General features: G+C 74.9%; 36 protein-coding genes (1 of these 36 running past the window's edge). 13 read left to right on the top strand and 23 right to left on the bottom strand.

Annotation, left to right across the window (positions count from 1 at the left end; all coding sequences use genetic code 11):
• The 3 genes in view from ACFVU7_RS21210 to ACFVU7_RS21200 are tightly spaced (at most 28 nt apart) and all read right to left on the bottom strand, a layout consistent with a single transcriptional unit that may run on beyond the window.
• On the bottom strand, positions 1-174 hold the beginning of the coding sequence (locus ACFVU7_RS21210) for an alpha/beta fold hydrolase (protein ID WP_388046442.1). Its footprint begins 519 nt before the window's first position; the window shows 174 of its 693 coding nt (coding positions 1-174); the start codon lies at positions 172-174; the stop codon falls past the left edge of the window.
• A 28-nt stretch (positions 175-202) separates the two neighbouring features.
• Positions 203-1,741, bottom strand: coding sequence for an MFS transporter (locus ACFVU7_RS21205; RefSeq protein WP_388046440.1), 1,539 nt, complete (start codon positions 1,739-1,741; stop codon positions 203-205).
• The gene (locus ACFVU7_RS21200) at positions 1,738-2,301 is read right to left on the bottom strand and encodes a helix-turn-helix domain-containing protein (RefSeq protein ID WP_049659259.1); all 564 of its coding nucleotides are present in this window, start codon (positions 2,299-2,301) and stop codon (positions 1,738-1,740) included. The genes ACFVU7_RS21205 and ACFVU7_RS21200 overlap by 4 nt, the downstream gene beginning before the upstream one ends.
• A gap of 346 nt (positions 2,302-2,647) precedes the next feature.
• Between ACFVU7_RS21200 and ACFVU7_RS21195 the strand changes: the two genes are divergently transcribed.
• A complete protein-coding gene (locus ACFVU7_RS21195; protein ID WP_380740424.1) occupies positions 2,648-3,931 on the top strand; it encodes a DUF5685 family protein in 1,284 nt (427 codons plus the stop codon).
• 4 nt (positions 3,932-3,935) lie between these two features.
• Here the strand turns inward: ACFVU7_RS21195 and ACFVU7_RS21190 are convergent, their stop codons facing one another.
• From ACFVU7_RS21190 to ACFVU7_RS21180, 3 genes are all read right to left on the bottom strand, one after another.
• Positions 3,936-4,175: a hypothetical protein gene (locus ACFVU7_RS21190; RefSeq protein ID WP_049657709.1), complete on the bottom strand. Its 240-nt coding sequence runs from the start codon at positions 4,173-4,175 to the stop codon at positions 3,936-3,938.
• Positions 4,168-4,311 carry a hypothetical protein gene (locus ACFVU7_RS21185; protein ID WP_158077759.1) on the bottom strand — a complete coding sequence of 48 codons (144 nt, stop codon included), beginning with the start codon at positions 4,309-4,311 and terminating at the stop codon, positions 4,168-4,170. Before ACFVU7_RS21185 ends, ACFVU7_RS21190 begins: the two co-directional genes overlap by 8 nt.
• Before the next feature lie 209 nt (positions 4,312-4,520).
• On the bottom strand, positions 4,521-5,084 hold the full coding sequence (locus tag ACFVU7_RS21180; RefSeq protein ID WP_049657711.1) for a TetR/AcrR family transcriptional regulator: 564 nt from the start codon (positions 5,082-5,084) through the stop codon (positions 4,521-4,523).
• A 100-nt stretch (positions 5,085-5,184) separates the two neighbouring features.
• On the opposite strand from ACFVU7_RS21180, the gene ACFVU7_RS21175 reads away from it, so the two are divergent.
• Together ACFVU7_RS21175 and ACFVU7_RS21170 are read left to right on the top strand one after the other, a co-directional pair.
• Positions 5,185-5,667, top strand: a complete 483-nt coding sequence (locus ACFVU7_RS21175) for a nuclear transport factor 2 family protein (protein WP_049657712.1) — start codon at positions 5,185-5,187, stop codon at positions 5,665-5,667.
• Between the two features lie 397 nt (positions 5,668-6,064).
• Positions 6,065-7,132, top strand: coding sequence for a trypsin-like serine peptidase (locus ACFVU7_RS21170; protein ID WP_388046438.1), 1,068 nt, complete (start codon positions 6,065-6,067; stop codon positions 7,130-7,132).
• 118 nt (positions 7,133-7,250) lie between these two features.
• Here ACFVU7_RS21170 and ACFVU7_RS21165 read toward each other — a convergent pair whose 3' ends face one another.
• Positions 7,251-7,832 carry a hypothetical protein gene (locus ACFVU7_RS21165; RefSeq protein WP_388046437.1) on the bottom strand — a complete coding sequence of 194 codons (582 nt, stop codon included), beginning with the start codon at positions 7,830-7,832 and terminating at the stop codon, positions 7,251-7,253.
• A gap of 85 nt (positions 7,833-7,917) precedes the next feature.
• A complete protein-coding gene (locus ACFVU7_RS21160) occupies positions 7,918-8,481 on the bottom strand; it encodes a MarR family winged helix-turn-helix transcriptional regulator (RefSeq protein WP_079272614.1) in 564 nt (187 codons plus the stop codon).
• Positions 8,482-8,566: 85 nt separating this feature from the next.
• Here ACFVU7_RS21160 and ACFVU7_RS21155 point away from each other — a divergent pair, with 85 nt between their 5' ends.
• Positions 8,567-9,901: an MFS transporter gene (locus ACFVU7_RS21155; RefSeq protein ID WP_388046436.1), complete on the top strand. Its 1,335-nt coding sequence runs from the start codon at positions 8,567-8,569 to the stop codon at positions 9,899-9,901.
• A gap of 10 nt (positions 9,902-9,911) precedes the next feature.
• Here the strand turns inward: ACFVU7_RS21155 and ACFVU7_RS21150 are convergent, their stop codons facing one another.
• Positions 9,912-10,808, bottom strand: coding sequence for an alkaline phosphatase family protein (locus ACFVU7_RS21150; protein ID WP_074004937.1), 897 nt, complete (start codon positions 10,806-10,808; stop codon positions 9,912-9,914).
• Between the two features lie 370 nt (positions 10,809-11,178).
• Between ACFVU7_RS21150 and ACFVU7_RS21145 the strand changes: the two genes are divergently transcribed.
• Complete coding sequence (locus tag ACFVU7_RS21145) at positions 11,179-12,456, top strand: serine hydrolase domain-containing protein (RefSeq protein WP_388046434.1); 1,278 nt, start codon at positions 11,179-11,181, stop codon at positions 12,454-12,456.
• 100 nt (positions 12,457-12,556) lie between these two features.
• On the opposite strand, the gene ACFVU7_RS21140 is transcribed toward ACFVU7_RS21145, so the two are convergent.
• Both ACFVU7_RS21140 and ACFVU7_RS21135 read right to left on the bottom strand, forming a co-directional pair.
• A complete protein-coding gene (locus ACFVU7_RS21140; protein WP_387967955.1) occupies positions 12,557-14,938 on the bottom strand; it encodes an ATP-binding protein in 2,382 nt (793 codons plus the stop codon).
• A gap of 328 nt (positions 14,939-15,266) precedes the next feature.
• Positions 15,267-17,945: a BTAD domain-containing putative transcriptional regulator gene (locus tag ACFVU7_RS21135; RefSeq protein ID WP_388046432.1), complete on the bottom strand. Its 2,679-nt coding sequence runs from the start codon at positions 17,943-17,945 to the stop codon at positions 15,267-15,269.
• 428 nt (positions 17,946-18,373) lie between these two features.
• Here ACFVU7_RS21135 and ACFVU7_RS21130 point away from each other — a divergent pair, with 428 nt between their 5' ends.
• Entirely contained in the window at positions 18,374-21,202 is a 2,829-nt protein-coding gene (locus tag ACFVU7_RS21130; RefSeq protein WP_375873710.1) for a BTAD domain-containing putative transcriptional regulator, read from the top strand.
• Positions 21,203-21,275: 73 nt separating this feature from the next.
• On the opposite strand, the gene ACFVU7_RS21125 is transcribed toward ACFVU7_RS21130, so the two are convergent.
• On the bottom strand, positions 21,276-21,914 hold the full coding sequence (locus ACFVU7_RS21125; RefSeq protein WP_074004942.1) for a sigma-70 family RNA polymerase sigma factor: 639 nt from the start codon (positions 21,912-21,914) through the stop codon (positions 21,276-21,278).
• Between the two features lie 303 nt (positions 21,915-22,217).
• The gene (locus ACFVU7_RS21120; RefSeq protein ID WP_388046430.1) at positions 22,218-22,589 is read right to left on the bottom strand and encodes a hypothetical protein; all 372 of its coding nucleotides are present in this window, start codon (positions 22,587-22,589) and stop codon (positions 22,218-22,220) included.
• Positions 22,590-22,876: 287 nt separating this feature from the next.
• Between ACFVU7_RS21120 and ACFVU7_RS21115 the strand changes: the two genes are divergently transcribed.
• Entirely contained in the window at positions 22,877-23,836 is a 960-nt protein-coding gene (locus tag ACFVU7_RS21115) for a hypothetical protein (RefSeq protein ID WP_388046428.1), read from the top strand.
• Between the two features lie 258 nt (positions 23,837-24,094).
• On the opposite strand, the gene ACFVU7_RS21110 is transcribed toward ACFVU7_RS21115, so the two are convergent.
• The 6 genes from ACFVU7_RS21110 to ACFVU7_RS21085 all read right to left on the bottom strand — a co-directional run bounded on the left by ACFVU7_RS21110 (position 24,095) and on the right by ACFVU7_RS21085 (position 33,408).
• Entirely contained in the window at positions 24,095-24,493 is a 399-nt protein-coding gene (locus ACFVU7_RS21110; RefSeq protein WP_388046426.1) for a hypothetical protein, read from the bottom strand.
• Positions 24,490-27,819 carry a right-handed parallel beta-helix repeat-containing protein gene (locus ACFVU7_RS21105; RefSeq protein ID WP_388046424.1) on the bottom strand — a complete coding sequence of 1,110 codons (3,330 nt, stop codon included), beginning with the start codon at positions 27,817-27,819 and terminating at the stop codon, positions 24,490-24,492. The genes ACFVU7_RS21110 and ACFVU7_RS21105 overlap by 4 nt, the downstream gene beginning before the upstream one ends.
• A 106-nt stretch (positions 27,820-27,925) precedes the next feature.
• Positions 27,926-28,981 (bottom strand): hypothetical protein, encoded by a 1,056-nt coding sequence (locus ACFVU7_RS21100; protein WP_388046422.1) that lies wholly within the window; start codon positions 28,979-28,981, stop codon positions 27,926-27,928.
• Between the two features lie 1,057 nt (positions 28,982-30,038).
• Entirely contained in the window at positions 30,039-30,656 is a 618-nt protein-coding gene (locus ACFVU7_RS21095; RefSeq protein ID WP_387826229.1) for a hypothetical protein, read from the bottom strand.
• A 53-nt stretch (positions 30,657-30,709) separates the two neighbouring features.
• A complete protein-coding gene (locus tag ACFVU7_RS21090; protein ID WP_388046420.1) occupies positions 30,710-33,259 on the bottom strand; it encodes a hypothetical protein in 2,550 nt (849 codons plus the stop codon).
• Entirely contained in the window at positions 33,259-33,408 is a 150-nt protein-coding gene (locus tag ACFVU7_RS21085) for a hypothetical protein (RefSeq protein WP_159028590.1), read from the bottom strand. Before ACFVU7_RS21085 ends, ACFVU7_RS21090 begins: the two co-directional genes overlap by 1 nt.
• A gap of 174 nt (positions 33,409-33,582) precedes the next feature.
• Here ACFVU7_RS21085 and ACFVU7_RS21080 point away from each other — a divergent pair, with 174 nt between their 5' ends.
• From ACFVU7_RS21080 to ACFVU7_RS21065, 4 genes are all read left to right on the top strand, one after another.
• Positions 33,583-34,266, top strand: coding sequence for a DUF6308 family protein (locus ACFVU7_RS21080; protein ID WP_049657380.1), 684 nt, complete (start codon positions 33,583-33,585; stop codon positions 34,264-34,266).
• A gap of 210 nt (positions 34,267-34,476) precedes the next feature.
• Positions 34,477-34,722 (top strand): hypothetical protein, encoded by a 246-nt coding sequence (locus ACFVU7_RS21075; RefSeq protein ID WP_375873703.1) that lies wholly within the window; start codon positions 34,477-34,479, stop codon positions 34,720-34,722.
• Positions 34,723-34,832: 110 nt separating this feature from the next.
• Positions 34,833-36,035 carry an MFS transporter gene (locus tag ACFVU7_RS21070; protein ID WP_388046418.1) on the top strand — a complete coding sequence of 401 codons (1,203 nt, stop codon included), beginning with the start codon at positions 34,833-34,835 and terminating at the stop codon, positions 36,033-36,035.
• A 164-nt stretch (positions 36,036-36,199) separates the two neighbouring features.
• Positions 36,200-36,937: a class I SAM-dependent methyltransferase gene (locus tag ACFVU7_RS21065; RefSeq protein WP_387826219.1), complete on the top strand. Its 738-nt coding sequence runs from the start codon at positions 36,200-36,202 to the stop codon at positions 36,935-36,937.
• 24 nt (positions 36,938-36,961) lie between these two features.
• Here the strand turns inward: ACFVU7_RS21065 and ACFVU7_RS21060 are convergent, their stop codons facing one another.
• A complete protein-coding gene (locus ACFVU7_RS21060; protein ID WP_387826217.1) occupies positions 36,962-37,102 on the bottom strand; it encodes a BBE domain-containing protein in 141 nt (46 codons plus the stop codon).
• Between ACFVU7_RS21060 and ACFVU7_RS21055 the strand changes: the two genes are divergently transcribed.
• A complete protein-coding gene (locus ACFVU7_RS21055; protein ID WP_387826214.1) occupies positions 37,089-37,439 on the top strand; it encodes a DUF5825 family protein in 351 nt (116 codons plus the stop codon). The two genes, ACFVU7_RS21060 and ACFVU7_RS21055, sit on opposite strands and share 14 nt — an antisense overlap.
• Before the next feature lie 3 nt (positions 37,440-37,442).
• The gene (locus ACFVU7_RS21050; RefSeq protein WP_387826211.1) at positions 37,443-38,798 is read left to right on the top strand and encodes an MFS transporter; all 1,356 of its coding nucleotides are present in this window, start codon (positions 37,443-37,445) and stop codon (positions 38,796-38,798) included.
• 57 nt (positions 38,799-38,855) lie between these two features.
• Here the strand turns inward: ACFVU7_RS21050 and gndA are convergent, their stop codons facing one another.
• From gndA to ACFVU7_RS21035, 3 genes are all read right to left on the bottom strand, one after another.
• On the bottom strand, positions 38,856-40,310 hold the full coding sequence (gene gndA / locus ACFVU7_RS21045; RefSeq protein WP_388046416.1) for an NADP-dependent phosphogluconate dehydrogenase: 1,455 nt from the start codon (positions 40,308-40,310) through the stop codon (positions 38,856-38,858).
• A gap of 219 nt (positions 40,311-40,529) precedes the next feature.
• Positions 40,530-41,831, bottom strand: coding sequence for an MFS transporter (locus ACFVU7_RS21040; RefSeq protein ID WP_117492923.1), 1,302 nt, complete (start codon positions 41,829-41,831; stop codon positions 40,530-40,532).
• 156 nt (positions 41,832-41,987) lie between these two features.
• Entirely contained in the window at positions 41,988-57,572 is a 15,585-nt protein-coding gene (locus ACFVU7_RS21035; protein ID WP_388046414.1) for an amino acid adenylation domain-containing protein, read from the bottom strand.
• Positions 57,573-57,671: the final 99 nt, after the last annotated feature.

Genomic DNA, 57,671 nt, shown 5'->3' with positions numbered 1-57,671 from the left:
GAGCGCGTACACGTGGTGGCCGGGAGCGAGCTCCGGCAGGACGGTGTCCCAGTCGGCGGCGCGCTCGCCGAGGGCGTGCAGCAGCACCAGCGGCGGGCCGCCGGGCCGTCCGCTCTCGCGGTAGGCGAGCCTCACCTCGGGCAGGTCCACGGTCCGGGTCCGTACGTCGGTCATGCCCGCCACGGTACGCGCCGACCACCGCCTAACGGACCGGTGTTCGCCCTCGGCTCACCGCGACCGGTCCGCCGTCGCGCTGCTCGCGGGCCGTGGCGCGGCCGGCGAACACCGAGGCCAGGACGGCGAGTCCGGCCACCGCGGCGCACACCACGCTCGCCGTCAGGTAGGCGGAGCGGTGCCCGCCGCCGCCGACGGTCTCCCGCAGGTAGACCCCGGACAGGGCCGAGACCGCGACGGCCGCCGCGATCCGCTGGGCCATCTGCAGGATCGCCCCGCTCACGCCGGCCGCCTCGGCGGGCGCGTGGCGCAGCACGTACGCCTGGTTGGTGGAGCCCATCAGGCCCACCGAGGCGCCGCCGAGCAGTTGCAGCAGGGCCAGCAGCCAGGGCAGCACGGCGGCGGGCGCCCAGTGCGCGAGCAGTCCGCTGAGCAGCATGGCGAGCGCGGAGCCGACCATCCCGACGGTGACGGTGCGTCGGCCGTAGCGCTGGACGACCCGCCAGGCGAGCGCGGAGGCCACGCCCATGGCCACGGCGGAGGGCAGCGCGACCAGCGCGGCGCCCATCGGGGAGAGGCCGAGGCCGTCCTGGAGGAACATGGTCAGGACCAGCGAGGCGGCGAGCGAGGAGCCGAACTGGGCCATCGCGGTGGCCGTTCCGAGCGCGTACGGCGCGGAGCGGGTGAGGGCCGGGTGGATCAGCGGGTGGCCGCCGGACCGGGCGTAGCGCCGCTGCCACCAGGCGAGCGCGCCGAGCAGCAGCAGGGCGGCGGCCGCGAAGGCGAGCCAGCCGGTCCAGCCGGGCGGCCGGACGAAGGGCAGCATCAGGGCCAGGGTGAGCGCCCCGACCAGCAGCAGGCCGAGGACGTCGAGGTCGGCGTTCCGGGCGCTGGGGCGGGGCCTCGGCAGGTGGCGGGCCGCCAGGGCGACGGTGGCCAGACCGAAGGGGACGTTGAGCAGGAAGGTCAGCCGCCAGCCGTGCTCGGGGCCGGCCAGGGCCAGCACCGCGCCGCCGATCGGCGGGCCGAGCGTGAAGGCGAGGCCGCCGGTGACGGCGTACATGCCGAGGGCGCGGGCCCGCAACTGGCCGTCGAAGACGTCCTGGAGGGTGCCGATCATCTGGGAGTTGACCAGGCCGGCGCCCACGCCCTGGAGCAGCCGGGCGGCGATCAGCACCCCGGGCTCGGTGGCGGTCGCGGAGACCAGGCTGACCAGGGTGAACAGGGCGAGGCCGGTGACGAAGAACCACTTGCGGCCCCTGACGTCGCCCAGCCGCCCGCCGGGGATCAGCGCGAGGCCGAAGGCGAGCGAGTAGCCGGCCACGATCCACTGGAGGTCGGCGGGCCCGGCGTGCAGGGTCTCGCGCAGGGCGGGGATCGAGGTGTTGAGGACGGACTGGTCGAGCAGCGTGGTGAAGCCGCCCGCGACGCAGACCAGCAGGACCCGGCGCCCGGCGGCGTCGAAGCGCTCCTTGGGGCCCCCGGGCTTCCCGGGTTCCTGGGGCGCCCCGCCGTTCCCGGGGCTCTCCTCGGGCTCCTTCGCTATCGGCCCGGTGGCGGCGCTCACGGCTCGACCACCACCAGCGCGTACCGGGCCTCGCCCGGGCCGAGGCTGCGGAAGCGGCTGGTGCTGCCGACGTAGCGCAGGCAGTCGCCGGGGCCGAGCGGCTGCGGCTCACCGTCCACGGTCAGCTCCAGGTTCCCCTCCAGCAGCCAGAGGTGGTGCTCCCGGCCGGGCGTGCAGGCGCGGTCGTAGGCGATGTCCGCGCCGGCCGGCAGCCGGCCCTCGATGATCTCCGCGCGCAGCGAGCCGTGCGGCGGCGAGACCGACCGGCGGACGAACCCGGTCGTCCCGTCCCGCCACACCTGCTGCTCCCCGGCCCGCACCAGCCGGGCCGGACCGGACTCCACCTCGGCGAGCAGCCGGGACATGGTCCGCCCGTACACGGCGCAGAGCCGCCCGAGCAGCGCGGCCGTCGGACTGACCTCCGCCCGCTCCACCCGGGACAGCGTCGACCGGCTGACGTCCGCCAGCCGTGCCAACTCCTCCAAGGTCCACCCGCGTTCCAGCCTCAGCTCGGCGAGTCGTTGTGCCAGCCGCTCGTCGGCGGCCGCGTCGATTCCCATATTCGCGATGCTATCCCGGATATGAGATCCACTCACCGGGGTCGGACCCGGGGCCCGGATCGTCGGAAGCCTTCGGGCGGCAGCCCCGCCCCGGCGCACGCGGCGCCCCGAGCCGGGGCGAGGTGCGCGCGGACACCGGGCAGGGCGAGGTGCACGCGGACACCGGGGCGGGGCGAGGTGCGCGCGGACACCGGGCAGGGCGAGGTGCACGCGGACGCCGGGCGGGGTGCGCGCCCGGCCGTCGGGCGGCGGCTTGACGGGACCTCGGCTGCCAGGAGGGGCGCTGATCATATGATGTGCGGCGAATCGTGGCCGGTCGGCGGCCCGTAAGGCGAGGGGGACCAACGTGTTCGGCATCATCAGACCGTGTAGGCATCGATTGTCCGAGCGCCTGCAGACCTCCTGGATGGCCCACCTGTGCGGGCTCTGCCTCGCGCTGCGGGACGACCACGGACAGCTCGCCCGGACGGCGACCAACTACGACGGTCTGATCATCTCCGTCCTGGTCGAGGCCCAGGCCGCCCGGGAGGACTCCTCCTGGCGCCGCACCGCCGGACCGTGCCCGCTGCGCGGCATGCGCACCGCCTCCGTCGCCAAGGGCGAGGGCGCCCGGCTCGCCGCCGCCGTCTCGCTGGCGCTCGCCTCGGTCAAGATCCGCGACCACGTCGAGGACCGCGACGGCGTCTTCGCCCGCCGCCCGGTCGCCGCCGGAGCCCGGGCCGTCACCCGGCGCTGGGACCGGCAGAGCGCGGGCAGCGCCTCGGCCGTCGGCTTCGACACCGCCGTACTGCTCGACGCCGCCTCCCGGCAGGGCGAGTTGGAGCGCTCGCTGCGCCCCGGCGGCTCCGTCCTGCTGGTCACCGAGCCCACCGAGACCGCCACCTCGGCCGCCTTCGCGCACACCGCCGTGATCGCCGGGCGCCCCGGCAACGCCGCCCCGCTCGCCGAGGCCGGGCGGCTGTTCGGCCGGCTCGCCCACCTCCTCGACGCCGCCGAGGACCAGGCCGCCGACGCGGCCTCGGGCGCCTGGAACCCGCTGACCGCCACCGGCACCGACCGCGCCGAGGCCGAACGGCTCTGCCGCGACGCCGTCCACGGCATCCGGCTCGCGCTGCGCGAGGTCGACCTGACCGACCGCACCCTCGTACACGTCCTGCTCGGACACGAGACCGACCGCGCGGTGGAGCGGGTCTTCGGGCGCGCCCGGCACACGGCGAGCTGCCGCCGCCCGGACACCGCGGGCGCCACCGCGGGCGCCACCGCGGGCACCACCACGGGCGAGCACCCGCACCAGGCGCCGCCGCAGCAGACACCGCCGGGCCAGGCGCCGATCCCGCCGTGGGTGCCGCAGGGCCCGGGCTTCACCCCGCCCGGCCAGAAGCCGCCGAACCCCCGCAACCTGCTCGCCGGGTGCGCGATGTGGGCCCTGATGGCCTGCACCTGCCAGCTGCTCTGCTGCGATCACGAGGACCCGTTCAGCCGCGAGCGCCGCGAGGGCTTCTGCCAGCGCCACGACTGCTGCGACTGCGGCGACCCCGGCTGCGGCGACTGCTGCAACTGCTGTGACGGGGACTGCTGCGACGGGTGCGACTGCTGCGACGGCTGCTGCTGCGACTGCGGCTGCAGCTGACCGGTCAGCCCGCCGGCTCCGCGCCGGCCCTCCCGTCCTGACCGGACCGGCCGGCCTGACCGTCCTGAGCGGACCGACCGGACCGACCGGCCGCCACCGGCCCGGGGTGCCCCCGCAGCACCCCGGGCCGGTCCGCGTTCCGGTCCTGCCCGGCCTCGCCCCGCCGCCAGAGCGGCAGGACCTCGACCGGCGGGACCACCGCCGGCAGCACCGCCACCGGGCCCGGCTCGGCGCACTCAGGCATCGCGCCGCGCCGTCTTCCGGTCCACCGCCAGCGAGTCCTCCAGCCGCGCCAGCAGCTGCCGGAACCGCTCGGTGTCCTGCTCCGTCATCCGCCCCTCGGGCAACGCCCCCGGCCGCTCGGCCGTTCTCTCGTCCATGCACCCGAGGCTAGGCGGTGTCGATCAATGGGCGATAAACGCGCGTTCGAGCGAAAAGCACTCGCCCGGTGCGGTTCGGCCCGGAACGCTCGCATCCGACGACACCCCACCAGCACCACCCGGTACCACCCGGTGCCACAACTCACCTGCTCCACAGCCCTGGTGACGGCCGCGGGCCGGACGGTCGGCATCCGCGCCGGGGCCGCCGGCTATCGGGCCGGTGCCGCGTCCAGCAGCAGCCGGGCGGCCTCCCTGGCGTCGGCGGCGGCCGTCGGATCCCCGTGGACGGCCGCGCTGGTGATCGCCCCCTCGGCCAGCAGGGTCAGGTGGACGGCGGTGGCGGGCGGGGCTCCGGCCGCCTCGACCAGGCCCGCGAGGTAGCCGCCGAACTCCTCCTTGTGGTGCCGGGCGGCGGCCACCACCGCGGGGCTGACGGCACCGAGTTCGCCGAGCGAGTTGACGAAGGCGCAGCCCCGGAAGCCGGGTTCGGCGAACCACCGGCCGAGCCAGTCGAAGACCGCGAGCAGCTGCTCCCTCGGGGAGCCTCCGGTGCGTGAGACGTACACGGCGAGGTTCGCCCGCCAGCGGCCGTCGCGGCGCAGCAGGTAGGCCTCGACGAGCTCGCCCTTGGACGGGAAGTGCTGGTACAGGCGGCGCATGGTCACGCCGGAGGCGGCCCGGACGGCGTCCATGCCGACCGACTGGACGCCCTGCCCGTAGAACAGCTCCTCGGCCGCGTCGAGGATCCGGGTCCGTGGGTCTTCCTGCTCCATCTGCCGTGCCCTTTGCGTGAGAACGATGGTTCTCCTACTGTAGCCACAACAGCGAGAACGATCGTTCTCATCGACGGAACGCCCATTCCGAGGAGCATCCATGCCCGAGACCGGCACCGAGCAGCGTCCGCCCCTGCCCCCGTTCACCGAGGAGACCGCCCACCGGAAGGTCCGGGCCGCCGAGGACGCCTGGAACACCCGCGACCCCCGACGGGTCGCCCTCGCCTACACGCCGGACAGCCGCTGGCGCAACCGCTCCGAGTTCCTCACCGGCCGCGACCGGATCGCCGACTTCCTCACCCGCAAGTGGCAGCGCGAGCTGGACTACCGCCTGATCAAGGAGCTCTGGGCGTACGGCGGGGACCGCATCGCGGTCCGCTTCGCCTACGAATGGCACGACGGCGACGGCCACTGGTACCGCTCCTACGGCAACGAGAACTGGGAGTTCGACCGGAACGGCCTGATGGCCGAGCGGCATGCCTCGATCAACGACCTGCCGATCACCGCTGCGGAGCGGCTGTTCCACTGGCCGCTCGGCCGCCGCCCCGACGACCACCCAGGCCTCACCGACCTCGGCCTCTGAACCGGCACCCCGCGCGGGCCACGGCGCGCGCCCGTCCTGTTCCACGGCTGTGACACGGCCCGCATCCGCTGCTGACCCCGCCCTGCGAAGCTCCTCGTCGAGGTCGAAGTCGACTTCGGCACCGTCGTCCGCGACCTGGCCTGGCTCCCCGACGGCAGGACCATCGCGGTCCGCACCCCGGACGGCATCAGCGCCCTGCCCGCCGACGGCTCGGCCGCGCCGACCCAGGTGTCCACCGTCAAGGGCCTGCCCTCCTACCGGCCCTGATGCTGGCTCAGGCCGAGCGGCGGCCACCGGTACAGGACCGGGGCGCCGTTACCGGAACCTGATCGTTTCGACGGCCGGCCGAGACCCGATCCACACGGGAGCCTGACATCCCGTGCCTACGGTGCCGTGCATGCCGAAGACACCCGGAACACCGACCACCGACCGCGCCATGCCCCGCAGGCTCGCCGCCGTGGGCGCCCTCCTGCTGAGTGCGACCACGGCGGCGGTGCTGCTGCCGAACACGGCCCTCGCCGCGGAGCGGGAGACCGTCACGACGCACGCCGGCGCCACGACCGCGCAGGAGCGCGGCCGGATCGACGCCTACTGGACTCCCGACCGGATGAAGCTGGCGGGCGCCCTGGTCCCCGAGATCACGCCCCTGCCCGAGGACGACAACACTTCGGACGACCCGCGGCCGCTGCCCGCGGACACCCCGGACCCCGGGGCCGTGTGGACCCACGGCGGAGCGGTGGACCGGAGCGTCGGCCGGCTGTTCTTCACCTTCTCCGACGGCTACGACGGCAGTTGCACCGCGACCGTCGTCGACAGCGCCAACCGCAGCACGCTGCTCACGGCGGCGCACTGCCTGCGGGGCGTCGGGGCCCCCGCGACCGCCGACACCTGGAACCACAACCTCTACTTCGTGCCCGGCTACCGCAACGGGACCAAGCCGCTCGGCGGCTTCAGCATCAGGACCATGGCCACCTCCTCCCGCTGGGACGCCGATCGTGGCGGGACGACCTCGAACGACGTCGCCGTGGCCGGCTACGACACCGGGGTCCTGGTGGCGAACCCCTCGACCGGGGGGCGGCGGATCGCCGACGTCACCGGTGCCCAGCGGATCGCCTTCACCCCGCCCGCCGAGGGCGAGTTCGTCCACACCTTCGGCTATCCCAAGGACCGGCTGAACAACCCCGCCGCCACGTACTCCGGCTCGCGCATGATCCACTGCGCCGGACCGGCCCGCCCCGGCCCCCAGGCCCCGGTCCTGTGGGGCGAGTCCTGCGACATGTCCCATGGGGCCAGCGGCGGCCCCCACTTCGCCCGGTTCGACCCGGCCACCGGGACCGGCACCCTCGTCGGCGTCACCACCACCTCCGAGGAGCTCGCGGGCGGCCCGGTCAACACGCTGTACGCCACCCGCCTCGGGGACAGCGCCCACCGGCTCTACGACTGGGCGCAGAACCGGGCGCTCTGACCCTCCGGCCCACGTCCCGGCCCGGCCGGCACCTCCCGCCGACCGGGCCACCGGGCCACGAGGGCCACGAGGGCCACGAGCGCCACGAGGGCCACGAAAGCCGGGAGGGCCACCAACGCTACGAGGGCTTCGCCAACTCGGCGCGCAGCTCGGCCAGGTGCTCGTCGGCCGACTCGTGCGGCAGGAACCCGACCACGTCGAGGAAGCGGAACAGCACCTGAGCCCCGGTGACGGCGTACTCGTAGTCGCCGAACCCGACCACCGCGCCCGTGCCGCCGCGCACCGCACCCCGGACGGCGGCCGAGGTCAGCTCGTCGGCCGGATCCCCCGAACCCGCCGTGCCCGCCGCGCCCGCCCGCCGCCGGGCGTTGGGGCGGGCCAGGTACGGGCAGACCATGGCGGCGTACAGCATGCAGGCCCGGTGGCCGGGGCCCTCAATGGTGGGCGCGAGGTTGCGGTACGGCTGCCCGGCCGCGAGCGCCCCGGCGATCGCCGTGCTCTCGGCGGCGCCGACCACCCGCCAGACCGGTCCGCGCTCCATGAACCGCCCGCACACCGAGCACGTGCGCTCCAGCGCGCACTCGGCGCTGCGCCCGTAGTCGGTCAGCGCGAACTGCGGCAGGCCGTCCTGCCAGGGCGTGATCGCCGGTACGGGGTAGCCCCGCCCGTCCCGGGGCCGCGCCCCCACACCGTCCGGCACCGGCACTCGTTCGAATCGCCCGCCCCTGTCGATACCAGGGGCGGGCGCCACGGGTCGACCCCGGCGTGGGAACAGCGGCGGCAGCCTAGCCTTCCGGCGTCGTCTCCTGAGCGAGCATCACCTTCCGCAGCAGGTCCGCCAGTGTGCGCCGCTCCTCCTCGGACAGCACCCCCAGCAGCCGCTGCTCCTCCCGGCCCACCACGTCCAGGGCCTTGCGCCAGGCGGCGCGCCCGGCCTCGGTCAGGACGATGTCGACCTTCCGGCGGTCCTCCGTGGACGGCGTGCGCAGGACGAAGCCGCGCCGCTCCAGGGTCTCCAGCCGGCCGGTGACCGAGGCCGGGGCGAGGTTGAGGTCGGCCCGCAGGTCGGAGGGGGCGGCGTGGCCGCCGCGGCCGGCGAGCACGTGCAGGGTGTCGAACTCGTGCTTGTGCAGGCCGTAGTCGGCGACGCCCTGTTCGCGGACCCGGCCGAGGTGGCGGGTGAGCCGCCACATCCGGGTGACGGAGGCCTCGATGACCGGGTCGAGGTCGGGCAGCACCGGTTGCCAGCGGTCGACGTGACCGTCCGTCCAGTCGCGGGGCTCCGTCCGGTCGTGGGGCCCCGTCCGGCCGCGGGGCGGAGTGTGCTGTTCGGAAGGGTGCTCGGCCATGGGAAGGAGTCTACAAACCGCCACAGAAACGACGGCGTCAAAATATTCGTTGCCGAAATTTTGGTGCCGAAATACAGTGCGGCGCGTGACAGCACACCCCTTGAGCCTGAGCGGCTTCCGCCTGCTCTTCATCGGCCGGACGGTCTCCACGCTCGGCGACGCCGTCGTCCCGGCCGCGCTCGCCATCGCCATCACCCGCGCCACCGGCTCGGCCGCCGCGCTCGCCCTGGTCCTGGGCTGCGCGATGGTGCCGAAGCTGCTCCTCCTGCCGGTCGGCGGAGTGGTCGGGGACCGCTTCGATCCCCGCCTGGTCGCCCTCGGCACCGACCTCGTCCGGGCCCTCGCCCAGCTGCTCGTCGGCCTGGAACTGCTCGACGGACACCCCCGGCTGTCGCACGTCGCGGCCGCCTCGGCCGTCGGCGGCATCGCCTCCGCCTTCGCCATGCCCACCGCCTCGCCGCTGGTCGCGGCCACCGTCCGGGGCGAGCTGCGGCTGCGGGCCAACGCCCTGCTCGGCACCGCGACCGGCGCCGCCCGGCTCGGCGGCCCGGCGCTCGCCGGACTGCTGGTGTACACCGCCGGACCGGGCTGGGCGTTCGTCCTGGACGGCGCCTCCTTCGTCCTGAGCGCCGCCCTGCTCGCCCGGCTCCGCGTCGACCGCGCGACCGGCGACCCCGCACCCGACGACACCGCACCCGACAACACCGTGCCCGACGCCCCGCGCTCGCTGCGCCGGGACCTCGCCGAGGGCTGGAGCGAGGTGCGCTCCCGGGACTGGTACTGGACCAGCCTGATCGCCCACGGGGTGTGGAACGGCGCGAGCGCCGTGCTGCTCACCCTTGGCCCGCTGATCGCCGCCACCCGGCTCGGCGGGGACGGCGCCTGGGTGGCGCTGACCCAGGCGGGCGCCGTGGGCCTGCTGGTCGGCTCGCTGGTCGCCGCCCGGCTGCGGCCCCGCCGCCCGGTGCTGGCCGGCAACCTCGCCCTCGCGCTGTACGGGCTGCCGCTGCTCGCGCTCGCCCTCCCCGCCCCGGCGCCGGTCGCGGTGGCCGCGCAGGCGGTGGCGATGGCCGGGCTGGGCTTCCTCAACCCGCTCTGGGAGACGGTGGTCCAGCAGGACTTCCCGCCGGGGACGCTGGCCCGGGTCACCTCGTACGACTGGCTGCTCTCGCTGGCCGCCGCCCCGCTCGGCTACGTCCTGGCCCCGCTGGCCGCCGGGGCCTGGGGCGACCGGGTGCCGCTGCTGGCGGCGGCGGGGCTGGTGACGGCGGTCTGCGCGGGCACGGCGGCGGTGCCCGGCGTCCGGCGGTACGGCGCCCGGCGGACGACCGCGCCCGAGCCCGGGCCGCCGACCGAACGGCCACCGGCCCGGGCTCGGGATCAGGCGCGGGCGCGAACCCGAACCGGGGTCAAGGGCTGATCGCCGCCGGTCAGTTCCAGATGCCGGTGATGTCGGCGGCGGAGGCCGCGTTGCCCGCGTGGCCGGTGGTGCCGGCCAGGTCCTCCAGGGTGCGCAGCACGTTGTAGTGGTTGTAGGTGGTGGCGCTGCTGCTGCCGGGCGTCACGTGGGCGCCGTAGACCAGGGTCGGGATGCGGTTGCCGGACAGCTTGTTGTCCTCGTCGAAGGTGACGACCAGCAGGCTGTTGTGGGTCTGCGCCCAGGTGGCGTAGGCGCCCAGGTTGTTCTTGATCCAGGTGTCGCCGGTGCCGACCGAGCAGTCGTGCATGTCGCTGCAGAGGTTCGGCACCACGAAGGAGACGTTCGGCAGGGTGCTGTAGTCGGTCGGGAACTGGGCGAAGGTCTTCGCCGAGCTGACCGGGACGTTGCCGAAGCCGAACCACGGGTTGTGCTTCTGGGCGTAGCTGCCGCTGCTGCAGACGGTGCTGCCCTGGCTCGGCAGGGACTCGTTGTAGCTGCCCCAGGTCTTGCCGGCGGCGATGACCTCGGAGGCCAGGTTGGCCGCCTGGAAGCCGCCGACCGTCACACAGCTGTCGTCGACGGTGCCCTGGGTGGAGCCGGAGAACAGCGCGTAGTAGTTCGGCTCGCTCGGGTGGGTGATGCCGAAGGACTGGGTGAGGTTGGCGCCGCCCGCCTTCAGGGTGTTGTTGAGGTACGGGGCGCTGCTGCTGCCGATGACCTGGGTGTAGGCGTGGTTCTCCATCACCACGACGACGATGTGGTCGGGCGTGGGCAGCGCGGCCGCCTGGGCGGTGGGGGCGGTGGCCGCCCAGAGGCCGGCGGAGGCGGCGAGCAGGGCGACGGCGGAGCCGATCGCGGTCGCGGTGCGGCGGGAGCGGGGGTTCAGGGGCTTTGTGGACGAAGTCATGACAATTCCTCGGCTAGGAGACGGCCCGGCGGGCAGCAGGACGCCGCCCCGGCCCCGCCGGCCCGGCCGGGGCGTGGGGAAGCTCCGTGGTCGGTGAGGGGAGGGCCGGCGCGGCGGGCGCACCGGAGTGCGCGGAAGCGCCCGAACAGCATGGGGCCCCCGGGGTGACGCGGGCAGACGACGGCAGGTGAAACCTTGGCCCCGGAGCGGGAAACGAACGGTGCCACCGCCCCGACGCGCCGAAACCGCCACTGACAACGCGAAATGCGGGCGAACCGGTTCACATTGCCAGCAACCGCCCGGTCCGGTGATAGTGATCTTCGAACGGCGCGGTCCGACGCCGCGTCAGCTCACGAGAGAACCGAGGAACATGGCGAAGACCAGCCTTCTGCGTCCGCTCGCGGTGGCCGCCGCCGGCGCCGTCCTGGTGGCGACCGGTGCCCTGCCCGCCGCGGCAGCCGGCCAGGACACCACCGACCCGACCGCCCCCGACCTCACCGGTGTGCGCACCGCCCTCCAGGCCACCACCGCGGCCGGCGCCCCGGGCGCCTTCGCCGTGATCAGCGACCACGGCGCCGTCGACCGGACCCGCTCGGTGAACGTCGGCCTGGCCGACCTGGACGGGACCCCGATGAACTCCTCGTGGAGGTTCCGGGTCGGCAGCAACAGCAAGATGTTCGCCGCCGTTCTCGTGATGCAGCTGGCGCAGGAGGGCCGGATCGACCTCGACCGGCCACTGCGCGAGTACCTGCCCGCGGACACCCTGCCGGAGAGCTGGACCATGACGGGCCGCCAGGTGATGGAGCACCGGGCCGGCGTCTACGACCACACCAACGACCTGCTGGAGCAGGCCGGCGAGGAGACCACCAGCGCGTTCGAGGCGCGCATCCGCAGCACCGTGTACGACCCGCGCGCGCTGGTCGCGATGTCGGTCAGGCACGGCCTGCAGTCGACCCCCGGCAGCCGCTACTCCTACTCCAACACCGACTACGTGCTGATGGGCCTGGCCGTCGAGCACCTCACCGGCCAGACCTTCCCGGAGGTGCTGAACGAGCGGATCATCCAGCCGCTCGGCCTGCACAAGACCTCCTTCGTGGTGCCCGACCAGAGCATCACCGGCACCCACGTCACCGGCTACCTCACCAACGACGACCGCACCAAGCCGCTGCTGGACTCCACCGCGCAGACCGGCTCCTGGGTGTGGGCCGCCGGGGCCGTCATCTCCGACGCCGGGGACCTCGACCGCTTCCTCACCGCGCTGATGGCCGGCGGCAAGGGCGGGCTCGTCTCGGACGCCTCGCTCCAGCAGATGACCGCCGCCCTGCCCACGCCCACCGCGAAGATCGCCTACGGTCTGGGCCTGCGCCGCATCTCGCTCTCCTGCGGGGACGTGTACGGCCACGGCGGCATCGTGCAGGGCTTCAACACCCAGTCCTTCACGACCCCGGACGGGCGGCGCAGCGTGGTGGTCTTCGCCAACGCCTCCAACAACGGCGCGGTGACGCAGGGCCTGATGAACACCCTGGAGCCGGCCTTCTGCGGCAAGCAGCCCACCGTCGCCCCGCGGACGGCCTTCGCGCCGGCCTCGGCCCCGGTCGGCTCGGCCCCGGTCGACACGCTGCCGGTGGTGGAGGACACCCGGATCTGACACCGGCCGTACGGCCCGCGCCCGCTCCCGCCTCCGGCCCGCTCCGGTCCGGCCGGGGGCGGGCGCTCGGCGTGACCGGACAGGGCCCCGGAGGGAACGGTCAGTGCCGGGCGCCCGCCGCCCGGGGGCCCTCCGCGCTCAGGTCGGTGAGCGCCTCGGTGAGCAGTTCGCGGGCCTCCTCCGCGCGGCCCTGCTCGATCAGCGCGGTGCCCAGCTCGGTCAGCGTCTTGGTCATGCTGTCCGGGCGGCCCACCGCCTCGAAGTGCACCAGGGCCTGCCGGTAGGCCTTCTCGGCGGCCGGCCAGCGCTTCAGCGCCGCGCGGTCCAGGCCCAGTTCGTGCGCGGTCATGGCCGCCAGCAGGTGGATCAGCGGCGAGGACCAGCGCTCCACCAGCTCCAGCGCCCCGGCCAGGGCCCGCCGGCGCGACTCCACCGCCTCCTCCGCCCGGCCGGACTCCCGCAGGCAGTTGGCGGCGCCCCGCAGGGTGACCAGCCGGCCGATCATCGCGGAGCGGTTGGCCACCTCGGCGAAGGCGTCGGCCGCCCGGTGGAAGGCGTCGGTCGCCTCGCGGTGCCGCTGGAGGTAGCGCAGTCCCGAGGCCAGGTAGGTCAGCGCCCAGCCCTGCTGCTCCCGGTCGCCCACCGCGCGGGCCAGCTCCAGCCCCTCGGTGGCCAGTTCGATGCCGCGCTGGTAGCGGTGCAGGCAGGTGACGTACGTCCAGGCCAGGTAGTTGACGTGCACCGCCTCGACCCGCTCGTCCCCGATCGCGCGGGCGGCGTCCGCCGAGAGCTGGAACACCTCGGCCCAGATGCCCCAGCTCAGCAGCCGGTCGGAGAACCAGTGCATCGCCTCGGCGGTGTCCACCACCTCCCGGTGGCGGCCGGCCCGCTGGGCCTGCTGCAGGGCGGCCAGCCACTCCGGGTGCTCGTACTCCAACCAGGCGGCCGCCTCGGTGAGGTGCGCGGGGGCGGTGCCGCCAGTGCCGGTCGCGTCCGTGGCGTGGTCGGGGTCGAACCGCAGGCCGTACTCGGCCGCCCGGCCGAGGATCCAGCGGCCGGCCCGGGTGCGGGCCTCGGCCAGCTCCTGGCCCGTCTCGTCGGCGGCCAGCCGCTCGCCGGCGTAGAGCCGCACCAGGTCGTGCAGGCGGTAGCGGTCCGGGGTGGCGGCCTGCATCAGTCCGGCGTCGACGAGCTGTTCCAGCACCAGTTCGGTGCGGGCCGCCGACCGGCCCGCGTAGGCCGCGGCGATCTCCGCGGTGAAGTCCTGGCCGGCGGTCAACGCGCAGCGGCGGAGGACGAGTTGGGACTCGGCGGGCAGCCGCCGGTAGGACAGCTCGAAGGCCGGGCGGACGGCCAGGTCGCCGGTCTCCAGCAGGTCCAGCCGGTTCTCCTCGGCGGCGAGCTGGCGCACCAGGTGGGCGACCGGCTGCTGCGGGCGGGCGACCAGGCGCTGCCCGGCGATCCGCAGCGCGAGCGGCAGGTAGCCGCAGAGCCTGGCCAGCTCGGCGGTGGCGTCGGGCGCGGCCTCGATCCGCTCGCGGCCGGCGATCCGGGCCAGCAGCCCGGCCGCCTCGGCCGGGGCCAGCACGTCCAGGCTCAGCCGGTGCACCGACTCCAGTCCGGGCAGCACGTTGCGGCTGGTCACGATGGTCACGGCCGGGCCGGAGCCGGGCAGCAGCGGGCGCACCTGGCTCTCGTCGGCGGCGTTGTCCAGCACCAGCACGAGCCGCCGCTCGCGGACCAGCGCCCGGTAGAGGCCGGCCCGCTCCTCCGTCCCGGCGGGCACCGCGGCGTCGGCGACGCCCAGGGCGCGCAGCACCTGCCCGAGCGCGTCCCGGGCGGGCAGCGGCTGCGGGGACATGCCGCCGAGGTCGAGGGAGAGCTGGCCGTCCGGGAAGCGCCCGGCCAGGGCGTGGGCGGCGTGCAGCGCGAAGGAGGTCTTGCCGAGGCCGGGCTGACCGCTGACCAGCACCACGCGCGGGTGGGCCGGGCGCTCGTCCTCGGCCAGGCGGGCGAGCAGGGCGAGGGCGTCCTCGCGGGCGGTGAAGTCGGCGATGTCGCGGGGCAGCGCGAGGGCGCTCTGGCCCAGCTCGGCGGGGATCGCGGGCGGGGCGTCGTCGCGGGCGCCGGCTGCGCGGGCGGTGGAGTCGGCGGAGGCTTCGCGCGGGGCCGGCCGGCCGGGCCGGGCCCGGCCTCCGGCGGGCGTCGGGGCCGGCCGCGCCCCGCGCGGGCGTCCGGACTGCGCGGCCCGGTCCAGCAGGTCCGCCTGCGCGCCGTCCAGCCCGAGCGCCTCGGCCAGGGCCCGTACGGTGCGCCGCTGCGGTCCGCGGGTGCGGCCGCGTTCCATGTCCCCCAGGGCGCGCAGGCTGACCCCGGCCGCCGCGGCGAGCTCCTCCTGGGTCAGGCCCGCCGCCACCCGGTGCCCGGCCAGCAGGCGGCTGAACTCGTTCGCGTCCGTGTCCGTGCCGCCCCCGGCCGCCATGCCCCGCCCCCACTCGCTCGGTCCTGCGCAGTTCCGCACTTCTGCCTGGAGTCGCCTCCGGCGGTTCGCCGCGGTGCGCTCCAGGCAGAAGTATGCCCCGGCGGAGAGGTTCCACCTATTCCGCCCTCTCCCGGGGCATCCGCCCAGGTCAGGAGGGACGGGTACGGGCGGGGCGACGGGGCGGGGGCGGTTCCGCGAGCGGCGGGACGCCGGTAGTTCCGCCTGTGGTTCCGCTGGTCGAACAGCGGATTCCCGCCACCGGCGGCCGGCCCCGGTCCATGCCGGACCCCTGCGCCGGACCTCCACCCCGGCCTCCTGCGCCGGGCCGCTACGCCGGCCGTCTCGCCTCCGCGCCCTCGACCGTGCGCCCGAGGGCGTCCAGCAGGTCGGCGAGCAGGTTGTGGGAGCGGGCTTCGAGGGCCGGGTCGCCGACGGTGCGGCCTAGGGCGACGGCGAGCCGGGCCGAGGAGAGCGCGGCGTCCCGGCGGCCGAGCGCGTGCAGGGCACGGGCCCGGCTGTGGGTGGCGAGGACGGCCTCGGCGCCGCCGGAGCGGGCGGTGGCGGCGCGCACCGCCTCGTCGGCGTGGCGCAGGGCGGGCCCGGGGTCGTCGGCCAGGACCAGCGCGTCGGCGAGGTCGGTGAGCGCGCGGACCAGCAGGTGGTCGGTGGCGGGGGTGCGGGCGGCGGCGACCAGGTCGCCGAGCATGGGCACCGCCCGCTCGTACCGGCCGGCCCGCAGCAGCGCGGCGGCCACCCGGCTGCGGCAGTGGTGGCGCAGCGCCGCGTCGCCGGACCGGTCGGCGGCCGCGACGGCCCGCTCCAGGGTGTCGGCGGCGGTGCGGTGGGCCGCGCGGTCGACGTGCAGGACGGCGAGGTCGGTGGCGAGCCGGGCCACCGCCGCCTCGTCCCGGTCGGTGTGGGCGGCGCGCAGCCCGGCCTCGACCACGGCCCGCCAGTGCGTCCGGTCGTGGCCGGTGGTCTCGTACAACCGGCAGGCCCGGTGGGCGAGTTGCCAGGCCGCGGCGGGCCGTCCCTGCTGCTCGGCGCAGACCACCACCGCGCGCAGGGCGCTCTCCTCGCGGCGGAACCAGGCCCCCGCGCCCACGGTCGCCGCGCCCCCGGCCGTCCAGCCGGCGGTGACGTCGAGGTAGTGGGCGATCAGCCGGTCGAGGGCGAGGAACCGTTCGTCGCAGGTGAGTTCGGCGGCCTGCGCGGCGGCGTGGCGGCGGACCAGCTCGCGCCGGGCGTACCGGCCGGGGCCGCTCTCCTCCAGCAGGTGGACGGCGTCCAGCCGGGTCAGCAGGGTGCGGGTGGCGGCGGGCGGGAGGTCGGCGAGGGCGGCGGCGGTGTCGGTGTCGAGCTCCGCGCCGGGGTGCAGGCCGAGCAGGGTGAACAGCCGGGCGGCGTCGGGCGCCAGTGTGCGGTACGTCCGGTCCAGCGCGGCGGTGAGGCCGAGCGGGCCGCCGGCGGTGCCGGTGCCGGAGAGGGCGGCCGGACCGGTCTGCTCGTCGGCGAGTTCGGCGGCGAGGTCGGCCACGGACCAGTCGGGCCGGGCGGCCAGCCGGGCGGCGGCCAGGCGCAGCGCGAGCGGCAGGCGGTCGCAGCGCTCGGCGAGTTCCGCGACCGCCTCCGGCTCACCGGCCGTACGGTCCTCGCCGAGGACGCGGGCGAGCAGGGCGGCGGCCTCCTCGGGGCCGAGCACCCCCAGCGGCAGCGGGATGCCGCCGGTGCGGACCACCAGGTGGCGCAGCCGGCTGCGGCTGGTGACGATCGCGACCGGGGCGGGCTCGCTGTCGGTGGCCGGCGGGTCGGGCAGCAGCGGGGCGAGCTGCTCGTAGGAGGCGGCGTCGTCCAGCACGACCAGCATCCGCCGGCCGCCGACCAGTTCGCGGTAGCGGCGGGCGCGGTCCTCGGGGTCGCGGGGCAGGGCGTCCGGGGCCGTACCGAGCGCGGTGAGGAACTCGCCGAGCACCTCGGCGGGTTCGCGCGGCCCGTCCGGGTCGAAGCCGCGCAGCTCGGCGTGGAGGACGCCGTCCGGGAAGTAGGCGTCGCCGCGCCGGGCCGTCCACTGCCGGACCAGGCTGGTCTTGCCGACCCCGGCGGGGCCGGTGACCAGGATCGGGCGGCCGTCCCGGGCGGCGGGCACCACCTGGTCCAGCCGGGCGAGTTCGTCCGTCCGGCCGACGAACCGGCGGTCGGCGGCGGGTCGGACGCCGGACTGCTCGCCGGCCAGGCGCAGCTCCGGGCCGGGCGGCCGGGAGAGCCGGGCCACCGCGCGCTCGTAGCGCTCCCGCGCCTCGGCGCTCCGCCCGTCCTGCTCCAGGCAGCGCACCAGCCGGGCGGCCAGCGTCTGCCGGGCGGGGTGGCCGTCGGCGGCCTCGGCGAGTTCGGCGGCCAGTTCGCCGCCCCGGCCGTCCCGGAGCAGGCCGTCGGCCAGCCGTTCCAGGGCGCGCAGCCGCAGGTCGGTCAGGTACGGGAGGGTCCGCTCGCGCAGCAGGGCGGAGCCGCAGTCGGCGAGCGCCGGGCCGCGCCACAGGTCCAGCGCGGCGCGCAGCAGGGGCGGGGCGCCGTCCGCCGGCGCGGCCTCCACCGGCGTGGCCTCCATCGGGGCGGGCTCCGGCGGGGCGGTCCCCGGCGGGGCACCGTCCAGCGGGGCGGCGGGCTCGGGGAGCAGCACGCCGGCCTGTTCGCAGAGCCGGCCGAAGCGCAGCACGTCGACCCGGTCGGGCTCACCGGCCAGCAGGTAGCCGGCCCCCCGGGTGCCCAGCTCCAGCCCGGAGCCGTCCAGCAGTTGGCGCACCGCCGCGACGTGGCCCTGCAGGGCGGCCCGCGCGGTGGGCGGCGCGCAGCCCTCCCAGACCAGCTCGATCAGCTCCTCGGTGGCCACCGTCCGGTTCAGCCGTACGGCGAGCGCGCTCAGCAGCGCCCGGCGCTTGGGGGCCGAGGGCGTCACCGCCGTCCCGTCCTCCCGCCGCACCACCACCGGCCCGAGCAGATCGATGTGCACGCGCCCGTTCCCCTCCCCCACCATCCGTCGACTCCCCGGCTGGTTCGAGGATAGGGCCGACCGGGCCCTTGACGTCGGCCGTACGGTACCGGGCCGGTACGACACCGGCGCCGCGTCCGCGACTCCTGGCCGGGCGGCCACCGCGGCACGGCCCCGCGTCCGCCGCTCCGGACGGGCCGGGCACGGCGGCACGGCCCCGCGTCGGCCGTCCGGTGCAACCGTCACCGGCCCCATCGGCATCCCTCTCAGGGGTGCCCCGTGGAGCCCGGTCGGACCGGGGGTGGGCGCCCCGCGCGGGCGGGCGTCCGAGGGCGGGAGCAGCCGTCCGGCGTGGACCGGACAGGTTCTCGCACTACACTGCTCCACCCCGAGGGCCGATGGCCGCTTCGGGTGTGATGTGCGGTTTTGGGGCGAGGTGGGGGGTACCGGTGCGGATTCGGCTGCTCGGGCCGGTGGAGCTGCGGGTCGGGGCGGACGGCTTCGCGAGCGTGGCGGGTGCCCAGCGGCGGGCCGTCCTGGCGATGCTGGCGCTGCGGTTGGGGCTCGTGGTCACCATGGACCAGCTGTGCGAGCTGCTCTGGGACGAGCAGCCGCCGCCCACCGCCCGGGCAGCCGTGCAGGGGCACGTCGCCGCGCTGCGGAAGGTGCTCGCCGACACCCCGTTCGAGCTGCACACCCGGGACTCCGGCTACCTGCTGACCGGGCCGGCCGACGCCGTGGACGCGCTGCGCTTCGAGGAGCTCGCCGGCGAGGCCGAGGGGCAGGCCGGCCTCGGCGACTGCGCCACGGCGGTCGCGCTGCTGGAGGAGGCGCTGCGGCTGTGGCGCGGCGAGGCGCTGGCCGACCTGCCCGAAACCCCCCTGCGGGACGCCGCGGTGGACCGGCTGAGGCAGTCCCGCACCGCCGCCCTGCTCTGCTGGGCCGGGCTGCGGCTGGGCCAGGGCGCCGGGGCCTCGGCCGTGCCGCTGCTGAAGCACGGGGTGCGGCTGGACGGGCTGCGCGAGGAGCTGGTGGCCATGCTGATGCGCTGCCTGCACCAGGCGGGCCGGTCCGCGGAGGCGCTGACCGCCTACCACCAGGCCCGGATCCGGCTGGACGACGAACTGGGCATCAACCCCGGCCCGGCGCTGCGCGCGGCGCTCGCCGAGGTGCTGGCCGACGACCGTACGGCGGAGCCGCCGCCCGCCGCTGCGCCGGCCCCCGGAGCGGCCCCGCAGCCCGCGCCGGTGCCGCGCCGACTCCCCCGCCGCCACCCGGACTTCGTCGGCCGCACCACCGACCTGGCCCGCCTCGACCTGGCCTGCGGGACCGGCCGCGCCGGGGACGGCCCGGTGCTGGTGGTCGGCCCGGCCGGGGTCGGCAAGAGCGCGCTGGTCACCACCTGGGCGCACCGGGCCGCCGACCGCTTCCCGGACGGACTGCTCCACGCCGAACTGCACGGCCTCGCCCCGGACGGCCCCGCCCGGCCCGAGGCCGTCCTGGCCGGCTTCCTGCGCGCGCTCGGCGTACCGGAGGACGGCATCCCCGAGGGGCGCGCCGCCCGGGCCGCGCTCTACCGCGAGCGCACCCGGGGCCGGCGGCTGCTGGTGCTGCTGGACGACGCCGCCGACGCGGACCAGGTCGCCGACCTGCTGCCCGCCGGCCCGGCCGGCACCGCCGTGGTCACCGGCCGGGGCTCGCTGGAGGGCCTGGTCGCCGTCGAGGGGGCCACCCTGCTGCGCCTGGCCGCGCTGCCCGAGGACGACGCCCTGCACCTGCTGGAGCGCGCCCTGACGCCCGAGCGGCTGCGCGCCGAGCCGGAGGCCGCCGCCCGCCTCGCCGGGCTCTGCGACCACCTGCCGCTCGCCCTGCGGATCGCCGCCGCCCGCCTGGCCGACCGGCCGGACCGGACGATCGCCGGGCTGGTCGCCGAACTCGCCGACGAACGGACCAGGCTGGCCGTCCTGGACGCGGACGGCACGCTCTCCGTCGCGGGCCGGCTCGGGCTGACCCACCGCCGGCTCTCCGGACCCGCGGCCGAACTGCTCACCGCCCTGGCCGCCCACCCCGGCCGCGAGGTGGACACCCCGGCGGGCGCCGCCCTGCTCGGCAGCGACACCGCGACCGCCCACCGGGTGCTCGGCGAGCTGGCCTCCCACCACCTGCTCACCGGCACCGCCCCCGGCCGCCACGCCCGTACCGACCTGGTCCGGCTGTACGGCGCCGGGCTGCTCGCCGAACGGCCCGAACAGCACCGGCGGCTGCTGCGCGACCGCCTGGCCGACCACTACCTCACGGCCCTCGGGCACTGCGGGTCCTTCCTCGACCCCGGCCAGGAGGACACCGCCCCGCCCGCCGGTCCGGCGCAGGCCCTCCCGGCCGTCGGCGACATCCGCACCGCGCTCGACTGGTTCGACGCCGAGGAGCCGGCGGTCTCCGCGCTGGTCGCGTCCCCCGACACCGACCCGGCCCGGGCCTGGCGGCTCGCGCTGACCTGCGGCTCGCTCTACTACGGCGCCAGCCGCTTCACCGACTGGCTCGCCAGCGCCCGGCTGGGGCAGGCCGCGGCCGAACGGTGCGGCGACCCCGTCGCGGTCGCGCTGCTGCTCAACTGCCGGGCGCAGGCCCTGGTCGCGCTGGAACGCCGGCAGGAGTCCGCGGAGGCGGCCCGGAAGGCGGTCGCCGCGGCCGAGTCCGCCACCGGGCCCGCCGCCGCGTCCGCGCACGTCCGGGCGCTCGCCACGCTGGCGCTGGTCACCGCGATGCTCGGCCACGCCGCCGAGGCCGAGCGGCTGGCCGCCGCCGCCACGGCGCTCGCCCTGGAGTCCGGCGACCGCCGCCGGCTGGTCGACGCCAAGGTGCACCAGGGCTGGGTGAGCCTGGCCGCCGGGGACCGGGAGGGCGCCCAGCGCCGGTCCCGGGAGGCCCGCGAGCTGCTGCCGGCCACGCCCGTCACCCAGGTCCACCTCTGGTCACTGCTGACCGAGGCGCAGGCCCTCGCGCCGACCGTCCGCGACGACGCCGCCGACCTCGCCTGGCACCGGCTGCTCGCCGCCTGCGAGGAGGCCGGCCTGCTGTACCTGCACGCGGTGGCCGAACAGTCCTACGCCGCCTACCTGTTGGCCCGGGGACGGGAGCCGGAGGTGCGCGGCCGGCTGCGTACGGCGCTGGACCGCTTCCGCTCGCACGACCGGCAGGCGGGCCACTGCAGCGAGTTCACCACCAGCCTGGAGGAGTCGCTCAACCTCCGCACCGGCCGGCGGGCGACGGACGACTGAACCGGGCGGTCGGCGCGAGGGGCCGTGCCCCGGTCGGCCGGTGCTCCTGTCCATCCGGAGCCGGACGGCCCCGTCAGCCGGCCGCCGAGGCCGCCCCGCGCACCGTCGGGGCGTACCCGTGCTCCGTCGCCAGCACCGGGCGCAGCGCCCGGATCGCGTAGAAGTTGCGGGACTTGACCGTCCCCGGCGGCACCCCCAGCCGGGCCGAGGCCTCCAGCACCGAGCGGTCCTTGAGGTGGAGTTCGACCAGCACCTCGCGGTGGTGCTTCTGCACCCGGCGCAGCGCCAGCGCGAGGTCCCGGGCCACCACCACCTGCTCGTACGGGTCGTCGGCGACCGGCCGGTCCTCGACCGTCTCGCCGATCACCTCCTTGGCGCGGGCGGCGGCCATCCGGTAGTGGTCGATCGCGATCCGCCGGGCGACCGTGAACAGCCAGGGCCGGGCCGCCTCCGCGCCGGCGGCCAGCGCCTCCGGGTGCTGCCAGGCGCGCAGCAGGGTCTCCTGGAGGATGTCCTCGGCCTTGCCGCGGTCCCCGCCGGTGGCCCGCAGCAGCGCGCGCAGCAGGTAGCCGCCGTGCAGCCGGTGGATCTCGGCGAGCACGTCGGGGTCGAGGGTCGGGCGGGCCGGGGCGGTGGCGCCCTCCGGCGCGGCGGCCGGACCCTCGGACGGCGGGGTGACGGACGTGGGCTGGGCGACGGACGGCTTCGACACGCGCTACCTCTCAGGTCGGGCAGGGGGCGCAGCACGGGCAGGGGACGCAGCACGGGCAGGGCGTGCTGGGCACCGCCGGAGATCCCCGGCGGTGGCTGCACCAGCACACTGCCGGAGCCCGCCAAGTCCGCACCAAGGATCCGCCAACGCCCCCGTCCGGGGCACTCGGGCCGCCCCCGAGTGCCACCGTTGGCGGGCGCCGACGACTGTTGGCCGGTCGTTAGCGGCCGTGAGCTGCGGCTTCTTCCCTACCGCCCGGTTCGGCGCCCGGCCCCCCGCCGAGCGCCGTACCGGGCCGCGGTGTCAGCCCTCGGCGAGCGCCCCGAGCAGCTCCCGCACCCCGCCCTCGCCCCGGTGCTCGATCAGCACCGCGACCCAGCCCGCCAACAACTGCCGCTCCGCCGCCGACCAGCACGGTGCCGACGGGTGCTCGTCCACCACCAGCGCCGTCGCCACGCCCAGCAGCCCCGACTCCGGCCGCGGCCGCTCCTCCGGCGCCGCACGCAGCGCCAGCCGCCGGGCGACCGCGATCACCCGCTCCGCCGCCGCCTCGGGCACCGCCAGCCCGGCCGGCCCGGCCGCGCTCGGCGCCCCGGCCCGCACCAGGGCCGCGACGAACTCCCGCGCCTCCGGCCCGTCCGCGGCCATGCCGCGGCCCTCCCCCGTCCCGTTCACGGGACTCACGCTCCTTCCGACTCGGTGACACTCGGCGGACGCCGGGTGCCACCCGATGACGGTACCGATCGGTAGCCGGTCGGGCGGAGGGTTTTCTCGTTACGGGCCTCCCGAAGCGACAGGGGGCGCGCCGTGCGCCCTGTTCCGCTCAACGGGCCCTCCACCACCAGCGGTTCAGCTGAACCGGAGGGTAGCCTTCAGCCGTACTCCCGGCTGTACGGGTAGACCGTACGGTCGGCCGGACCGGAGGCACCCGTCCGGCGCACCAGGGACCGGGAGGTCGTCCGATGGCTTACTCCGACGGCACCGCGGGCGCGGGCGGCACCGCCCAGGCCGCACCCGACTACTCGCCGGCCGTCTGGCCCGAGCCCGTCGCCCTGCTGCCCCCACTGCCCCGGCTGCCCCCGCGCCCGCTGGACCCGCTCGGCACCGTCCTGATCCCGCCCGCCGAACGGCGGCCGTCCACCCGGGAGCCGGCCGTCGGACCGTCCTCGGCGGCGCCGCTCCCGTTCCGGCCGCCGAGCCCGCCTGCCCCCGCACCGCTACCCGCACCGCCCGTACCGCGCCTCGACACCGACCGCCCGCGCACCCTGCGGCTCGCCCTCCCCGGCGGCGGCGAGGCACGGCGGCGGCGCCTGCTCGACCGCGTCCGGGCGCCGCTGCGGACCCGCCACCGGATCGCCGTCCTGGGCGGCCCCGCCGAGGGGGCCACCGCCCTCCTCGGCGCCCTGCTCGCGGAACACCGGGCCCACCCGGTGCTCGTCCTCACCACCGCCGGGCCCGCCGGGAGCGAATGCCGCACGGGCGGCCGGGTGCTGCGGTCCGTACGGCCGGACCCGGCCGCCCTGCGGGAGGCCCTCGGCGAGGCCGACGGCCACTACCCGGTGATCCTCGCGGACACCACCGGCGCCCCGGCCGAGGTCCGGCTCGCCGCCGTCGAACACGCCGACCGGCTGCTCCTCTGCGCCCCGGCCTCCGCCACCGGAGCCCGCACCGCCGACGCCCTCCTCGACCACCTCGCCGCCCTCGGCCACCACGGCCTGGCCCGCGGGGCGGTCGCCGCCTTCACTCCCGCCCCACCCACCGACCGCCCGGTCGCCGACCGCGACCTCCTCCCCCACTTCCGCACCCGCTGCCGCGCCGCCCTCACCCTCCCGGCCGCCCCCGCCGCCCTCCGCTCCCGGGCCCGCCTCGACTACCTGGAACTCGCCGCCCTCATCGGCGACGGCATGGCCGAGCACCGCTGATCCGCCCCGAGCGTGCCGCCGCCAGGATGTCCGCCAAGCGCTCCATCGGGGGCACCGCCTCGCACAACGCCGCCTCCGCCCGGTCGAGCGCGGACAGGAAGCCGAGCACCAGCTCTCTCGCCGTCGGCGACTGCCGCTCCGCCATCAGGGCCCTCCGTTCCCGTGCCGTGCCGCCCCTCACCCTCCGGGCGCATCCGGTCCCCGACGGGCCCCGATGGTCCCACGGCGCCGATCACCACGACGAGCGGATTCCTCCCGTCAGGCCCTCGGCCCCGGCCGGACGACCGGCTCGGAAGCGGCGCCCCGTCGGCTCGCCTCCGCACAGCTCAGGCGCCGGCCCCGGGCACGCGGGGCCAAGGCGGCGGCCACCGCCGCCAGGGCGACGGCCGCGAGGACGGTGAGGGCGAGGAGGCCCGCCTCGATGCCGGCGCCGCTGTCGGGTGGGGCGGGGCGCATGGTGAGGACGACCGCCGGGGTGACAGCGGCCACGGGGCCGACGGTGCCGTGGCCGTACTGATGGCCAGGGCCGCGGGAGGCGGCGGCTTCCCGGTCTTCGGCCGGCTGGTCGACGGTCAGGTCCGGGCGGTGGCCGAGGACGACGGCGGCGGCCGAGCCCGGGTCGGCCGCCGCCCGGGGGCGGGGCGGCGGCGTGGTCACGCGAAGGTGCCGAACCGATCGGCCGGGATGTCCTGCGGCAGCAGCAGGCTGAGTTCGTCCAGGTCCACCACGTCGACCCGGGACAGCCGGCCCGCCTGCCGGGTGACCATCGCTTCGAGCACCTGCCGGGCGAACCGGCCGTTGCCGAAGGAGCGGTCGCGTGGGACGGCGCCGAACAGGGTGCCGAGTGCGGCCAGGGTCTCCGGGGTGCAGGTGTAGCCGGCGGTCTCGGCCCGCGCCCGGACGATGGCGACGAGTTCCTCGTCCGCGTAGTGCTCGAAGGTGACCTCCCGGGAGAACCGGGAGGCCAGGCCGGGGTTGGAGGCGAGGAAGCCGCGCATCTCCTCCCGGTAGCCGGCCACGATCACCACGACCTCGTCGCGGTGGTCCTCCATCAGCTTCACCAGAGTGTCCACCGCCTCCTGCCCGAAGTCCCCGCCGCTGCCGTCGCGGGGCGTCAGGGTGTACGCCTCGTCGATGAACAGCACGCCGCCCCGGGCGCGTTCGAAGGCGTCCCGGGTGAGGTGGGCGGTGTGGCCGAGGTAGCGGCCGACCAGGTCGGCGCGGGCGGTCTCGACCAGCCGGCCGGAGGGCAGCACGCCGAGTTCGGCGAGGAGTTCGCCGTACAGCCGGGCGACGGTGGTCTTGCCGGTGCCGGGCGGGCCCGAGAACACCAGGTGGTGGCCGAGGGGGGCGGCGGGCAGCCCGGCCTCGACCCGGCGCCGGGACTGGCGGGTCAGGTTGACCAGGTCCTCGACCTGCTCCTTGGCGGCGGCGAGGCCGACCATGGCGCGCAGCCGGTCGAGCAGGCCGGGCTCCCCGGCCCGCCCCTCGCCGGCGGCGGCCGGGGAGAACTCCTCGCCGACGTCGGCGGGCAGCAGCCGGGTGAGCGCCGCGTTGTCGAAGTGCTCCAGTTCGGCGAGCCGGGAGGCCTGCCGGTCGACCATCTCCTCGAACACCTTGCGGGCGGCCCGGCCGTTGCCGAACTCCGCGCCCTTGGGCATCCGGTCGAAGTGCGCGGCGAGCGCCTCCCGGGTGCCCTCGGCGAGCTCGTAGCCGTGTCCGCCGGCGGCCTGCTCGACGATCGTGGCGAGCTCGTCGGCGCGGTAGTTCCGGAACTCGACGGTGCGGCTGAACCGGGAGGCCAGGCCGGGGTTGGAGGCCAGGAACCCGCGGATCCCGGCCTCGTACCCGGCGACGATCACCACCAGGTCGTCGCGGTGGTCCTCCATCAGCTTCACCAGAGTGTCGACGGCCTCCCGGCCGAAGTCCGGGCCGGCCGCGCCGGAGCCGGCCGACAGGGTGTAGGCCTCGTCGACGAACAGCACCCCGCCGAGGGCCTCCCTGACCACCTCGGTGGTCTTCAGGGCCGTCCCGCCGACGACCGGGGCGACCAGGTCGGCCCGGGCGACCTCGACCAGGTGGCCGCTGCGCAGCACGCCGAGTTCGGCGAGGATCGCCCCGTAGAGCCGGGCGACGGTGGTCTTGCCGGTGCCGGGCGGGCCGGCGAAGACGAGGTGCCGGCTCATCGGCAGGGCGGGCAGCCCGGCCTGCTCGCGGCGGCGGGTCAGCTTGCCGAGGTTGACCAGGGTGGCGACCTGCTCCTTGACGCCCTCCAGCCCGACCAGGGCCCGGAGGACGGCCTGCGGGCCGACGGCCTCCTCCGCGGGGGCTTCCGTACCGTCGCCGGCGGCGTCCGCAGCGACGGTGGTGGCGGCCGCCGTGCCGTGGGCGTCCGGCGAGCGGTTGTCCCGGCTGTCGAGGTTCTCCACCACGAGGCGGTCGGTCGGCGCGGTCTGCCACAGCCCGGCGCCCTGGTTCCCGGCGGCCGTGCAGTCGGTGAGCCGGACGGGCTCCGCGGACTCGGAGCGCAGCCCGTCCACGGTGTTGTCGCCGAGCCGGCAGGAGGTCAGGGTGGCCCGGGAGCCGGGCAGCAGGTGCAGCCCGTGCCGCCGGTTGCTCCCCAACCGGGCGCGGGTGGCGGCCAGTTCGCCGCCGCGTTCGACGCTCGCGCCGTCGAGGGCGTTGCCGGTGCACTCGACGTCGCGCAGGATGGCGACGCCCCCGGCGCCGACCGAGATCCCGCAGGACCCGCTGCCGCGCACCAGGCCGCCGCCGAGGTGGGTGTGGGCGCCGTCGGCGATCCGCACCCCGTGCCGTCCGGCGTCGACGACGGTGACGTCCTCCAGTCGGCCGCGCCCGTCGCCCAGCACCTCGATCCCGTGGCGGCCGGCGGCGGTGACGGTGCCGCGGCGCAGCAGCGGGTCGGCGCCGTCGCGCACCACGATGCCGACGCCGGCCGCGCGGCGGACCTCCAGGCGGTCGAACTCGGCGGCGCTCCCGCCGGTGAGTTCGACGCCGTCGGTCCCGGCGTCGCGCACCACCGTCCGCAGCAGGCTGGGCCCGGCCGACCCGCCGACGTGGACGCCGACCCCGGCGGGGGCGGTGACCTCGCAGTCCTCCAGGGTGCCCCGGGCCCGGCCCGCGATGTGCAGACCGTACCCCTGGGGGCGGACGGCGCGGCAGCGGCGCAGCAGCGGGTCGGTGCCGTCGGTGAGGACGTAGCCGTGGCCGCGCACGGCGGTGACGGTGCAGTCCTCCAGCACGACCCGGGCGGCGGAGCCGACGAAGACGCCGAGCGCGCTGTCCCGGATCGCCGTGCGCAGCAGGCGCGTGCTGCTCCGCTCCTCCAGGGCGACGGCCGGCTTGTCGGTGCCGGAGATCTCGCAGTCCTCGACGACGCCGCGCGCCTCGCCGTTGGCGCACAGGCCGTTGCCGCGCGCGTCGCGCAGCACGCAGCGCCGGACGGTCGGGTCGGCCCGCTCGCCGATGACCACGGCCGAGGTGCCCAGGTGCTCGACGACGCTGTCCTCGATCACGCTGGAGCCGGTGGAGGTCTCCACCAGCCCGGCGCCGGCCGGGTTGGTGACCCGGCTGCCGCACATGGCGAGTTCGCCCGGCCCGCGGGTGAGCACGGCGGTCCAGGCGTTGCCGATCACCTCGCAGTCCCGCACGGTGAGGCGGCCGCGCGGGACGTCGACGGCGGGCAGTTCGTCGTCCTGCCCCTGGAGCACCAGACCGGTCAACCGGACGGCCTCGGTGAGCACCTGGACCACCGAACCGCGCCGGGGGCTGATCCGCACACTCCCCCGGACGTCGTCGGCGGTGATGCTCACGGCCTTGGTGAGCACCAGGTTCTCGTCGTACCGGCCGGGCCGGACCGAGATCACCGCGCCGCCGCCGGCCGCCCGGAGGGCCTCGCCGATCGTCCGGTAGGAGCCGGGTTCCCGCTGCTCCGCGCAGACCGTCAGCACCGGGCGCGACATGCCTGGGGTTCCCTTCGTCGTGGGGCGTTGTGGTTCGGTCGCTCGGTGGTTCGGTGACTCAGCGGTTCGGTGGCTCGGCGGGTCCGGGCCCCGGTGCGCGCCGGGGTCAGGCCGTGCAGGTGGCGCGGACGGCGCTGGCCGCGTGGTGGGCGCCGGTGGAGCCGCCCCAGTCCACGCCGCGGCTGTGCAGCGTGACGGAGATCGGGCCGCGGTAGGTGAACGGCCCGTTGTTCACCCAACTGCCCCGGCTCGCCGTCTGGTTGATGGTGAACGAGCCCACCTGGCCGCCACCGCTCTGCACCGTGTAGGTGCTCGGGTTGCCGCCGACCTGCTTCACGTCGCCGCTGGCCGGGATGTAGACCGACAGGGTGCAGCTGGTGACCTTGTCCACGGTGAAGGTCCAGACGACCGAGTTGCCGTTGTCGTCCTTGTTGGCGTTGCCGGACATCGGCATCGAGGCGTAGGTGCCGTTGCAGCCGTCGCCGCTGTAGCCGCCGGAGTTGTTGCGCCAGCCGCTGCTGCCCTGGTCGAACCAGCCGTTGGTCTTGTACTGGCCGCCGCCCGAGCAGTACGGGCCGGCGATCACGGTGACCGGTGCGGGCGGCTTGGCCGCCGGGGGTACGGGCTGCTGGGGCGCCGACGGGTTCGGAGCCGGCTTGTTCGGAGCCGGCTGGTTGGGGGCCGGCTGGTTCGGCGCCGGGTTGGCCGCACCGCCGCCGCCCGTGCCACCGGCGGCCGGGCCACCGCCGCCCGAACCACCCGAGGCGGCGGCCGCACCGCCCTGCGCGCGATCGCCCCCACCGCCCGAACTCGCGCCGCCCCCAGCGGGGTTGGCCCCGACGCCGGGAGGAGCGGCCGCACCGGCACCGCCCCCGCCACCGCCGGCCCCGCCACCAGCGCCGCCGCCGGTGCCGTTCGGGGCCGAGGCCGCCTGGTCGCCCGACGCCGGTGCGGCCGAACCGTCCGGCTGCGGTGCCGCCGAGCCCGACTGCCCGTCGGGCGCGACGCCGCCGGCGGTGCCACCGTGCTCGTCGAAGCCGGGGACGTTGGCGGGCGGGGCGTCGGCCTGGGCCGGTCCGTGCGGGTCACTGCCGCTGCGCTGGGTCACCATCACGGAGGTGCCGACCAGCACCAGGCCGACGGCGACGGCCGCGGCGATCATCGGACGGGAGACCCGGCCGGTGCGCGGCCCAGGGTCCCCCGGACCCACGGGCCCCGCGGGGGCCACCGGGCCGACGGGCGCCGTCGGGCCCTTGGCGGGGGACGGCAGGGGCGCCGGCCCGATACCGGTCCCGGCCGGGGGCCTGGCTCCGACCGTGGGCTTGGACCCGGACGCGGGCTTCGGTCCGGTTCGCGCCCCGTTCGTCGCGGCGCCCGTGGCCCTGGAACTGACACCGACTCCGGCGCCGACACCGGCGCCCGGCTGCACGGGCAGCACCGCCGTCTCGGCGCTCGCGGACCTGGGCCCGGCCTCGGACTTCGGCCCGGGCCGTGCCCCGTTCGTCGCAGCGCCGGTGCCCCCGGCACTGACACCGATACTGGCACCGCCATTGGCGCCGGCGCCCGGCTGCGCGGGCCGCACCGTCGGCGCGGGGCTCGCGGGCTTGGACCCAGCGCTGACACCGGCCTCGGCGCCCGACCTCGCGGGCGGCACCGGCGCCGCAGGGCTCGCGGGCTTCGACCCGGCGCCGGCCTCGGGACCGCCACCCAGCCGCGCGGGCGGGACCGTCGGCGCAGGGCTCGCGGGCTTGGACCCGACCTCGGGCTTCGGACCGGTCCGCGCCCCGCCCGTCGCAGCGCCCGTGGCCCCGGCGCTGACACCGGCACCGGCACCAGTGCCGGTACCGCCACCGGCGCCCGGCTGCGCGGGCGGCGCCGCCGTCTCCGCGCTCACGGGCACCTCCGGCGGCTTCCCCTGGTCCGCCTCGGCCGCCAACGCCCAGTTCACCGCCGGGAGCCGGAAGCCGCCCGGCCTCCGCTCCGGCCCGCCGCGCTGCTCCTCGCCCACCATGCATCCCCTGTGCTCGATGACACTCCTGTGGGGAGCTACGGCCCGCACGGCCGAACCGGTTCAGCCGAAATCGGCGCGCCTCAGGCCCGACCGTCCGGACCGGCTCCGCGCCCGCCACCGGCCGGGTCCCACCCCGCGCCCCTCCCGCCGATCACGTCCCTGTGTTCCGTCCGACGGCCGGCCGCCCGTGCGGGGTTCACCGGGTGGTTCAGAAGGACCAAGAGAGCGGCTCTCCGGTGTACGGGTCCAACCGCTCCTCGATGCGGCGCCGCTCCTCACGCCAGTGGACGAAGTGCGGGGACGGATCGCCCCAGAGGGAGGCGTCGCTGAGCGGACAGCGGTCGAAGCCCTCGGTGAACAGGCGGCGCAGGAACTCAACCATCCCGCAGTCGTAGAGCTGCCAGTTCGGCGACCCGTGGCGCTCCCACACCAGGACCGGCCACCTGTCGGGGTCGTCGTCGACCGTGAGCCAGCCGAGGATGTCCGCCCCGCAGCTCACCCCCCACGCGATCACCGAGTCCGGCCCGGCCTCGACGCCGGCCGGCCCGCCCTCGGTCGACCAGAGGCTCCGCAGGATGGCGGTCTCCCCGGCCGCGCTGCCGAAGCCCGGGCCCTCGGGCGGCTCCGTGCTCGCCTCGGGGGCCAGGACACCGAACGCCTCGTCGATTCCACCGGCCCCGTACGTGGCCATGAACGCCACGTAGTCGGCGGGGAACCGGACGCCCCAGGCCTGGCCCACCGCGGCCCAGTCCACCTGCTCGTCGGCGCCGTCGTGCGGCGACATGACGGCTTTCAGCGCGGCGACGGATGCTTCCCCTGCTTCCATGACCCCTCCTGTGGTCCGGCTCCGGGACGCACCGTATCCGGCCCCACCGACAGTCAGTCGGCGGGGCCGGAGCCGACGCCCAGGGCGAGGGCGTAGCGGGAGGGGTCGGCGGGGCGGACGCGGTCGGCGGGGGCGACGGCATCGCGGCGGGCGAGCCAGGTGCGCAGCCGCTCGGGGCTCGGGCGGACGCCGCCGATCTCGTGGAGCAGGACCCGGGCCGGGCGGCCCTCCTCCGGGTCCGCCGGCTGGACCTCGACCACCTCGAACTCCGCGCCCGGGACGAAGACCACCATGGGCGGGTCGCCCGGCTCGCCGAAGGCCGAGCTGCGGCGGCCGCCGACGGACCAGATGGCGAACTCGATCCCGACGTCCTCCCCCAGGTCCGCCTCGGGCACCGCCAGGGCGGTCACCGGGGCCCGCTCGGTCAGCACCGTGCCCGGGGCGTACGCGGCGAGGTCGCAGGCCTGCGCCGGACCGGCGACCAGCACACCGCCGTAGTACCCGGGCAGCCGCCGCAGGCCGGCGGCCAGGCAGCGCAGGTACGGGCCGTAGCGGCCGGGCTCGCCGGAGCGGGCCGCCTCGAGGAGTTCGGCGCGCGGGGCCAGGGGGCCGGAGTCGCCGGCGTGCAGCAGGAGGGCGACCAGCTCGGGCCCCTGGTCGCCGTCCTCCGCCTGGGCGCGCAGGGCGGGCAGCCGGGCGGCGACGTCCTCGGCCCGTCGGGCCAAGGGCTCGTAGGCGGAGCCGAGTTGGGCGACCAGGGCCTCGCCGTCCCCGGCGGGGGTGGCGGGCTCCGACGGCTCCGGCTCCGGGGACGGTTCCGGGGCCGGGGGCGTCGCAGCGGGCACCTCGGGCTCGGGCTCGGGATCGACTTCCGGGGCCTCGGCGACCGACTCCTCCACCTCAGGCTCGGACAGCAACTCTGGCTCTGCTAGCGGGACTTCGGCAACCGACTCCTCAGGCTCCTCCACGACGACCTCAGGGGCCAATATTGTTCCCTCATGGGCCTCCCCGGGAGCCTCCGCCGCCAACGCCCCTTCCGAAGTCGGCACCGTGGCGACGGGCTCCGGAGCCGTCACCGGCTCGGAACCGAGCACGGCCACCCGCCCCTCCGCGGCCTCGACCGCCTCCTCGCCGACCCAGTCCAGCCCGTACTGCCGCGCGCAGAACCGACCCACCGCGGCCGACTCCACGTCCAACACCCCCGCCACCACGAGCGCGAGGCGTACCGGCCCGGCCGGGAGCGAGCCCAGCACCGTACCGAGGTGGTCCCAGACCGCGTCCGGAACCGGGCGGCCCGGCGTGCCCACGACCAGCACGGGCTGGGCCGGGTCCGGCCGACGCAGCCGGGGGCCCCGCTCCGGGGTCGCGGCCGGGCGCAGCCACAGTCCGGCCGCCACCGCCTCCACCTCCCAGCCGGGAAAGGCCGGGTAGCGCGCCGCCCCGAGCACCGAAGGCGGCGCGGGGAGAGCCGGAAAACGGCCCGCCCCAGGGGCCGCGGGCGGGCCGGGGAGAGCCGGGAAACGCCCCGCCCCAGGCCCCACAGCCGGGCCCGGGAAGACCGGGAAACGCCCCGCGCCGGGGACCGGAGGCGGGCCGGGAAAGGCCGGGAAGCGGCCCGGACCGGGCCCCGCGCCCGGGCCGGGGAGAGCCGGAAAGCGCTCCGTCCCAGGGCCCACACCCGGGCCGGGCCCGACGCGCCAGCCGACGGCGGTGACGGTGCGTTCGCGCGGGCGGGCGGACAACTCGATGAGGTACGGTTCCCAGCCCTCGCCCCCGTCCGGCGCCACGTGGACGTGCCGCACTCCGCACCCGGGCGCCCCCGGCAGGCCCGACCTGGCCACCGGCACGCCGATCGCCGCCCGCACCTCCTGCCCGAGCGAGGCCGCCAGCACGGCGGCCGTCTCGATGAGTTCGAGCGGCGCGGCCCACGGCGCGCTCAGTGCGAGGTACTCCCGATGGGGCGCCTGCTCCTTCAACAGGGTCGCCGCGCTGGCCAGTTGGGCACCGCTGGGCAGTGACCGGGCGGGCGCGCCGATGATCATCAGCAGCCGGTCGCGCGGTGCGAAGGCCCGGTCCAGCACGGCGGGGCGGACCGGTCCCACCGCCGCGTCGGTGATCCAGTACGCCCCGCCGGCCAGCGGGGTGATGGTCGCGTCGGCGGGCCAGCGGCCGCCGAGCGGCTCCGCTCCCCCGCCGGGCCGGCAGCGCCACCACGTCCCGTCCACGGCCGGCAGGGTGCCGTCCGGCTCGACGCTGACCACCGTGTCCGGTGCGACGACGGTCAACCCGCTGCGCCGGGCGAGCAGTTCGGCGGGCCGCCGGCCGTCGGGGCCGACCGCGGCCAGTCCGGAGGCGGCCAGCACCAGCACGTCGGCGTCGCGCCCGCGCGCGGCCCGGGCGAGTTCGTCCAGCGAGGCGAGCAGGACGGGCGCCGCGTCCTCGGCGGCGGCGAGCAGCAGCAGCGCCCCCGGCTGGGCGCGTACGGGCGCCAGCGCCTCGGCCAGTCCGTCGGCCTCCGCGCCGGGCGGTGCGATCACGTAGTGCGCGCCGAGCGCCCGCAGCGTCGAGGCGCCGACCGCCTCCGGGGCCTCCACAGCGCCCATCACTCCTCCTCCGCCGGGCCCGTCGTGGCGCCCCGGGTGGTGCGCCGGGTGGGGGTGTCCGGTGCCTCGGGCTCCACCCGCAACACATCCGGGACCGGCCTCGTCAGCACGACCGGGTGCGCCCGCACCTGGTCGCGTCGGGACTGCATCCACTTCCTCCCGGGTTCCTCGCGGACGCGCCCGCCGCTTCGCGGACGCACCGCTGCGCGCCCACTACGGTCCTACGGCCCCCGGCACCGGCCCGGTTCAGCGGCCTCCGGACCGGATTGTCGGACCCCTCTGCCACACTGCCCCCGGACGCACGGATTCGAAGGGGGTCCCTCATGACGGCGCTGTGGATTCCCCCGGTGTACGGGGACACCGGGGCCTCGGTCCGGCTGCTGCGTGCCTACTTCACCCGGCTGCGGGCGAAGGGCGACCACTACTACACGGGCGCCCACTTCGAGCGGCTCGCCGGCGGCGGCGACCGCCCGGAGACGGCGGACGCCTTCACCGCCGACGACCTGCTCGCGATCACCATGCTGAGCGTCTCGGTCGAGCCGCACGGAGCCGTCGAGCTGCTCACCGACCCCGACGGGCACTGGGGCCGGCTGCTGTCCGCGATCCCCCGCGACGCCCGACTGGAGGACCCGGCCAGTGCCCCGCTGATCGCCCCCGGCGGGCCGGCCGCCGAGCTGTGGGACCGGCTGGCGAACCCCCGCGCCGCGTACCCGGGCAAGCCGGACGGGGTCGGCCCCGTCGTCGCGGGCAAGCTGCTGGCCCGCAAGCGGCCGCACCTGATACCCGTCTACGACATCCGGGTGAAGGCGCTCTTCCGGCGGCCGAAGGTCGACACCACCTTCTGGTCCGCGCTGGCCGACGCCCTGCGCGCGGACGGCGGGGCGTTCCGCGCCCGGCTGGCGGAGCTCCGCACGGAGGCCGGGATCGGCGAGGACATCGGCGTGCTGCGGGTGCTGGACGTCATCGCCTGGATGCACCAGGGCGAGGCCGGGCAGGCGACGGGCTGACCCCGCGTCCCGCCACCGGGCGGACCTCCGCCGAGCGGGCGCGGGGACCAACGGCGGCGGGCGCGGGGACCGCCTCCGCGTCAGCAGTTCGTCAGCGCAGTGTCGGCAGCCGTCAATAGCCCGTCAATCCGGAGCCCGGTGCCCCCGGACGGCCCGAAGCTGGACGGACCACGCCTGCACGACCCGCAGGTCGCTCCGGAGGTGAGCCGCATGTCCGTCCTCGCTGCCTTCCATTCCGACGTCCCCGACGCGCGCCGCCACGGCCACGGCCTGCGCGGCGCGTGCGCGCGGGTGCTGGACCGGCTGGCCGCCAGCCCGCTCGACAGCACCGTGCTCGGTGCCCTGGGCGCGCCCCGGCCGGCCGCCCGTCCGGCCGGTCTGCGCGCCCGCTGGCACCCCGTGCCCCGGCCGGACGGCACCACCGCCCTCGAATCCACCTGGCACCCGGACCGCTGACCCTGCCCTCCCGCGCCCGGTCGCCACCGGGCACGGCCGGACGGCCATTCGGCGCAGCGCTCCCCCGCACGGCACGGCCCCCCTCCCGGGTGCGCGCCTATCGTGGGCGAATGACCGATCGTCGGACCGCCGGGCCTGGTACGGCCCGGGTGGGCCACCTCGTCGCCGCCGCCGCGTTCGCCGTCTGCATGGCGGGCACCACGCTGCCCACCCCGCTCTACGGCCTGTACCAGGAGAAGCTCGGCTTCTCCGAGCTGACGGTGACGGTCGTGTTCGCGGTGTACGCCTTCGGGGTCATCGGCGTCCTGCTGCTGATCGGCAACGTCTCGGACGCCGTCGGGCGCCGGCCCGTGCTGCTCTGCGGGCTGGTCTGCTCGGCCGCCAGCGCCGTGGTCTTCCTGACCGCGGACAGCGTCGCCCTGCTCTGCCTGGGCCGGCTGCTGTCCGGGTTCTCGGCGGGGCTGTTCACCGGCACCGGGACGGCGTACGTGCTGGAGCTCGCCCCGCCCGGGCACCAGGCCCGCGCGGGCTTCGTCGCGACCGCCGCCAACATGGGCGGGCTCGGCTGCGGTCCGCTGCTGTCGGGCCTGCTCTCGCAGTACGCCCCGTACCCGCTGGTGCTGCCGTTCGTCGTGCACCTGGGGCTGCTCGCGGTCTGCTTCGCCCTCACCTGGATGCTCCCGGAGACGGTCGCGGGGGCCCGTCCGCTGCGCACGGCCCGGCCCGACCGGCCGGCGCTGCCGCCGGAGGTCCGCCGGGTGTTCGTGCCGGCCGGGATCGCCGCGTTCGCCGGCTTCTCCCTGCTGGGCCTGTTCACCTCGGTCAGTCCCGCCTTCCTCGCCACCGGTCTGGGCGTCCACAACCGCGCGGTGGTCGGCCTGGTCGTCTTCACGGCCTTCTTCGCCTCCACCCTCGGCCAGCTCCTGGTGCCCCGGCTGGGCACCGCCCGGGCGGTGCCGCTGGGCTGCCTGGTGCTGATCGCCGGGATGGCCCTGCTGGCCGCCTCGCTCGCCTGGGAGAGCCTGCCGCCGCTGGTGCTCAGCGCCCTGGCGGGCGGCGCCGGGCAGGGCATGGGCCTGCGCGGGGCGGTGGGCGAGGTGGCCGCGGCCGCTCCTCCCGAGCACCGCGGCGGCGCCCTCTCGGCGCTGTTCGTGGTCGCCTACTTCGGCATCTCGATCCCGGTCATCGGGGTGGGCCTGCTGACCGGGCCGCTCGGCCTGACGCACGCGGGCCTGGTCTTCGCCGCCTGCATGGCGGTGCTCGCCGCCGCCTCCGGCCTCTACCTGCTGCGCCAGGCGCGCGCCGCGGGCTGACCCTGCGGGCCGACCTCGCGAGCCGATCCCGCGCGCCGCCGTACGCGCCCCCCGCACGCCGTCCGCGCGCGCCCGCCGCCGCCCGCCGGTACCCGCTTGCCGCCCCGGCCGGGTACCGATAGACACGAGCCAGACACCCCGCGCACCACCCGGAGGCCTCCGCCATGAGCGTGACGAGTCGGTACCTGGACGCCTGGGAGGGGTTCTGGCGCGACGCGCCCGAGGAACCGGGCGGGGTGATCTGGGACGCGGAGCCGGCCCGCAGCGCCGAACGCCACCTCACGCTGCTCCGCCCGCACCTGGCGGACCCCGCGCTGCCCATCGTCGACCTGGGCTGCGGCAACGGCACCCAGACCCGCTTCCTCGCCGAGCGCTTCCCGCTCGCCCTCGGGGTCGACCTGTCCGCCGCCGCGCTGGACCTCGCCCGGCGCTGCGACCCGGCCGGGCGGGCCGAGTTCACCCGGTTGGACGCCACCGACCCCGAGGCCGTCCGGGCGCTCCACCAGCGCCTCGGCGACGCCAACGTGTACGTGCGCGGGGTGATCCACCAGAGCGAGCCGGCGGACCGCCCACGGGTGGTCGAGGCCATTCGCATCCTGCTCGGGGACCGCGGCCGGGCCTTCGTGTTCGAGCTCGCCGAGGCGGCCAAGGGCGTGCTGGGCGAGCTCGTCCACGCCCCGGACGGTCCGCCGCCGAAGCTGCGCCCGGTGTTCTCGCACGGGCTCGCCCCCGCCGAGGTCGCCGACGCGGTCTTCCCGGAGCTGTTCCGCACGGCCGGCCTCGACGTCCTCGCCGCCGGCGAACTGCCGCTGGCCACCACGGAGTCGGCCGCCGACGGCTCCCGGATCGAGCTGCCCGCGCACTGGCTGGTCGCCGGGCCGGGCGGTTCCGCGCCGAACTGAGCCCGGGCCCGGACCGCCGCTTGCCTAGAGCTCGTCGCCCTCGGGTCGGATGCTCAGGTTGTCGCGCAGGACGTTCGCCGGGTCGTACGCCTTCTCCACGACCGCGAGCCGGGCGTAGTCCGAGACCGAACGGCTCGTCCACCAGCACAAGTTGCTCGACCTCATCACGGTCGACAACATCATCGGCATGGACTACTTCCGTGACTCCCCGCCACGGGCTGCCGAGAGCACGTGGGGCCCGCGCATCCGGGGACCGGACGTCCTCCAGGTCCGCGACCGCCGCACCCCGGACGCCTCGGCCCGCTTCGCCCTGGACCACCCCGACCTGGTGGCCACCTTCCGGGCCTGCCTGACCCCCACCGCCCTGGACGACCTCAGCAGTACGGGCCGTGAGGCGGTGTCCGTGCCGGCCTCCGAGGGCCTCGTGCTCGTCACCCGGGGCTGGGCGGTGACGCTCCCGCCCCGCATCCGCCACTGGCCCGTGCCCGACACAGGAGTTTGATACATGGGATCCTCCACGGCCGAGGAGTCGTCCATACCCCCGGAGTCCGGCCCGGCCGCGACCCCGGCCGCCACCCCGGCCCCGGCCAAAGCCCCGGATTCCGTACCGCTGCGCCGGCACCGGCCGCTTCTGCTGCTGGTCACGGAGCAGATGACCAGCTCGGTGGGGCGTCAGGTCACCGCGCTGGCGCTGCCGCTGCTGGCCATCGCCCACCTGCACGCCGGCCCGCTCGGCGCCTCGGCGCTGATGGCGATGACCTACCTGCCCGGCGTCCTGCTCAGCCCGCTGATCGGCGTGGCCGTCGACCGGGCCCGGCTGCGGCGGATGCTGGTAGCGGTGTCCTGGCTGCAGGTCCCCGCCATCGGCAGCGTGCCGCTCGCCGCCGCGCTGGACGGCCTGACCTGGCCACACCTGTTCGCCGCGGCCGCCGCCTCCGGGGCGCTGAACTCCGCGCAGGGCGTCGCGCTGCAGTCCTGTCTGCCCCGCGTGGTGCCCCCGGACCGCCTGCTGCCGGCCAACTCCTCGCTCACCGGGGCCCGGACCATCGGCCTGATCGGCGGGCCGGCGCTCGGCGGCATCCTGATCGGCCTGATCGACCCGGCCCCGGCGCTGCTGGTCGAGTGCGCCGCCTACCTCGTCGGCGGGGCCCTGTTCCTCGCCCTGCCGGCCGCGCTGAACCGGTCCGCGCAGGAGGCGGGCAGCGGCGCGCGCTCCCGCCTCGACGCCCTGCGGGAGGGCCTCGCGGTCATCCGGCGCGAGACCCTGCTGCGCCGCCAGGCGCTGGCCGCGGCCGGGCTCAACCTCGGCGGCGGGGCCGGCGGCGGCCTGTTCGTCCTGTACGCCGACCGGGAGCTGCAGCTGCCCCCGTGGCAGCTCGGCACGGTCTACGCCGCGTACGCCGTCGGCATGGGCACCGGCGTGCTGGTCGCGACCTCGGTGACCCGGGCGCTGGGCATGGCCCGGGCCATCCGGCTGTGCGCCGTGGGCGCGGGCGCCGCCCTCTTCCTCATCCCGGCGGCCTCCCTGGGGCTGTCCTTCGCCGTGCTGGTCCTGTACCAGCTGCTGTTCGGACTGATGGCCACCATCTGGTCGATCGCCATGACCACCGGGCGCCAACTCGTCACCCCCGCCCACCTGCTGGGCCGCGTCAACGCCTTCCTCCAGGCCGTGCTGACCGCCACCCTGCCCGTCGGCGCCTTCCTCGGCGGGTGGCTCGCCTCCCGGGTCGGCATCGTGCCGGTACTGGTCGGCGCGGCGGCCGTCGCCCTCGCGGGCGCGAGCAGCCTCTGGTTCCCGCGCGACATGCTCGCGGAGATCGAGCGGGCGGCGGAGCGGAAGAGCGTCCCGGAGACGCCCTGAGGCCCGCCCCGGAGAGGCCCTGACGCCCGCCCCCCCCGGGGCGCCGGGGCCGTCCGGCTACGCCGTCCCGCCGTCCGTCCGCACCTCGGGGCGTCCAGGCTCGGCCCAGAGGGTGTGGAAGCTGCCCGGGCGGTCGGTGCGGCGGTAGGTGTGGGCGCCGAAGAAGTCGCGCTGCCCCTGGATCAGCGCGGCGGGCAGGTGCGGGCTGCGCAGGGTGTCGTAGGAGGCGAGCGCGGCGGAGAAGGCCGGCACCGGGATGCCGTGCTGGGCCGCGCCGGCCACCACCGTGCGCCAGGCCGCCTGGGCGTCGGAGACCTCGGCCGCGAACTCCTCCTCGGCGAGCAGGCTGACCAGGTCGGGGTTGGCCGCGTGGGCGGCACGGATCCGGTCGAGGAACGCGGCGCGGATGATGCACCCGCCGCGCCAGATCCTCGCCACCGCCCCCAGGTCGATGTCCCAGCCGTACTCGGCCGCGGCGTCACGGATCATCGTCCAGCCCTGGTCGTAGGCGATGACCTTGGACGCGTAGAGGGCCTGCTCGACGTCCCGGGTGAAGCGCTCGGCCTCGTGCGGGCGCAACTCCTGCCGGCCGCCCCCGGGCAGCGGCCGGTAGGCCGCCCGCAGCTCGGCCCGGGCGGAGGCGACCCGGGCGAAGGTGGCCTGGGCGATGGCGGTGACCGGGGAGCCGAGGTCGAGGGCGGTCTGGACGGTCCAGCGCCCGGTGCCCTTCTGCTCCGCGGCGTCCTGGACGACGTCGACGAAGGGCTCGCCGGTGGCGGCGTCGGTGTGGGCGAGCACCTCGGCGGTGATCTCGATCAGGTAGGAGTCGAGCCGCCCCTCGTTCCAGCGCCGGAAGGTCTCGGCGATCTCGGCGGGGGCGTACCCGCCGACCTCCCGCAGCAGGTGGTAGGCCTCGGCGATGAGCTGCATGTCGGCGTACTCGATGCCGTTGTGCACCATCTTCACGAAGTGGCCGGCCCCGTCGGTGCCGATGTGGGTGCAGCACGGGTCGCCGTCCACGTGGGCGCTGATCCGCTCCAGCATCGGGCCGAGGACGGCGTAGGACTCGGCGGAGCCGCCGGGCATCACCGAGGGGCCGTGCAGCGCGCCCTCCTCCCCGCCGGAGACGCCGGTCCCGACGAAGTGGATGCCGCGCTCGCGCAGCGCCCGCTCCCGGCGGCGGGTGTCGGCGAAGTGGGCGTTGCCACCGTCGATGAGCAGGTCGCCCGCCTCCAGCAGCGGGGCGAACTCCTCGATGACCTCGTCGGTGGCCCGGCCGGCCTTCACCATGATCAGCAGCCGGCGGGGGCGCTCCAGTGCGGCCACCAGCTCCTGCGGGGACCACGCCGGGACGAACGCGCCCTCGTGGCCGAACTCCTCGACCAGGGACTTGGTCCGGCCCTCGCTCCGGTTGTGCACCGCGACCGTGTAGCCGTTGCGGGCGAAGTTCCGCGCCAGGTTGCGGCCCATCACCGCGAGCCCCGTCACGCCGATCTGTGCCGATGCCTCCATGGCGGGTGCTTCCTTCCTCGGGGAGTCCCCCGGCGGGGCTCGCGGGCCTGCGCCGCGGGTTCCCGGGGCGGCCGTGCCCGCCCGCCGACGCGCGCCGCGGACCCGGCCCGGCGCCACGGGCGGTCGGACTACATGCTCACCGGCCGCACCCGCCCGCCGCGCGGGGGACTCCCCCGTTCAGGTGCCCCGACCCGGCGCCCGAACCTTCCGCGACAAGCTCTACCGCACCGCCTCGACCGCTTCCGGCTCGGCCTGCGGCCGGTGCCCGGGCAGCTGCCCGGTCGGCAGGTCCCGGTGGCGGCGGATCGGGGAGCAGTAGAGGAAGAGGGCCGCCGCCGGTACGCCCGCGGTCAGGATCCACAGGGCCGGGCGCAGGCCGAGCCAGGTGCCGAGCGCGCCCCCGAGCAGGGCGCCCAGCGGCATCGTCCCGTAGTTGAGGAACGCGGAGCTCGCCACGAGCCGGCCGAGCACGGCGCTCGGGACGTAGCTCTGGACGAACCCGGACTTGATGACGTTGCCCGCCACGATGCCGATCGCCACCCCGCTGTAGGCGAGGACGATCATCAGCAGGCCCCACCCGGGGCCGGCCAGCGGGATGAGCAGGGCCAGCGCCGGCAGCACCAGCTCGAACACCAGCAGGGCGCGTCCGCTGCCCAGCCTGGCGCTGACCCGGCGCACGACGAACGCCCCCAGCACACCGCCGATTCCGCTGACCATCGCGAGGCTGCCGATCTCGCCGGAGGACAGGCCGACCTCACGGACCAGGAAGACGACCATGAGCGACTGGTACCCGGTCAGGGCGAGGTTGGACGCCGCTCCGAAGAGCGCCAGGCTCCGCAGGAAGGGGTCGCCGAAGAGCAGTCCCAGCCCCTCCCGGATCTCCTTGGCCATGGCGCCGCGCGGCCGTTGGACCCGCTCGGGTGCGGACTCCCGGTGCCGGATGGCGACCAGGCAGAGGGTCGCCAGCAGGAAGGTCGTCGTGTTGACCAGCATCCCGTTGGCGGCGCCCGCGAGTTGGATGAGCAGGCCGCCGCAGCCGAGCCCGGCGATCTGCGCCGCGGAGGCGCTGCCCTGGAGCTTGGCGTTGCCCTCGGCCTGGTCCTCCGGTTTCACCAGGTCCGGCAGGTAGGCGGTGTACGCGGTCTGGAAGAACACCGTGGCGGCGCCCGCGAGCAGGGCCACGAGCAGCAGTTGGGTCACCCCCAGCACTCCGGCCCACGCCGCGACCGGGACGCTGGCGAAGAGCGCGAAGCAGATGACGTTGGCCCAGAACATCACCTGCCTGCGCCGCAGCCGGTCCACCCAGACGCCCACCGGAAGGCCGATGACCAGCCACGGCACCCAGGGCGCCGCGCTCAGCAGGCTGACCTCGAAGGTGTCGGCGTGCAGGGTCGACACGGCGATCAGCGGAACGGCGAGGACCGTGACCGACTGGCCGAAGCGCCCCGCCGTCTCGCCTGACCAGAGGAGCCGGAAGTCCCGGTGGCGGCGGAGCAAGCCGCCACGTGTGCCGTTGCCCATTGAACGCTCCGATCTGTCGCGGTAGGAAATCCGAACTGCCCGGAGCCGCCCACTGGTTGCGTCCCCTCCGGCACCCCGCGGCCGACGCCGGCGCGGGGAGCAGGACCGCCGCGCGGCCCGTACGCCGGTCGGCGCACGGGCCGCCGGCCCCACCGGCTAGGACCGGTCGCGCCCGCCGGCCAGCCAGGCGGCGAGAACGGGGCCGATCTGGGCGAGCTGATCGGGCCTCGTCATTTCACCATGCCGCCCGGTCACCCGGTGCACCTCGATCCGACCGGTGACGTGGGCCCGCCAGTCCTCCGGCCGCACCGGGGGGCGCGGCTCCTCCCTGGTCGCCTCGAAGAACAGCACATCGCCCCTGAACGTACGGGACTTGAAGGAGTCCAGCACCGCGATGTTCGCGAGGAAGACCCTGGCCATCGCCTCCACCGCGGCGTCGCCGAGCAGGGCGAACGGACCGTCCGCGGCCCGCGCGGACTCCGGGTCGTGGCCGAGCGACTCCAGGAGCGCCCCGACGGCCTCCGCACCGGTCAACTCCCGGGCCGGTTCGGTCGATCCGCCGCCGCCCCCGCTCGGGAAGCTGTCCATCAGGGTGAGTGCCTCGACCTCCTCGCCCTCCTCCTGGAGCCGGACGGCGAGTTCGTGCGCCACGACCCCGCCGAACGACCACCCCAGCAGCGCGTACGGACCCTGCGGCTGGACGGAGCGGATCAGCGCCAGGTAGTCGTCGACCATGGCGTCGAGGCCGGCCGGAACGGCCTCGGGGGCCAGCAGGCCGCGGGCCTGGAGACCGTACAGGGCACGGCCGCCGTCGAGGTGGCGGAGCAGGCCCGAGTAGACCCAGCTGACGCCGGCCGCGGGGTGCACGCAGAACAGCGGCCGGGCCGCCGGGCCGCTGCTCCTGCGCAACGGCAGCAGGGTGGCGAGCGCGCCGTCCCCGTCCCCCGCGTCGTCCAAGCGGCCGGCGAGCGCGGCGACGGTGGGGGCGTCGAAGACGTCCCGGATGCCGATCTCGGCGCCGAGGGCGGTGCGGATCCGGCCGATCAGCCGGGCCGCGAGCAGCGAGTGCCCGCCCAGGAGGAAGAAGTCGTCGTCGATGCCCACCGACGGCACCCCGAGGACCTCGGCGAAGACCGCGCACAGGATCTCCTCCTGCGCCGAACGCGCGGCCCGTCCGCCGCCTCCCGCACCGGCGACCGGCGCCGGCAGCGCCCGCTGGTCCAGCTTGCCGTGCGAGGTCATCGGCAGGTCCGCCAGCACCACGACCGCCGACGGCAGCATGTGCCGTGGCAGACGGCCCGCGGCGAAGCGCTGCAACTCCTCCGGGTCGGCCGCCCGGTCGGCGACCGGCACCACGTAGCCCACCAGGCGCTTCTCCCCCGGCTGGTCCTCGCGCACCACCACGGCGGCCTGCGCCACCGCCTCGTGCGCCATCAGCACCGCGGCGACCTCGCCCGGCTCGATCCGGAAGCCCCGGATCTTCACCTGGTCGTCCGCACGCCCCACGTACTCCAGGGCGCCGTCGGCACGCCACCGCACGAGGTCGCCGGTGCGGTACATCCGCTCGCCCGCCGCACCGAACGGATCCGCCACGAAGCGCTCGGCCGTCAGACCCGGCCGGCCCAGGTAGCCGCGGGCGAGGCTCTCCCCGGCGATGTACAGCTCGCCGGGAACGCCCGGCGGGACCACCCGCAGTCGGTCGTCCAGGACGTAGAGCCGGGTGTTGCGGATCGGCCGGCCGATGACCGGCCGCTCGTACTCGCCGATCACGGCGTTCGTGCTGTACACGGTGCACTCGGTGGGACCGTACTGGTTGTTGGCGGTGACCCCGGCCCGCCGCAGAACATCCCAGAGCGCCTCGTCGACGGCCTCACCGCCGACGTCCACGATCCGCGGGCGGGAGGCGCGCTGCTCGGAGAGCATCCCCAGCTCGACCAGCTGCCGGCAGTAGGTCGGGGTCGTCTCCAGGTAGTCGATCCGCTCGCCGTCGATGTAGTCGACCAGGAGCTCCGGCGTCCGGCGCGTCTCGTCGTCCACCAGGTGCAGCTCGTGGCCGTCCAGCAGCCAGAAGAGCAGCAGCCAACTGGCGTCGAAGGTCGTCGCCCCGATCATGGCGGCCCGCAGGGGACGGCCGGCCGAGGCGATGTCGGCCCGGTAGACGTCCTCCCGGTGGCTGTGGACCAGGTTGGCGAGGGAGCGGTGCTCGACGAGCACGCCCTTCGGCGTCCCCGTCGACCCGGAGGTGAAGATGGCGTACACGGCGTGCCCGGGACGCAGGGGCGCGAGCCGGTCGGCGTCCGACACGTCGGCCTCGGACCGGCGGGCCAGCTCGGCGCCCAGCGACGGCTCCGCCAGGTCCAGCAGGTGCGGCACCCGCCCGGCCAGACCGGCGAAACGCTCGGCGGTGTCCCCGCCGGTGATCACCAGGCCGGGGCGGCAGTTGTCGAGCATGTACCCGACCCGCTCGACCGGGTACTCCGGGTCGACCGGGACGTAGCAGGCCCCGGCCTTCAGGATCGCCAGCAGCGAGACGACCAGGTCCGTGCCCCGCGGGAGCAGGACGGCCACGGACTGCTCCGGCCCCACCCCGCGGTCGATCAGCAGCCGCGCCAGGCGGTTCGCCCGAGCGTTGAGTTGACGGAACGTCAGACTCCCGCCCTGGAAGACGAGCGCGGTCGCGTCCGGCGTCCGCCGGACGTGCCCCTCGAAGACCTCCGGGACCAGCCCGGTGTCCGCCGGGACGCGCGTGGTGTCGTTCCACTCGACGAGGATCTGCCGGCGCTCGGCCGGGCTCAGGATGTCGACCGCCTCGATCGACTGGTCCGGGTCCGCGACCAGGGCGGTCAGCAGCCGGAGCAGGCGGTCCGCCAGCAGGGCCATGGTGTCCCGGTCGAAGAGCTCGGTGGCGTAGTGGAGAACGGCGAGGATGCCGGAGGGGGCGCCGGCGGCGTCGCGGCTCTCGACGCAGGTGAGGTTGAGGTCGAACTTGACGGGCGGCATGCCGAAGGACTCCGGCTGGGCGGTGAGGCCCGGGAGTTGAAGGGTGCCCTCGTCGTTGTTCTGCAGCACCAGCATCACCTGGAACAGCGGATGCACGGAGCTGGAGCGAACGGGGTTCAGCTCCTCGACGAGCCGCTCGAACGGCAGGTCCTGGTGGGTGAACGCCGCCAGGTCGGTGTCCCGGATCCGACCCAGCAGGTCGCCGAAGCTGGGGGCGTCCGAGAGGTCCGTCCGCAGGACCAGGGTGTTGACGAAGAACCCGACCAGGTCGTCCAGCGCCTGGTCCGAGCGTCCGGCGACGACGGTGCCGATGGGGATGTCCGTGCCGGCGCCCAGGCGGGACAGCAGAGCCGCCAGAGCCGCGTGCAGGACCATGAACAGCGTCACGCCGTGCCGACGCGCCAAGGCGTCCAGTTCGGCGTGCAGCTCGGGGCCGACGTGGAACTGCAGCAGGTCGCCCTCGTGCGAGGCGGTGGCGGGGCGGGGCCGGTCGAAGGGCAGAGCCACCTCCTGCGGCGAACCCCTCAGTGCTTCGGACCAGTAGGCGAGTTGCTGGTCCATGGTGTCGCCGAGCTCGTTGTGCTGCCAGAGGGTGTAGTCCGCGTACTGGACGGCCAGCGGCTCCCAGTCGGGGACGAGGCCGGCCAGGCGGGCCCGGTAGGCCGAGGCGATGCCCTGCCAGAGCGGACCGGAGGACCAGCCGTCACTGGCGATGTGGTGCAGGGTCAGGACCAGGACGGACTCGGTCGCGCCGAGGGTGAACAGGGCCACCCGCAGAGGGAGTTCGGCGGAGAGGTCGAAGGTGGTGAAGGCCTCGGCCTCGATCCGCCCCGCGGCCTCGTCGGCCGTGCACGGCTCGACCCTGAAGGGCACCTGGACGTCCTGGGCGGGCAGGACCAGCTGGCGGGGCTGGCCGTCGACCGCCGGGTAGACCGTCCGCAGCGCCTCGTGCCGGCCGACCACGTCACCGATCGCCCCGCGCAGGGCCTCGACGTCCACCGAACCGTGCAGGCGGAACGCGAACGGGCTGTTGTAGGTGGCGGAGGCGCCTTCGAGCTGGTCGAGGAACCACAGCCGCTGCTGGGCGAACGACAGCGGCAGCACCTCCGGACGCTCACCCGCCACCAGCGCGGGACGGGCCGGGCGGCCCTCCTTCAGTTTCTCCATCACCCCGACGACGGTCGGGTTCCGGAAGAGGTCGCGGATGCCGAGCTCAGCGTTGAGGGTCGTGCGGATCCGGCTGATCAGTCGGGTCGCGAGGAGCGAATGGCCGCCCAGGGCGAAGAAGTTGTCATCGATGCCTACCGATGGAACCCCGAGGACCTCGGCGAAGAACGCGCACAGGATCTCCTCCTGCGCCGTCCTCGGACCACGATGCCCCTGCACCTCCACAGCCTCGACCGCGCCGGCCCGGGCCCGCTCCGCCCGGCTGAGGAAGTACCGCTCCTGCTCGGGAGAGTCGAACACCTCCCAGCCGGACACCGGAACCTCCGGATCCCCGACCGCCACCCCGAGCAGCCGGATCAGGCGGTCCGCCAGCAGGGTCATGGTGTCGCGGTCGAAGAGGTCGGTGGCGTAGTGGAGAACAGCGAGGATGCCGGAGGGCGCGTTGGCGGCGTCGCGGTTCTCGACGCAGGTGAGGTTGAGGTCGAACTTCGCGGGGGGCGTCCCGAAGGACTCGGGCTGGGCGGTGAGGCCCGGGAGTTGGAGGGTGCCCTCGTCGTTGTTCTGCAGGACCAGGAGCACCTGGAATAGCGGGTGCCGGCCCAGCGAACGCACCGGGTTCAACTCCTCGACCAGGCGCTCGAACGGCAGGTCCTGGTGGGTGAACGCCGCCAGGTCGGCGTCCCGGACCCGGTCCAGCAGTTCGCCGAAGGTCGGCTCCGCCGAAACGTCGGTCCGCAGCACCAGGGTGTTCACGAAGAACCCGACGAGGTCGTCCAGGGCCTCGTCCGAACGTCCGGCGACGACCGTGCCGATGGGGATGTCCGTGCCGGCGCCCAAGCGGGACAGCAGAGCCGCCAGAGCCGCGTGCAGGACCATGAACAGCGTCACGCCGTGCCGACGCGCCAAGGCGTCCAGTTCGGCGTGCAGGCCGGGGTCGACGTGGAACTCCAGCAGCTCACCCTCGTGCGAGGCGGTGGCGGGGCGGGGCCGGTCGAAGGGCAGAGCCACCTCCTGCGGCGCATCCCTCAACGCCTCGGACCAGTACGCGAGTTGCTGGTCCATGGTCGCGCCGAGCTCGTTGTGCTGCCAGAGCGTGTAGTCCGCGTACTGGACGGCCAGCGGCTCCCACTGCGGGACGAGACCGGCCAGACGGGACCGGTAAGCCGAGGCAATACCCGACCAGAGCGGGCCCGAGGACCACCCGTCACTGGCGATGTGGTGGAGGGTCAGGACGAGGACGGATTCCCCTTCAGTGGCAGTGAACAGCACCACCCGCAAGGGAAGTTCGGTCGAGAGCTTGAAGGTGGTGAAGGCCTCGGCCTCGATCCGCTCGGCCAGCTCGTCGGCCGTGCACGGCTCGAGCCTGAACGGCACCTGGACGTCCTGGGCGGGCAGCACCAGCTGGCGGGGCTGGCCGTCTATCGCGGGGTAGATCGTCCGCAGGGCCTCATGGCGGCCGACCACGTCACCGATCGCCCCTCGCAGGGCCTCGACGTCCACCGCGCCGCGCAGGCGGAACGCGAACGGGCTGTTGTAGGTGGCAGAGGCGCCTTCCAGCTGGTCGAGGAACCACAGCCGCTGCTGGGCGAACGACAGCGGCAGCACCTCCGGCCGCTCCCCCGCCACCAGCGCCGGCCGCGCCGGCCGCCCCTCCTTCAGCTTCTCCATCACCCCGACGACGGTCGGGTTACGGAACAGGTCACGGATGCCCAGCTCTGCGTTCAACGTGGTACGAATCCGGCTGATCAGGCGCGTCGCCAGGAGCGAATGGCCGCCCAGAGCGAAGAAGTTGTCGTCGATACCCACCGACGGAACCCCGAGGACCTCGGCGAAGAACGCGCACAGGATCTCCTCCTGCGCCGTCCTCGGACCACGATGCCCCTGCACCTCCACAGCCTCGACCGCACCGGCCCGGGCCCGCTCCGCCCGGCTGAGGAAGTACCGCTCCTGCTCGGGAGAGTCGAAGACCTCCCAGCCGGACACCGGAACCTCCGGATCCCCGACCGCCACCCCGAGCAAGCGCACCAACCGCTCCGCCAGCAGACCCGCAGTCCCCTGGTCGAACAGATCGGTCGCGTACTGCAGAACGGCAGTGATACCGGCAGGCGCGTTGGCGGCGTCACGGTTCTCGACGCAGGTGAGGTTGAGGTCGAACTTCGCGGGCGGCGTCCCGAAGGACTCGGGCTGAGCGGTGAGGCCCGGGAGTTGGAGCGTGCCCTCGTCGTTGTTCTGCAGAACGAGCATCACTTGGAACAGCGGGTGCCGGCCCAGCGAACGCACCGGGTTCAACTCCTCCACCAGGCGCTCGAACGGCAGGTCCTGGTGCGTGAACGCCGCCAGGTCCGCATCCCGGACCCGGCCCAGCAACTCACCGAAGGTCGGCTCACCCGACACATCCGTCCGCAGGACCAGGGTGTTCACGAAGAACCCGACCAGCTCATCCAAGGCCTCATCCGAACGCCCGGCCACCACCGTGCCGATCGGGAGGTCCGTCCCCGCACCCAGGCGCGACAGCAGAGCCGCCAGGCCCGCGTGCAGAACCATGAACAGCGTCACGCCGTGCCGACGCGCCAACGCGTCCAACTCCGCGTGCAGCTCCGGGCCGACATGGAACTCCAGCAGCTCACCCTCATGCGACGCGGCGGCAGGACGGGATCGGTCGAAGGGCAGGGCCACCTCCTGCGGCAGCTCTCCCAGCGCGTTACGCCAGTACTTCAACTGCTCGTCGAGGATCTCGCCCAGCTGGTTGTGCTGCCAGAGCGTGTAGTCCGCGTACTGGACGGCCAGCGGCTCCCACTGCGGGACCAGGCCGGCCAGACGGGCACGGTAAGCCGAGGCGATGCCCGACCAGAGCGGGCCCGAGGACCAACCGTCACTGGCGATGTGGTGGAGGGTCAGGACGAGGACGGACTCGGTCGTGCCGAGGGTGAACAGGGCTACCCGCAGCGGAAGTTCAGCGGAGAGGCTGAAGGTGGCGAAGGCCTCGGCCTCGATCCGCCCGGCCACCTCCTCGGCCGTGCACGGCTCGACCCTGAACGGCACCTCGACCTCACCGGCCGGCAGCACCAGCTGGCGGGGCTGGCCGTCGACCGCCGGGTAGATCGTCCGCAGGGCCTCGTGGCGGCCGACCACGTCGCCGATCGCCCCTCGCAGGGCCTCGACGTCCACCGCGCCGTGCAGCCGGAACGCGAACGGGCTGTTGTAGGTCGCGGAAGCGCCTTCCAGCTGATCCAGGAACCACAGCCGCTGCTGCGCGAACGACAGCGGCAGCACCTCCGGCCGCTCACCCGCCACCAACGCCGGACGCGCCGGACGGCCCTCCTTCAGCTTCTCCATCACCCCGACCACCGTCGGGTTACGGAACAGGTCGCGGATGCCCAGCTCGGCGTTCAACGTGGTACGAATCCGGCTGATCAGGCGCGTCGCCAGGAGCGAATGCCCGCCCAGGGCAAAGAAGTTGTCATCGATACCCACCGACGGAACCCCGAGGACCTCGGCGAAGAACGCGCACAGGATCTCCTCCTGCGCCGTCCTCGGACCACGATGCCCCTGCACCTCCACAGCCTCGACCGCACCGGCCCGCGCCCGCTCCGCCCGACTGAGGAAGTACCGCTCCTGCTCAGGCGAGTCGAACACCTCCCAGCCGGACACCGGAACCTCCGGATCCCCGACCGCCACCCCGAGCAAGCGCACCAACCGCTCCGCCACCAGACCCGCGGTCCCCTGGTCGAACAGATCGGTCGCGTACTGCAGGACCACCGTGATACCGGCAGGCGCATTGGCGGCGTCACGGTTCTCGACGCACGTCAGGTTGAGGTCGAACTTCGCGGGCGGCGTCCCGAACGACTCCGTACTCACCACGACATCCGGGAGCTGGAGGCTGCCCTCCTCGTTGTTCTGCAGGACCAGCATCACTTGGAACAGCGGGTGCCGGCCCAGCGAACGCACCGGGTTCAACTCCTCCACCAGGCGCTCGAACGGCAGGTCCTGGTGCGTGAACGCCGCCAGGTCCGCATCCCGGACCCGCCCCAGCAACTCACCGAAGGTCGGCTCACCCGACACATCCGTCCGCAGGACCAGGGTGTTCACGAAGAACCCGACCAGCTCATCCAAGGCCTCATCCGAACGCCCGGCCACCACCGTGCCGATCGGGAGGTCCGTCCCCGCACCCAGGCGCGACAGCAGAGCCGCCAAGCCCGCGTGCAGGACCATGAACAGCGTCACGCCGTGCCGACGCGCCAACGCATCCAACTCCGCGTGCAGCTCGGGGCCGACATGGAACTCCAACAGCTCGCCCTCGTGCGACGCGGAAGCGGGTCGAGGCCGGTCGAAGGGCAGGGCCACCTCCTGCGGCGCGTCCCTCAACGCCTCGGACCAGTAGGCGAGTTGCTGGTCGAGAGCCTCCCCGAGCTGGTTGTGCTGCCAGAGGGTGTAGTCCGCGTACTGGACGGCCAGCGGCTCCCACTCCGGGGCGGCTCCGGCCAGCCGGGCCCGGTAGGCCGACGTGACCCCCTGCCAGAGCGGGCCGGAGGACCAGCCGTCGCTGGCGATGTGGTGCAGGGTCAGCACCAGGACCGACTCGTCCTCGCCAAGCGCGAACAGCACGACCCGCAAGGGAAGTTCGACGGAGAGGTCGAAGACGGCGAAGGCCTCGGCCTCGATTCGCCCCGCCACCTCCGAAGCCGCGCACGGCTCGACCCTGAACGGCACCTCGACCTCACCGGCCGGCAGCACCAGCTGACGGGGCTGGCCGTCGACCGCCGGGTAGACCGTCCGCAGCGCCTCATGCCGCCCGACCACATCGCCGATCGCCCCACGCAGCGCCTCCACGTCCACCGCGCCGTGCAGGCGGAACGCGAACGGGCTGTTGTACGTGGCGGAAGCGCCCTCCAGCTGATCCAGGAACCACAGCCGCTGCTGGGCGAACGACAGCGGCAGCACCTCCGGACGCTCACCCACCACCAACGCCGGCCGCGCCGGCCGCCCCTCCTTCAGCTTCTCGGCGACGCCGACGACCGTGGAGGCGTCGAACAGGTCGCGGATGCCGAGTTCGGCGCCGAAGGTGCTGCGGATGCGGCTGATCAGCCGGGCCGCGAGGAGCGAATGGCCGCCCAGGGCGAAGAAGTCGTCGTCGATCCCCACCGACGGCAGGCCCAGCACCTCCGCGAACACCACGCACAGGATCTCCTCCTGCGCGGAACGCGGCGCCCGACCGCTCGGCTCGACAGCGGCGGCGGCAGGCGCGGGCAGCGCGCGCTGGTCCAGCTTGCCGTTCGGCGTGATCGGCAGCGCCTCCAGCACCACCACCGCCGACGGCACCATGTGACGCGGCAGCCGCCCCGCGGCGAAACGCCGCAGCTCGTCGGGATCGACCTCCCGGCCCGCGACCGGCACCACGTAGCCGACCAGGCGTTTGTCGCCCGGCCGGTCCTCGCGTGCCACGACCGCGGCCTGCGCCACCGCCTCGTGCGCCAGCAGGACCGCCGCGACCTCACCCGGCTCGACCCGGAAACCCCGGATCTTCACCTGGTCGTCCGCACGCCCCACATACTCCAGCACCCCGTCCGCACGCCAACGACCCAAGTCGCCCGTCCGGTACATCCGTTCACCCGCCACACCCAGCGGATTCGCCACAAACCGCTCCGCCGTCAGACCCGCCCGACCCACATACCCGTGCGCCAGACCGGCCCCCGCCGCATACACCTCACCCACCACACCCGCCGGCACCGGACGCAACCACTCGTCCAACACGAACACCCGCTTGTTGCCCACCGGACGACCGATCGGCAACGACGACGACCCCAGATCCGCATCGGTCACCGCGTGGCACGTCGTGAAGCCCATACTCTCCGCCGGACCGTACCCGTTGCCCACCCGCAACCCCGGAAACAGACCCAGCACCTTCGCCACATGCGCCACCGAACCGGCCTCACCACCCGTGAACGCCGTCCGCACCCCCGCAAACGCCCCCGGATGCTCATCCACCAGGAAATTGAACAGACTCGCCGACAACTGGAGCATCGTCACACCATGCTCCACCACCAACTTCTCGATCACCGCCGGCTGCGGATTCTGCCCCGGCTGCAACACACACACCGCACCATGCAACAGGGCACCGAACAACTCCAGCGCGAACCCGTCCCACGACACCGGCGAGCACTGCAGAAACACCTCACCCGGACCGAACTCGCAATACTCCTGCCCCAGATACGTCCCCACCAACGCCCGATGCGGCGCCACCACACCCTTCGGCCGACCCGTCGAACCCGACGTGAACATCACACACGCCACATCCTCCGGACCCACCACCACCGACGGCACCACCCCGACACCCGCCGCCGGCTCCCACTCCTCATCCACCCACACCACACACTCCGCGAGCCCCTCCACCGACCCCCGAAGCCCGGAACTCGACACCACCAGACCCACACCCGCCTCGGCCACCACCAACGCCGACCGCTCCCGCGGGAACTCCGGATCCAACAGCGTGTAACCACCACCCGCCTTCAACACACCCAACAACGCCACCACGAGATCCGCCCCACGCCCCAGGCAGACCCCCACCAACCCGCCCCGCTCCAGACCGGACTCCACCAACCGCGCGGCCATCCGATCCGACAGAACATCCAACTCCCCATACGACAACCGGCGATCACCATCCACCACCGCCACCGCACCCGGAGCCCGCACCACCTGCTCCCCGAACAACCCCGACACCGTCCCCGACGGCACCGGACCCCCACCACCACCCCACCCCGACACAACCAACTCACGCTCGCCACCCACCAACACCTCAACCGACCCGACCAACTGCTCCGGATCCGCGACCATGGCGGTCAACAGCGAACCGAGACGGCGGCCCAGCACCTCCACCGTGCCGTGGTCGAAGAGGTCCGCGGCGTACTGCAGCTCCACCTGGATCCCACCGGGCGTGCCATCGGCAGCCCAGGCCTCGGTGAAGGCGAAGTTGAGGTCGAACCGGGCCGGCGCCGTGTCGAAGGTCTCCGATTCCAGGGTGATGCCCGGGAGTTGGAGGCTGACCGCGCTGTTGTTCTGCAGGACCAGCATCACCTGGAACAACGGGTGCACCGAGGCGGAGCGGACGGGGTTCAGCTCCTCCACCAGGCGCTCGAACGGCAGGTCCTGGTGGGTGAACGCCGCCAGATCCGTGTCCCGGACCCGCCCCAGCAACTCACCGAAGGTCGGCGCACCCGACACATCCGTCCGCAGCACCAGCGTGTTCACGAAGAACCCGACCAACTCGTCCAAGGCCTCGTCCGAACGCCCCGCCACCACCGTGCCGATGGGGATGTCCGTCCCCGCGCCCAGGCGCGACAAGAGGGCCGCCAGGCCCGCGTGCAGCACCATGAACAGCGTCACGCCATGCCGACGCGCCAGGCCCTCCAACTCCGCGTGCAGCCCGGCATCCAGCCCGAACTCCACCAGACCACCCGCACGCGAAGCCACCCCCGACCGCGGCCGATCCAACGGCAGCGCCACCTCCTGCGGCGCATCCCGCAACACCCCCGACCAGTAGGCAAGTTGCTGATCCAGGACCCCACCCAACAGACCCTGCTGCCACAGCGTGTAATCCGCGTACTGCACCGGCAACGGCGACCACTCCGGAGCAACCCCCGCCAACCGAGCCCGGTACGCCGACGCCACCCCCTCCCACAACGGCTCCATCGACCAACCGTCACTCGCGATGTGGTGCAAGGTCACCACCAGCACCGACTCGCCCTCGCCGAGCCGGAACAACACCACCCGTACGGGCACATCGGTGGACAGGTCGAACGGGGTGAACGCGGCCCCGCGCACCGCCTCGTCCAGCGCGTCGCTCCCGCACTCCACGACCGTGAAGGGCACCTGGACGTCCTGGGCGGGCAGGACCAGCTGGCGCGGCTGGCCGTCGATCGCCGGGTAGACCGTCCGCAGCGCCTCGTGCCGGCCGACCACGTCACCGATCGCCGCACGGAGCGCCTCGACGTCCACCGAGCCGTGGAGACGGAACGCGAACGGGCTGTTGTACGTCGCGGAAGCGCCCTCCAACTGGTCGAGGAACCACAGCCGCTGCTGCGCGAACGACAGCGGCAGCACCTCCGGCCGCTCCCCCGCCACCAACGCCGGCCGCGCCGGCCGCCCCTCCTTCAGCTTCTCGGCGACGCCGACGACCGTGGAGGCGTCGAACAGGTCGCGGATGCCGAGTTCGGCGCCGAAGGTACTGCGGATCCGGCTGATCAGCCGGGCCGCGAGGAGCGAGTGCCCGCCCAGCGCGAAGAAATCGTCGTCGATCCCCACCGACGGCAGGCCCAGCAGCTCCGCGAAGATGCCGCAGAGCAGTTCCTCCTGCACCGAGCGCGGTGCGCGTCCGCCCGGCTCGACGGCGGTGGCGGCAGGTGCGGGCAGTGCGCGCTGGTCCAGCTTGCCGTTCGGCGTGATCGGCAACGCCTCCAGCACCACCACCGCCGACGGCACCATGTGACGCGGCAGCCGCTTGACCAGGAAGTGACGCAGTTCCGCCGCGTCCACGTTCCGACCGTTCACCGGGACGACGTAGCCGACCAGGCGCTTGTCGCCCGGTCGGTCCTCGCGTGCCACGACCGCGGCCTGCGCCACCGCCTCGTGCGCCAACAGCACCGCCGCGACCTCACCCGGCTCGACCCGGAAACCCCGGATCTTCACCTGGTCGTCCGCACGCCCCACATACTCCAGCACCCCGTCCGCACGCCAACGACCCAAGTCGCCCGTCCGGTACATCCGTTCACCCGCCACACCCAGCGGATTCGCCACAAACCGCTCCGCCGTCAGACCCGCCCGACCCACATACCCGTGCGCCAGACCGGCCCCCGCCGCATACACCTCACCCACCACACCCGCCGGCACCGGACGCAACCACTCGTCCAACACGAACACCCGCTTGTTGCCCACCGGACGCCCGATCGGCAACGACGACGACCCCAGATCCTCCTCGGTCACCGCGTGGCACGTCGTGAAGCCCATACTCTCCGCCGGCCCGTACCCGTTGCCCACCCGCAACCCCGGGAACAAGCCCAGCACCTTCGCCACATGCGCCACCGAACCGGCCTCACCACCCGTGAACGCCGTCCGAACCCCCGCAAAAGCCCCCGGATGCTCATCCACCAGGAAATTGAACAGACTCGCCGACAACTGGAGCATCGTCACACCATGCTCCACCACCAACTTCTCGATCACCGCCGGCTGCGGATTCTGCCCCGGCTGCAACACACACACCGCACCATGCAACAACGCGCCGAACAACTCCAGCGCGAACCCGTCCCACGACACCGGCGAGCACTGAAGAAACACCTCACCCGGACCGAACTCGCAATACTCCTGCCCCAGATACGTTCCCACCAACGCCCGATGCGGCGCCACCACACCCTTCGGCCGACCCGTCGAACCCGACGTGAACATCACACACGCCACATCCTCCGGACCCACCACCACCGACGGCACCACCCCGCCCGCCGCCGGCTCCCACTCCTCATCCACCCACACCACACACTCCGCGAGCCCCTCCACCGACCCCCGAAGCCCCGAACTCGACACCACCAGACCCACACCCGCCTCGGCCACCACCAAAGCCGACCGCTCCCGCGGGAACTCCGGATCCAACAGCGTGTAACCACCACCCGCCTTCAACACACCCAACAACGCCACCACAAGATCCGCACCACGCCCCAGGCAGACCCCCACCAACCCGCCCCGCTCCAGACCGGACTCCACCAACCGCGCGGCCATCCGATCCGACAGAACATCCAACTCCCCGTACGACAACCGGCGATCACCATCCACCACCGCCACCGCACCCGGAGCCCGCACCACCTGCTCCCCGAACAACCCCGACACCGTCCCCGCCGGCACCGGACCCCCACCACCACCCCACCCCGACACGACCAACTCACGCTCGCCACCCACCAACACCTCAACCGACCCGACCAACTGCTCCGGATCCGCGACCATCGCGGCCAGCACCCGGCGCAGGCGCTCCGCGAAGGTGGTGACGGTGCCGTGGTCGAAGAGGTCGGCGGCGTAGCGCAGTTCGGCCCGGATGCCGGCCGGCCTGTTGGCGGCGTCATGGTGCTCGGAGAAGCTCAGGTTGAGGTCGAACCGGGCCGGGGCAGCCACAGAGCACTCCGGCTCCACGACCAGGCCCGGGAGTCGGAGACTGCACTCGCTGTTGTTCTGCAGGACCAGCATCACCTGGAACAACGGGTGCACCGACGCGGAGCGGACGGGGTTCAGCTCCTCCACCAGGCGCTCGAACGGCAGGTCCTGGTGGGTGAACGCCGCCAGATCCGTATCCCGGACCCGGCCCAGCAACTCACCGAAGGTCGGCGCACCCGACACATCCGTCCGCAGCACCAGCGTGTTCACGAAGAACCCGACCAGCTTGTCCAAGGCCTCATCCGAACGCCCCGCCACCACCGTGCCGATGGGGATGTCCGTCCCCGCGCCCAACCGCGACAAGAGGGCCGCCAGGCCCGCGTGCAGCACCATGAACAGCGTCACGCCATGCCGACGCGCCAACCCCTCCAACTCCGCGTGCAGCCCGGCATCCAGCCCGAACTCCACCAGACCACCCGCACGCGAACCCACCCCCGACCGCGGCCGATCCAACGGCAGCGCCACCTCCTGCGGCGCATCCCGCAACACCCCTGACCAGTAGGCGAGTTGCTGATCCAGGACCCCACCCAACAGACCCTGCTGCCACAGCGTGTAATCCGCGTACTGCACCGGCAACGGCGACCACTCCGGAGCAACCCCCGCCAACCGGGCCCGATACGCCGACGCCACCCCCTCCCACAACGGCTCCATCGACCAACCGTCACTCGCGATGTGGTGCAAGGTCACCACCAGCACCGACTCGCCCTCGGCGACCGTGAACAACACCACCCGCAACGGCAGCCCGGTGGACAGGTTGAACGCGGCGAGGGCCTCGGCGGAGATCCGCTCCGCCAGCTCCTCCGCCGTGCACGGCTCGGCCCTGAACGGCACCTCGACGTCCCCGACGGGCAGCACCACCTGGCGGGGCTGCCCGTCGACCGCCGGATAGACCGTCCGCAGCGCCTCGTGCCGCCCGACCACGTCACCGATCGCCCCGCGCAGCGCCTCCACGTCCACCGCCCCGTGCAGCCGGAACACGAACGGGCTGTTGTACGTGGCGGACGCACCCTCCAACTGGTCGAGGAACCACAGCCGCTGCTGCGCGAACGACAGCGGCAGCACCTCCGGACGCTCACCCGCCACCAGCGCCGGCCGCGCCGGACGCCCCTCCTTCAGCTTCTCCGCCACCCGGGCCACGGTCGGGTTCCGGAACAGGTCCCGGATGCCGAGCTCCGCGCCGAGCGTGCTGCGGATGCGGCTGATCAGCCGGGTCGCGATGACCGAATGGCCGCCCAGGGCGAAGAAGTTGTCATCGACTCCCACCGACGGCAGCCCGAGGACCTCGGCGAAGAGGCCGCACAGGAGCTGTTCCTGCGCCGACTCGGGAGCGCGACCGCCCTCGGCCGTGTCCTTCTGCCCGGTCGTCGGTTCCATCTGCTGAGCCATGACATCCATACCTTTCTTCGTGGGATCGTTCTGGTCATTCGTAAGATCAGGGCACCCAGGGATGCCGGGTGTGGCTGTCATGTCATTGCCGCGTCCGTG

This window comes from Kitasatospora sp. NPDC058046, from assembly GCF_042885595.1.
Taxonomy (GTDB): domain Bacteria; phylum Actinomycetota; class Actinomycetes; order Streptomycetales; family Streptomycetaceae; genus Kitasatospora.
This window is presented reverse-complemented; position numbering and strand designations above follow the sequence as displayed.

Bases quoted from the DNA above. Each gene is read 5' to 3' on its own strand.
- ACFVU7_RS21145 (WP_388046434.1), top strand. From the start codon at position 11,179: ATGGCGAAGACCAGCCTTCTGCGTCCGCTCGCGGTGGCCGCCGCCGGC.
- ACFVU7_RS21075 (WP_375873703.1), top strand. From the start codon at position 34,477: ATGTCCGTCCTCGCTGCCTTCCATTCCGACGTCCCCGACGCGCGCCGC.
- ACFVU7_RS21170 (WP_388046438.1), top strand. From the start codon at position 6,065: ATGCCGAAGACACCCGGAACACCGACCACCGACCGCGCCATGCCCCGC.
- ACFVU7_RS21065 (WP_387826219.1), top strand. From the start codon at position 36,200: ATGAGCGTGACGAGTCGGTACCTGGACGCCTGGGAGGGGTTCTGGCGC.
- ACFVU7_RS21060 (WP_387826217.1), bottom strand. From the start codon at position 37,102: ATGAGGTCGAGCAACTTGTGCTGGTGGACGAGCCGTTCGGTCTCGGAC.
- ACFVU7_RS21190 (WP_049657709.1), bottom strand. From the start codon at position 4,175: ATGCCTGAGTGCGCCGAGCCGGGCCCGGTGGCGGTGCTGCCGGCGGTG.
- ACFVU7_RS21080 (WP_049657380.1), top strand. From the start codon at position 33,583: ATGACGGCGCTGTGGATTCCCCCGGTGTACGGGGACACCGGGGCCTCG.
- ACFVU7_RS21090 (WP_388046420.1), bottom strand. From the start codon at position 33,259: ATGGGCGCTGTGGAGGCCCCGGAGGCGGTCGGCGCCTCGACGCTGCGG.
- ACFVU7_RS21200 (WP_049659259.1), bottom strand. From the start codon at position 2,301: ATGGGAATCGACGCGGCCGCCGACGAGCGGCTGGCACAACGACTCGCC.
- ACFVU7_RS21095 (WP_387826229.1), bottom strand. From the start codon at position 30,656: ATGGAAGCAGGGGAAGCATCCGTCGCCGCGCTGAAAGCCGTCATGTCG.
- ACFVU7_RS21180 (WP_049657711.1), bottom strand. From the start codon at position 5,084: ATGGAGCAGGAAGACCCACGGACCCGGATCCTCGACGCGGCCGAGGAG.
- ACFVU7_RS21115 (WP_388046428.1), top strand. From the start codon at position 22,877: ATGGCTTACTCCGACGGCACCGCGGGCGCGGGCGGCACCGCCCAGGCC.
- ACFVU7_RS21160 (WP_079272614.1), bottom strand. From the start codon at position 8,481: ATGGCCGAGCACCCTTCCGAACAGCACACTCCGCCCCGCGGCCGGACG.
- ACFVU7_RS21070 (WP_388046418.1), top strand. From the start codon at position 34,833: ATGACCGATCGTCGGACCGCCGGGCCTGGTACGGCCCGGGTGGGCCAC.
- ACFVU7_RS21050 (WP_387826211.1), top strand. From the start codon at position 37,443: ATGGGATCCTCCACGGCCGAGGAGTCGTCCATACCCCCGGAGTCCGGC.
- gndA (WP_388046416.1), bottom strand. From the start codon at position 40,310: ATGGAGGCATCGGCACAGATCGGCGTGACGGGGCTCGCGGTGATGGGC.
- ACFVU7_RS21100 (WP_388046422.1), bottom strand. From the start codon at position 28,981: ATGATCGCCGCGGCCGTCGCCGTCGGCCTGGTGCTGGTCGGCACCTCC.
- ACFVU7_RS21035 (WP_388046414.1), bottom strand. From the start codon at position 57,572: ATGGCTCAGCAGATGGAACCGACGACCGGGCAGAAGGACACGGCCGAG.
- ACFVU7_RS21140 (WP_387967955.1), bottom strand. From the start codon at position 14,938: ATGGCGGCCGGGGGCGGCACGGACACGGACGCGAACGAGTTCAGCCGC.
- ACFVU7_RS21105 (WP_388046424.1), bottom strand. From the start codon at position 27,819: ATGTCGCGCCCGGTGCTGACGGTCTGCGCGGAGCAGCGGGAACCCGGC.
- ACFVU7_RS21085 (WP_159028590.1), bottom strand. From the start codon at position 33,408: ATGCAGTCCCGACGCGACCAGGTGCGGGCGCACCCGGTCGTGCTGACG.
- ACFVU7_RS21175 (WP_049657712.1), top strand. From the start codon at position 5,185: ATGCCCGAGACCGGCACCGAGCAGCGTCCGCCCCTGCCCCCGTTCACC.
- ACFVU7_RS21040 (WP_117492923.1), bottom strand. From the start codon at position 41,831: ATGGGCAACGGCACACGTGGCGGCTTGCTCCGCCGCCACCGGGACTTC.
- ACFVU7_RS21185 (WP_158077759.1), bottom strand. From the start codon at position 4,311: ATGGACGAGAGAACGGCCGAGCGGCCGGGGGCGTTGCCCGAGGGGCGG.
- ACFVU7_RS21150 (WP_074004937.1), bottom strand. From the start codon at position 10,808: ATGACTTCGTCCACAAAGCCCCTGAACCCCCGCTCCCGCCGCACCGCG.